At 39.3% G+C, this 57,671-nt stretch carries 52 protein-coding genes (2 of these 52 running past the window's edge); 31 read left to right on the forward strand and 21 right to left on the reverse strand.

Translation table 11 applies throughout. From position 1 onward, the window contains the following. A protein-coding gene (locus B2107_RS08450; protein ID WP_293954960.1) for an endonuclease/exonuclease/phosphatase family protein crosses the window boundary here: on the forward strand, positions 1–968 show its 3' portion. Its footprint begins 76 nt before the window's first position; the window shows 968 of its 1,044 coding nt (coding positions 77–1,044); its start codon lies off the left edge, out of view; it ends in the stop codon at positions 966–968. Between the two features lie 128 nt (positions 969–1,096). Here the strand turns inward: B2107_RS08450 and B2107_RS08455 are convergent, their stop codons facing one another. Continuing rightward, a complete protein-coding gene (locus B2107_RS08455) occupies positions 1,097–2,722 on the reverse strand; it encodes an ABC-F family ATP-binding cassette domain-containing protein (protein WP_070565495.1) in 1,626 nt (541 codons plus the stop codon). 272 nt (positions 2,723–2,994) lie between these two features. Here B2107_RS08455 and B2107_RS08460 point away from each other — a divergent pair, with 272 nt between their 5' ends. The 3 genes from B2107_RS08460 to B2107_RS08470 all read left to right on the forward strand — a co-directional run bounded on the left by B2107_RS08460 (position 2,995) and on the right by B2107_RS08470 (position 7,064). After that, positions 2,995–3,975, forward strand: a complete 981-nt coding sequence (locus tag B2107_RS08460) for a hypothetical protein (RefSeq protein ID WP_293954963.1) — start codon at positions 2,995–2,997, stop codon at positions 3,973–3,975. 505 nt (positions 3,976–4,480) lie between these two features. Then, positions 4,481–5,668 carry a Na+/H+ antiporter NhaA gene (gene nhaA / locus B2107_RS08465; protein WP_293954965.1) on the forward strand — a complete coding sequence of 396 codons (1,188 nt, stop codon included), beginning with the start codon at positions 4,481–4,483 and terminating at the stop codon, positions 5,666–5,668. 169 nt (positions 5,669–5,837) lie between these two features. Further along, complete coding sequence (locus B2107_RS08470) at positions 5,838–7,064, forward strand: DEAD/DEAH box helicase (RefSeq protein WP_293954967.1); 1,227 nt, start codon at positions 5,838–5,840, stop codon at positions 7,062–7,064. A 62-nt stretch (positions 7,065–7,126) separates the two neighbouring features. Here B2107_RS08470 and B2107_RS08475 read toward each other — a convergent pair whose 3' ends face one another. The 10 genes from B2107_RS08475 to B2107_RS08520 form a co-directional block, all read right to left on the reverse strand. Beyond that, positions 7,127–7,492 carry a VOC family protein gene (locus B2107_RS08475; protein WP_293954969.1) on the reverse strand — a complete coding sequence of 122 codons (366 nt, stop codon included), beginning with the start codon at positions 7,490–7,492 and terminating at the stop codon, positions 7,127–7,129. A 146-nt stretch (positions 7,493–7,638) separates the two neighbouring features. Beyond that, entirely contained in the window at positions 7,639–9,054 is a 1,416-nt protein-coding gene (locus B2107_RS08480; RefSeq protein WP_293954971.1) for an efflux transporter outer membrane subunit, read from the reverse strand. Between the two features lies 1 nt (position 9,055). Then, positions 9,056–12,217 (reverse strand): efflux RND transporter permease subunit, encoded by a 3,162-nt coding sequence (locus B2107_RS08485; RefSeq protein ID WP_293954973.1) that lies wholly within the window; start codon positions 12,215–12,217, stop codon positions 9,056–9,058. 184 nt (positions 12,218–12,401) lie between these two features. Further along, positions 12,402–13,520, reverse strand: a complete 1,119-nt coding sequence (locus B2107_RS08490) for an efflux RND transporter periplasmic adaptor subunit (RefSeq protein ID WP_293954975.1) — start codon at positions 13,518–13,520, stop codon at positions 12,402–12,404. A gap of 240 nt (positions 13,521–13,760) precedes the next feature. Next, the gene (locus tag B2107_RS08495; protein WP_293954977.1) at positions 13,761–14,522 is read right to left on the reverse strand and encodes a LytR/AlgR family response regulator transcription factor; all 762 of its coding nucleotides are present in this window, start codon (positions 14,520–14,522) and stop codon (positions 13,761–13,763) included. Beyond that, positions 14,522–15,625 (reverse strand): sensor histidine kinase, encoded by a 1,104-nt coding sequence (locus B2107_RS08500; protein ID WP_293954979.1) that lies wholly within the window; start codon positions 15,623–15,625, stop codon positions 14,522–14,524. Before B2107_RS08500 ends, B2107_RS08495 begins: the two co-directional genes overlap by 1 nt. Before the next feature lie 216 nt (positions 15,626–15,841). After that, the gene (locus B2107_RS08505; RefSeq protein WP_293954981.1) at positions 15,842–17,269 is read right to left on the reverse strand and encodes an efflux transporter outer membrane subunit; all 1,428 of its coding nucleotides are present in this window, start codon (positions 17,267–17,269) and stop codon (positions 15,842–15,844) included. 24 nt (positions 17,270–17,293) lie between these two features. Next, complete coding sequence (locus B2107_RS08510; protein WP_293954983.1) at positions 17,294–20,482, reverse strand: efflux RND transporter permease subunit; 3,189 nt, start codon at positions 20,480–20,482, stop codon at positions 17,294–17,296. A gap of 12 nt (positions 20,483–20,494) precedes the next feature. Next, the gene (locus B2107_RS08515; protein ID WP_293954985.1) at positions 20,495–21,697 is read right to left on the reverse strand and encodes an efflux RND transporter periplasmic adaptor subunit; all 1,203 of its coding nucleotides are present in this window, start codon (positions 21,695–21,697) and stop codon (positions 20,495–20,497) included. Between the two features lie 78 nt (positions 21,698–21,775). Further along, positions 21,776–22,375 (reverse strand): TetR/AcrR family transcriptional regulator, encoded by a 600-nt coding sequence (locus tag B2107_RS08520; RefSeq protein WP_293954987.1) that lies wholly within the window; start codon positions 22,373–22,375, stop codon positions 21,776–21,778. Between the two features lie 279 nt (positions 22,376–22,654). Here B2107_RS08520 and B2107_RS08525 point away from each other — a divergent pair, with 279 nt between their 5' ends. Both B2107_RS08525 and B2107_RS08530 read left to right on the forward strand, forming a co-directional pair. Beyond that, entirely contained in the window at positions 22,655–25,210 is a 2,556-nt protein-coding gene (locus B2107_RS08525; protein WP_293954989.1) for a BamA/TamA family outer membrane protein, read from the forward strand. A 36-nt stretch (positions 25,211–25,246) separates the two neighbouring features. Continuing rightward, entirely contained in the window at positions 25,247–26,032 is a 786-nt protein-coding gene (locus tag B2107_RS08530; protein WP_293954991.1) for a helix-turn-helix domain-containing protein, read from the forward strand. Between the two features lie 52 nt (positions 26,033–26,084). On the opposite strand, the gene B2107_RS08535 is transcribed toward B2107_RS08530, so the two are convergent. Continuing rightward, on the reverse strand, positions 26,085–26,741 hold the full coding sequence (locus tag B2107_RS08535; RefSeq protein ID WP_293954993.1) for a DUF1349 domain-containing protein: 657 nt from the start codon (positions 26,739–26,741) through the stop codon (positions 26,085–26,087). Between the two features lie 389 nt (positions 26,742–27,130). Between B2107_RS08535 and B2107_RS08540 the strand changes: the two genes are divergently transcribed. Further along, positions 27,131–28,039: an NAD(P)/FAD-dependent oxidoreductase gene (locus tag B2107_RS08540; protein ID WP_293954995.1), complete on the forward strand. Its 909-nt coding sequence runs from the start codon at positions 27,131–27,133 to the stop codon at positions 28,037–28,039. Positions 28,040–28,255: 216 nt separating this feature from the next. Here the strand turns inward: B2107_RS08540 and B2107_RS08545 are convergent, their stop codons facing one another. Continuing rightward, complete coding sequence (locus B2107_RS08545; protein ID WP_293954997.1) at positions 28,256–28,987, reverse strand: 3-keto-disaccharide hydrolase; 732 nt, start codon at positions 28,985–28,987, stop codon at positions 28,256–28,258. Between the two features lie 683 nt (positions 28,988–29,670). Here B2107_RS08545 and B2107_RS08550 point away from each other — a divergent pair. The 9 genes from B2107_RS08550 (at position 29,671) to B2107_RS08585 (ending at position 38,807) form a co-directional block, all read left to right on the forward strand. Further along, the gene (locus B2107_RS08550; protein ID WP_293954999.1) at positions 29,671–29,793 is read left to right on the forward strand and encodes a hypothetical protein; all 123 of its coding nucleotides are present in this window, start codon (positions 29,671–29,673) and stop codon (positions 29,791–29,793) included. Between the two features lie 27 nt (positions 29,794–29,820). Next, positions 29,821–30,186, forward strand: coding sequence for a DUF7674 family protein (locus B2107_RS08555; RefSeq protein ID WP_293955001.1), 366 nt, complete (start codon positions 29,821–29,823; stop codon positions 30,184–30,186). Positions 30,187–30,197: 11 nt separating this feature from the next. After that, positions 30,198–30,275, forward strand: a complete 78-nt coding sequence (locus B2107_RS21895) for a potassium-transporting ATPase subunit F (RefSeq protein ID WP_075994865.1) — start codon at positions 30,198–30,200, stop codon at positions 30,273–30,275. A 141-nt stretch (positions 30,276–30,416) separates the two neighbouring features. Next, the gene (kdpA, locus tag B2107_RS08560) at positions 30,417–32,102 is read left to right on the forward strand and encodes a potassium-transporting ATPase subunit KdpA (RefSeq protein ID WP_293955003.1); all 1,686 of its coding nucleotides are present in this window, start codon (positions 30,417–30,419) and stop codon (positions 32,100–32,102) included. Between the two features lie 25 nt (positions 32,103–32,127). Beyond that, positions 32,128–34,137: a potassium-transporting ATPase subunit KdpB gene (kdpB, locus tag B2107_RS08565; protein ID WP_293955005.1), complete on the forward strand. Its 2,010-nt coding sequence runs from the start codon at positions 32,128–32,130 to the stop codon at positions 34,135–34,137. Positions 34,138–34,162: 25 nt separating this feature from the next. After that, on the forward strand, positions 34,163–34,729 hold the full coding sequence (locus B2107_RS08570) for a K(+)-transporting ATPase subunit C (protein WP_293955007.1): 567 nt from the start codon (positions 34,163–34,165) through the stop codon (positions 34,727–34,729). 47 nt (positions 34,730–34,776) lie between these two features. Further along, the gene (locus tag B2107_RS08575; RefSeq protein WP_293955009.1) at positions 34,777–35,862 is read left to right on the forward strand and encodes a porin; all 1,086 of its coding nucleotides are present in this window, start codon (positions 34,777–34,779) and stop codon (positions 35,860–35,862) included. A gap of 62 nt (positions 35,863–35,924) precedes the next feature. Continuing rightward, positions 35,925–37,046: a sensor protein KdpD gene (locus tag B2107_RS08580; RefSeq protein ID WP_293955011.1), complete on the forward strand. Its 1,122-nt coding sequence runs from the start codon at positions 35,925–35,927 to the stop codon at positions 37,044–37,046. 24 nt (positions 37,047–37,070) lie between these two features. Further along, positions 37,071–38,807: a HAMP domain-containing sensor histidine kinase gene (locus B2107_RS08585; RefSeq protein WP_293955013.1), complete on the forward strand. Its 1,737-nt coding sequence runs from the start codon at positions 37,071–37,073 to the stop codon at positions 38,805–38,807. 122 nt (positions 38,808–38,929) lie between these two features. On the opposite strand, the gene B2107_RS08590 is transcribed toward B2107_RS08585, so the two are convergent. Together B2107_RS08590 and B2107_RS08595 are read right to left on the reverse strand one after the other, a co-directional pair. Continuing rightward, positions 38,930–39,931: an aldo/keto reductase gene (locus B2107_RS08590; protein ID WP_293955015.1), complete on the reverse strand. Its 1,002-nt coding sequence runs from the start codon at positions 39,929–39,931 to the stop codon at positions 38,930–38,932. A gap of 82 nt (positions 39,932–40,013) precedes the next feature. Then, positions 40,014–40,922, reverse strand: coding sequence for a helix-turn-helix domain-containing protein (locus tag B2107_RS08595; protein ID WP_293955017.1), 909 nt, complete (start codon positions 40,920–40,922; stop codon positions 40,014–40,016). A 184-nt stretch (positions 40,923–41,106) separates the two neighbouring features. Here B2107_RS08595 and arsC point away from each other — a divergent pair, with 184 nt between their 5' ends. From arsC to B2107_RS08625, 6 genes are all read left to right on the forward strand, one after another. Continuing rightward, positions 41,107–41,460 (forward strand): arsenate reductase (glutaredoxin), encoded by a 354-nt coding sequence (gene arsC, locus B2107_RS08600; protein ID WP_293955019.1) that lies wholly within the window; start codon positions 41,107–41,109, stop codon positions 41,458–41,460. A 620-nt stretch (positions 41,461–42,080) separates the two neighbouring features. After that, entirely contained in the window at positions 42,081–42,728 is a 648-nt protein-coding gene (locus B2107_RS08605; RefSeq protein ID WP_293955021.1) for a hypothetical protein, read from the forward strand. Positions 42,729–42,773: 45 nt separating this feature from the next. After that, entirely contained in the window at positions 42,774–43,520 is a 747-nt protein-coding gene (locus tag B2107_RS08610) for a DUF1266 domain-containing protein (RefSeq protein ID WP_293955023.1), read from the forward strand. 10 nt (positions 43,521–43,530) lie between these two features. Further along, positions 43,531–43,698 (forward strand): hypothetical protein, encoded by a 168-nt coding sequence (locus B2107_RS08615; protein ID WP_293955025.1) that lies wholly within the window; start codon positions 43,531–43,533, stop codon positions 43,696–43,698. 138 nt (positions 43,699–43,836) lie between these two features. After that, positions 43,837–44,211: a hypothetical protein gene (locus tag B2107_RS08620; protein WP_293955027.1), complete on the forward strand. Its 375-nt coding sequence runs from the start codon at positions 43,837–43,839 to the stop codon at positions 44,209–44,211. Positions 44,212–44,303: 92 nt separating this feature from the next. Further along, positions 44,304–44,744, forward strand: a complete 441-nt coding sequence (locus tag B2107_RS08625; RefSeq protein WP_293955029.1) for a hypothetical protein — start codon at positions 44,304–44,306, stop codon at positions 44,742–44,744. A 135-nt stretch (positions 44,745–44,879) separates the two neighbouring features. On the opposite strand, the gene B2107_RS08630 is transcribed toward B2107_RS08625, so the two are convergent. Beyond that, positions 44,880–45,329 (reverse strand): hypothetical protein, encoded by a 450-nt coding sequence (locus B2107_RS08630; RefSeq protein WP_293955031.1) that lies wholly within the window; start codon positions 45,327–45,329, stop codon positions 44,880–44,882. A 418-nt stretch (positions 45,330–45,747) separates the two neighbouring features. Here B2107_RS08630 and B2107_RS08635 point away from each other — a divergent pair, with 418 nt between their 5' ends. Then, positions 45,748–45,882 (forward strand): alpha/beta fold hydrolase, encoded by a 135-nt coding sequence (locus tag B2107_RS08635; protein ID WP_293955033.1) that lies wholly within the window; start codon positions 45,748–45,750, stop codon positions 45,880–45,882. Positions 45,883–46,083: 201 nt separating this feature from the next. Next, a complete protein-coding gene (locus B2107_RS08640) occupies positions 46,084–46,239 on the forward strand; it encodes a hypothetical protein (RefSeq protein WP_293955034.1) in 156 nt (51 codons plus the stop codon). A gap of 81 nt (positions 46,240–46,320) precedes the next feature. On the opposite strand, the gene B2107_RS08645 is transcribed toward B2107_RS08640, so the two are convergent. Continuing rightward, positions 46,321–46,521 carry a YqaE/Pmp3 family membrane protein gene (locus tag B2107_RS08645; protein ID WP_293955036.1) on the reverse strand — a complete coding sequence of 67 codons (201 nt, stop codon included), beginning with the start codon at positions 46,519–46,521 and terminating at the stop codon, positions 46,321–46,323. Between the two features lie 301 nt (positions 46,522–46,822). On the opposite strand from B2107_RS08645, the gene B2107_RS08650 reads away from it, so the two are divergent. The 6 genes from B2107_RS08650 to B2107_RS08675 all read left to right on the forward strand — a co-directional run bounded on the left by B2107_RS08650 (position 46,823) and on the right by B2107_RS08675 (position 52,281). Next, entirely contained in the window at positions 46,823–47,026 is a 204-nt protein-coding gene (locus B2107_RS08650) for a hypothetical protein (protein ID WP_293955038.1), read from the forward strand. Between the two features lie 289 nt (positions 47,027–47,315). Continuing rightward, positions 47,316–48,116, forward strand: a complete 801-nt coding sequence (locus B2107_RS08655) for a hypothetical protein (protein WP_293955040.1) — start codon at positions 47,316–47,318, stop codon at positions 48,114–48,116. A gap of 187 nt (positions 48,117–48,303) precedes the next feature. Then, on the forward strand, positions 48,304–48,891 hold the full coding sequence (locus B2107_RS08660; protein WP_293955042.1) for a TetR/AcrR family transcriptional regulator: 588 nt from the start codon (positions 48,304–48,306) through the stop codon (positions 48,889–48,891). Positions 48,892–49,031: 140 nt separating this feature from the next. Further along, positions 49,032–49,325: a hypothetical protein gene (locus B2107_RS08665; protein ID WP_293955044.1), complete on the forward strand. Its 294-nt coding sequence runs from the start codon at positions 49,032–49,034 to the stop codon at positions 49,323–49,325. 481 nt (positions 49,326–49,806) lie between these two features. Beyond that, positions 49,807–50,862, forward strand: coding sequence for an NAD(P)-dependent alcohol dehydrogenase (locus B2107_RS08670; RefSeq protein WP_293955046.1), 1,056 nt, complete (start codon positions 49,807–49,809; stop codon positions 50,860–50,862). A 120-nt stretch (positions 50,863–50,982) separates the two neighbouring features. Further along, positions 50,983–52,281, forward strand: a complete 1,299-nt coding sequence (locus B2107_RS08675; protein WP_293955048.1) for a cryptochrome/photolyase family protein — start codon at positions 50,983–50,985, stop codon at positions 52,279–52,281. Positions 52,282–52,355: 74 nt separating this feature from the next. Here the strand turns inward: B2107_RS08675 and B2107_RS08680 are convergent, their stop codons facing one another. Both B2107_RS08680 and map read right to left on the reverse strand, forming a co-directional pair. Further along, on the reverse strand, positions 52,356–53,141 hold the full coding sequence (locus tag B2107_RS08680; RefSeq protein WP_293955050.1) for an alpha/beta fold hydrolase: 786 nt from the start codon (positions 53,139–53,141) through the stop codon (positions 52,356–52,358). Between the two features lie 520 nt (positions 53,142–53,661). Further along, on the reverse strand, positions 53,662–54,423 hold the full coding sequence (map, locus tag B2107_RS08685) for a type I methionyl aminopeptidase (RefSeq protein ID WP_293955052.1): 762 nt from the start codon (positions 54,421–54,423) through the stop codon (positions 53,662–53,664). 260 nt (positions 54,424–54,683) lie between these two features. Here map and B2107_RS08690 point away from each other — a divergent pair, with 260 nt between their 5' ends. Further along, entirely contained in the window at positions 54,684–55,319 is a 636-nt protein-coding gene (locus tag B2107_RS08690) for a nitroreductase family protein (RefSeq protein WP_293955054.1), read from the forward strand. 403 nt (positions 55,320–55,722) lie between these two features. Here B2107_RS08690 and B2107_RS08695 read toward each other — a convergent pair whose 3' ends face one another. Both B2107_RS08695 and B2107_RS08700 read right to left on the reverse strand, forming a co-directional pair. After that, the gene (locus B2107_RS08695) at positions 55,723–57,024 is read right to left on the reverse strand and encodes an amylo-alpha-1,6-glucosidase (RefSeq protein ID WP_293955056.1); all 1,302 of its coding nucleotides are present in this window, start codon (positions 57,022–57,024) and stop codon (positions 55,723–55,725) included. 30 nt (positions 57,025–57,054) lie between these two features. After that, positions 57,055–57,671, reverse strand: the 3' portion of a protein-coding gene (locus tag B2107_RS08700) for a class I mannose-6-phosphate isomerase (RefSeq protein ID WP_293955058.1). The gene runs 1,138 nt beyond the window's last position; the window shows 617 of its 1,755 coding nt (coding positions 1,139–1,755); the start codon falls outside the window, past its right edge — the gene reads right to left on this strand; the stop codon is at positions 57,055–57,057.

Genomic DNA, 57,671 nt, shown 5'->3' on the forward strand with positions numbered 1-57,671 from the left:
TCGAAAAAAAAATTGGACCCAAGGGTTTTCGAAAGATTGTCATCTTATTTATCTGTGCGTCTGCCGGTGTCATGTTGGGTTTTAAGTTGAAGCCAAAACAACAGCCGAAGTTCAGTAATTCGGTGTATGCAGCTATGCCGGAGGCGACATACGGAAAGCTAAATTTGTTAACATACAATATAGCTGGCCTTCCTGAATTGATTTCCAGTGCTGTAACCGAGCGGTCTTCCAGTATTAGGTCGATCGGCAATCGGATCAATGCGTTTGATATTGTCAATGTACAGGAGGATTTTAACTACAACAAGTTTCTTTACAGCGAAAATAAGCATAGCTACCGAACGGCAAATATGGGTGGAGTACCTTTTGGAGACGGACTGAGTACACTTTCAAAATATCCGATCGTAGAGTTTGAGCGAATAAGCTGGACCGATTGCAATGGTGCAGATTGTCTGACGCCTAAAGGCTTTTCTTATGCTCGAATTCAATTGGCCAAGGCAGTATTTATTGATGTTTATAATGTACATGCGACAGCGCAGGATGATCAGAATGCAACGATTGCCCGGCAGAAGAATATAAATCAGCTAAAAGCCTATATCAAAAAGTATTCGGCTGGCAGACCACTTTTGATTATGGGTGACTTTAATGCACATTATGCTTACGAGCTGGATAACATCGGTTCTTTTCAGAAGGACTTAGGTTTGGTAGATGCATGGGTAAGTTTACGCAACAAAGGTGATATTCCCGGGCATAAAGTGAATTTTGAAGCGAAAACAGCATTGGAGTTGACAGAGGATTGCGAAGGTATTGATAAAATTTACTATCGCAATAACCATCTTTTGCTATTTGAGGCAAAGAATTATCAGGTTCAAAAAAAGCTTTTTCAAAACGAAAAGGGCCAAGATTTATCCGACCATTGTGCGGTGTCCTTACAATTAGGTTGGCGTGTTGTCAAACCTTCGGTTCAGTAAAGTAAAACTTTCTCAATTCTTTCATATCAATCGCGATTAGCACTGAACCCCTCAGTGTTTTTTAATGGACATCAAAAAAGCCCCATAAAATGAATTATGGAGCCTTTATTAAATTGGGATAAATTATCTTATTTATACATTTCTTCACGTTGTGCTTTCACTACATCGCTATTAATGTATTCATCGTAAGTCATCAATTTGTCGATGATACCTTTCGGCGTCAATTCGATGATTCTATTGGCAACAGTTTCAGTCAATTCGTGGTCACGGGATGTGAACAGCATGGATCCTTTAAAATCAGACATTCCATTGTTCAATGCAGTGATAGATTCCAAGTCCAAGTGATTGGTTGGTTCATCGAAGATCAGGAAGTTGGCACCTTGAAGCATCATCCGGGAGAACATACAGCGCATTTTTTCTCCTCCCGAAAGCACAGATACTTTCTTCATAACCTCTTCACCGGAAAACAACATTTTCCCTAAAAATCCCCTTATAAACTGTTCGTCTGCTTCTGGGTTAGTTGTATATTCTCTCAACCAGTCCACTAAATTATCACTTTTTCCTTCGAAGAATGCGGCATTTTCAATCGGCATATCGGCAGGAGTGATGGTAACGCCCCATTTGAATTCGCCGCCGAAATCGGTGTCTCTACCAGTGATAATATCGTAAAATGCTGTGGTAACCAATGAATTTGGACCTAGAACAGCGATTTTATCGCCTTTATTAATCATAAATGTGATATCCTTAAAGAATACCTCGCCATTGACCGTTTTGCTTAATCCTTCAACTTGTAGCGTTTGATCTCCTGGTTCACGATTCATGGTATTGAACATGATGGCAGGATATTTACGGTTGGATGGTTTAATCTCGTCAATATTGATCTTATCCAAGGCTTTTTTACGAGAAGTAGCTTGTTTGGATTTGGAAGCATTGGCAGAGAACCGACGGATAAATTCCTGGAGTTCTTTTACTTTATCTTCCATTTTCTTGTTTTGATCAGAACGTTGTTTTAACGCTAATTGAGAAGATTCGTACCAGAATGAGTAGTTACCCGTATAGATTGTCATCTTACCAAAATCAATATCCACTGTATGCGTACATACAGCATCCAAGAAGTGACGGTCGTGGGATACAACGAGGACGATTGCTTCGTAACTCGCTAAAAAATCCTCTAACCATGCAATGGTATTAATATCCAAATCATTGGTAGGCTCATCGAGAATCAAAATATCGGGTTTACCGAATAATGCTTGCGCTAAAAGTACGCGGACTTTTTGGTTACCGTCGATTTCAGAAACCAACTTATAATGTAGTTCTTCTTTAATACCCAAACTGCTCAATAAAGTTGCGGCATTTGATTCGGCATTCCATCCATCCATTTCAGCAAAAAGACTTTCCAATTCGCCGGCACGTTCGCCGTCGGCATCAGAGAAATCCTCTTTCATGTAAATGGCATCTTTCTCTTTCATGATTTTGTAAAGCTCTTGGTTACCCATCATGACAGTTTCAAGAACAGTAAACTCATCGAAAGCATAGTGATCCTGACTTAAAACAGACATGCGTTCGCCTGGCGTGAATGCCACTGAACCTGTCGAAGGATCAACTTCCCCCGAGATAATTTTTAAGAAAGTAGATTTACCCGCTCCATTAGCGCCAATAATACCGTAACAGTTTCCAGGTGTGAATTTTAGATTGACATCTTCGAATAGTACACGTTTACCAAAACGAAGGGAGAGATTTGACACATTAATCATGCTGCAAAGATACGTTTTAATATTGTATTTTTAACTATTTACGGTGATCAGTTTCAGGAGAAATTGAGGAGAGTAATGTCGGGGAAATCAACTGTTTTTAGCTTCTTTTGAAAATCTGTTTGCTGTGAAATTTCAATGGATGAATAGGATCGTTGAAATGACGTGTGAAATCCGGTAATGTGTGCAAACAATGAATTAATAAATTATAAATATTGTGTTGGTGATTTAAATTGGCTTCTTTTTTGTGGACAAGAGCTGAAATGAAATCAATTATGAAAAGAAATAGAATAACCGGTGTCGTTATACTTACAGTTGCTTTTTTATTTAATATCCAAGGAGCCTCGGCTCAATTTGGAGGGCTATTGGATAAGGCAAGCAAAGCCGTTGCTTCCAAGGGAAGCAAAATGTTGGGTTTGGATAAACTGCTAAAGGAACCAGAAGCGATTAGTACAAGTTTTGAGGATGTAAATAGGAAGGGGGAGCAAATGCCCGATTTTCAAAATACGGCTGTTTATAAACCTTTAGAAAATTTGCAAAAGAATGGCAATGATGGTTACGTATTGGAGGCTGGACATTTTGAAATGACCAATAAGAGCTATTGCTTGAAAGCAGGTACTTATGCGCCTTCGAAAGGTGATGGATATATGTATGCACCTACATTGGGCAAGAAGAGAGAAGTGGTCATTGCAATTTTGAAAAGTGCTGAAAAGCACCCGGAAGTTGCACAATCTGATATACAGATGCTATTGTGGACGATCATAGCGAAGACAAAATTTATTGATTATTCGGGTCCGGTGAAAGAGACAGCCTTAAAATTGCTTACAGCTGAACAAATTTTGCATTTGGAAGGTGGTGCGCTCGGCGTTTTGCCATTCGATGTTGTCCAAAAGGCAAAAGACCAAATGCCTCCTGCAGTACAGACAATCTTTGAAGCGGAAAATAATATTCGGCAGCTAGTTTCCTCAGGAAACTATTCGTACGCTGATTTTGAACAATATGCAATCTTAGCTGGTATGGCTGAACCTCGTACGGACGTGCCAAGTGGTATTTGGACGCTTCACCCCGATGGTTATTATGTTCGCTATTTTCCAAGTGGTTATGCGATTACCAAAGTTCAGGTGTATGTCCCTCAAGAGTTGATTACAAAATTGAATGGCAAGAAGCTTGTATACGATGCAGCAGACGATATTGCATGTCCGGCAAATACGGGATCGCAACGATTAGCACAAACGAATGAACCGATTCGTGATTAATATGTTGAGTCATTGAAAGTTTGATGGGAAGTGAAGGGGATGTGGAAGGAAATTTAATGAATAAGGGNNCCCTTATTCATTAAATTTCCTCTTTTGCCTCCTGTATAATATATAAACAATGACAATGATAGCGATGATTGCTAAAATAATGTAATGGGAACCTGAATGTTGGGTTTTATCCTCTGTCGTCTGCGCATATGTAAAATTTGCTACGAAAAGAAGCACCATGAAAATCCACTTCTTGCACATAATAAACGGTTTATTAACTATAGTAGCAAGCTAAGTATTTTTTGCAACAAAGTCAAATTAATTCGGTAAAAAAATAAACAAATTTTCATAAAATTTTAATGCATAACCTCTGTTTCTCCCATTTGATTTGTTAGGTTCGAAAAATAAAAGGGTAGTTAGATTGGATATAGCCCGGGATATCGTCGCTCGAATTCGGTAAATGGTCCTAAAAATCGTATCTTGTCAACCTTTGTAAGCGTTTTTAGATATTCAAATCATGTCAAAACTTATCAATTTAACTGTCTTTAGAGAATTCTTAAAATCCAGCTTTGCAGGTGGAATTATACTTTTTTCCTGTGTTATTCTAGCATTGATCGTTGCAAATACACCTTTGTATGCCAGTGTAATGGAATTCCTGAACAAGGAAGTAGGCTTTGAGAGCGATCATGTTCATTTAAAATATTCGTGGCTATTGTGGCTCAACGATGGTTTGATGGCTATTTTCTTCTTACTGGTGGGGCTCGAGATAAAACGTGAAATTGTAGAGGGTGAACTCTCATCGCCAAGTAAAGCAATCCTGCCCATTTTGGCTGCGGTTGGGGGGGCACTTTTGCCAGCCATCATTTATTTTGCTTTGAATCAGGGCACCTCGACTGTACATGGTTGGGGTATCCCCATGGCAACGGATATTGCATTTGCTTTAGCCGTTATCACGCTTCTCGGGAATAAAGTTCCTGCCAGTCTTAAGATCTTTTTGGCTGCTCTGGCCATTGTTGATGACTTACTTGCCATATTGGTGATTGCGATCTTTTATAGCAATGGTATTCATGCGACCTATTTATTTATTGCTTTAGGCATCTTTCTGTTTTTGATCGTGTTGAATAAACTGGGCGTTAAAGCGATATGGGCTTACCTTATTCCGGGTCTATTTATTTGGTACTTTGTGCACCATTCTGGCATTCATGCTACAATAGCGGGTGTGCTTGTTGCCATGACGTTGCCAACAACACCGGACGCGGAAGAATCCCCCCTGGAAAAATTGGAGCATCTTTTGGCCAAACCTGTCAATTTTATTATCATTCCATTATTTGCTTTTGCGAATACGCTTATTCCAATCCATGGGGAAATGATTGGTGGATTGACTTCAAAATTGGGGATTGGTATTATCTTCGGTCTTATCGCTGGTAAATCAATTGGTATATTTTTGATCTGTTTCATCGCCAAAAAACTGAATATTGCGCAATTACCGGAAGGGGCTGGCTGGAAACAGATTTTTGGAGTAGGCTTATTGGGGGGAATCGGTTTCACGATGTCGATCTTCATCTCGATACTGTCTTTTGATGATACCATATTAATTGAGGAAGCAAAGTTTGCTGTGCTGATCGCTTCTTTTTGCTCAGGCATGCTTGGTTATACTGTTTTGAGTGTTGTGTCATCTGGAAACAGAAAACAGATTACCGATTAATTTCATCTACAGAAACATGCTATGTTTGGCTTGCAACTTCATTCCTAATTTCTGCGTGGATTAGTCCAACGGCGACGTTGTTTGGAATAAGTAACGAGCTATCGGTATTAATTTTAGAGTTTTATGAATTAGATTTAGTAATTTAGGGCACAACAATAAAAACAATACGTTGAGATTTGATGAATTTGGCTTTGTTCCAGCTTTGGAAGAAGGTTTAGAAAGTATGATGTTTGAGGAAGCTACGCCGATCCAAGAACAGACCATCCCGATTATTAAAGAGGGAAAAGATATGATTGCCTGTGCACAGACAGGTACAGGTAAAACAGCGGCTTATATGTTGCCGATCCTCGATGCGATAGCGCGGGATTCAAGGGAATCCATTCTTGCTATTATCCTTGTTCCCACCCGGGAACTTGCTATGCAAATCGATCAGCAAATTATGGGCATGTCTTATTATACCGGTGCAACATCCATAGCCATCTATGGTGGGGGCGACGGTATGGGGTACGAGCAGCAAAAGCGCGCTATACGAGAGGGAGTAAATATCATTGTTGCTACGCCGGGTAGGTTGATAAGCCATCTTACCTCCATGAAGATTGATCTCTCTCACTTAAAGCACTTTGTTTTGGATGAAGCCGATAGTATGTTGGATATGGGATTTCAAGACGATATCTTACGTATTGTAAGTTATCTGCCGAGGAAAAAGCAGATGCTTTTGTTTTCAGCAACTATGCCAGTAAAAATCAGGTCCTTTGCCCGAAAAATCCTACTAGATCCTGTGGAAGTCAATATTGCCATTTCCAAACCCTCGGAAGGAATTGATCAACGTGTATATCTTGTCTATGATCAACAGAAAATGGAGCTCCTAAAATCGATACTGAAGGATCCGAACTATGTATCGGTTATTATTTTTGCATCCCAAAAGACCACGGTCAAACTTCTTGCTCAGGAATTACAGAAGCAAGGAATTGATGCCGAGGGATTCCATTCGGATCTCGAGCAGTCGAAAAGAGAAGATATCATGGGCAGATTCCGCTCCCGTCAGGTACGGGTACTGGTGGGTACCGATGTCATCTCCCGTGGTATCGATGTTGTGGGGATCAGTTTGGTCGTTAATTATGATGTTCCACCAGATCCGGAAGACTATGTTCACCGTATCGGGCGTACCGCGCGGGCAGCGACCACAGGAACGGCCATTACCTTTGTTAATGAAAAGGACCAGAATCGCTTCGTCCAGATTGAAAGTTTAATAGGTTATCCGATTGAACAACTGCCATTGCCTGAGGGGTTTGAAGCGGGACCTATTTACAACCCTGGCAAAAAAAATCCGCAGCATAAGAAGAAGCGTTTCAATAGGAATAAAAATAAAAACTATCAGAAAGCTAAAAAGGCTTAGTTTTAGACTATAAAGCCCCCATATCAGAAGAACATGGGGGCTTTATAATAAAATGTATATTTTTATTCTATAGTCCACACGGCTAATTCATATCCATCAGGATCCTGGAACTGAAATCTTTTTCCGCCCGGGAAACTGAAAATATCTTGCAATATCGTGCCGCCAGCACGGATAACCTGATCACGCGTAGCCTGTAGATCGTCGGCATAGATAACGACGAGAATACTGCCATTTCTGGGGGCACCAAGTGTAAAACCACCATCAACATATTTTCCTCCAAAAGATGTATATTCCGGCCCGTAGTCTGTAAACTCCCAACCGAAGCTCGTCGTATAAAATGCTTTGGAACGTTCAAGGTCGCTTGATACAAACTCAAGGTATTGGATCTGCTGGTTAACAAATTTTTGTTCAGTATCAGTATTGCTCATAAAGGTAATATCTATTTAATGTATGTATAATAAATTGTTAGATCTGTTTTTACGGTTTAGGAATCAAAAGCCAAACCGTTTGATAAATATAGGGCTTTGTTGAAAATGATACGCATTTTTTCTTTTTAACCTGTCTTCTTCACCATTCAATCTGTTCCGCCACCCAGTGCACGGTAAAGATCTATGGCTGCGTTGAGCTTTTCCCGTTTTACTGTAATACGTTCCAAATCATTTTGAAGTGCATTGTTTTGGGCAGTTATCACCTCCAAATAGTTTGCCATCCCACTTTTGTAAAGTAAGGCCGCATCAGCGGTGGCTTTTGCGAGGGCATTTGATTTGGCGTGGATAAGTTGCAGGCGCTGTTCTGTATGTTTGATTTTTGCCAAGGCATCCGAAACTTCCGAAACTGCGACCATAACCGACTGTTTAAACTGCAAAGCTATCTTTTCGCGTTCGATGACCGATATCTCATAGTTTGTTTTCAAGGCCCCTTTCTGAAAAATCGGTTGAGCAATATTCCCTGCTATTGTTTTCACAATAGAACCCGGTAGATCAAACCATTTGCTAAATTGAATGGAGTTTGTACCAATGGACGGAGTCAAGCTTATGGAGGGGTACATTGCTGCTTTAGCGAGTCCCATTCTGCTTGTCGCAGCCACAACAGCGTATTCAGCTGCTCTGACATCTGGTCTGCGGCTTAATAGTTCGGCCGGTACCCCTGCGGCAAGTCCGGCTCCAACAATCGTATCATCTAAACTTGCTGTACGTTGAATGCCCTCGGGGAAACCTCCGCAAAGAATGCTCAGTGCATTTTCTTCGACCGCCATATTTTGATGGGCTAGGGGAATCAATAATTCAGCAGTTTTCTTCTGAGCTTCGGCTTGCTCCACAGCAAGCGAACTGACCAGTGATGAGTTGTATTGCAAACGTATCATATTCAATGTGCTATCGCTCAATTGAACATTTCTTTGTGCAATCGTAAGCTGTTCATCCAAAGCAATCAGATTATAATAGGACTGGATGACCTGTACAATAACCCGGGTTTTCAGGGCCGATAAATTTTCCTTTTGGCCAAAAAAATTGGCCAAGGATTCCTCTTTTTGCATTTTTACCTTTCCCCATATATCGGCTTCCCAAGACAATCTGAGCGTAGCACTATAATCGTCCATATAGGGTGTCCCAATAAATTGGTCGCTCAGTGAGCCATTCAAGGAGTTGCTCGATAACCAGGTTCTATTCGCTCCAATGCTTAAATCAGCTGTTGGCAGTAATCCTTTCTTAGACTGCTTGTACGCGAGTTCCAATTGTTGCATGTTCAGGAGTGCTACATTGACGTCCGTATTATTGGACAAAGCCTTTTCAATGAGTGATGTCAACAGGGGATCCTGTACAAAGTTACGCCAGGATAGCTGTAGCGTATCAGACGTCACGACAACCTCGCTGTTTTTGAAATTTTCGGGCATTGCTATCTCCTGACGGGTGTATTTTTTGCCCACGCTGCATGCAGACAACAACAGGGTAGTGCTTGCGAAAATTGTTATATAGTGATGAAATTTTTTCATTTTAATCGTTTGTATTGTGTACTGTATTGTCCGTAAGTTTTTTACCCGAAACTTTTTCTTGCAAATATTGGAACACCAGGTACAGTAATGGTATAATAATTACGCCAAGGATAACACCGCTTAACATACCCATTGCTGCTCCTGTACTGATGGAATGGTTGCCTGTGGCCGTTCCGCCGGTCGCAAACATCAAGGGGCCCATACCCGCAATGAAAGCCAATGAAGTCATCAAGATTGGGCGTAGACGAGCTCTTGCGCCTTCTAAAGCCGAATCAATGAGTGAGGAGCCTGCTCTTCTCCGCTGTAAAGCAAATTCAACAATCAAAATGGCATTTTTTGCCAAAAGACCGATGAGCATGATCAAGCCGACCTGGACGTAGATATTGTTGTCCAACCCAATAGCATGTGTTCCTAGGAAAGAGCCGATCATACCTGTTGGGATGGATAACAGGACGGCAAGAGGCAATAAGTAACTTTCGTACTGTGCTGATAGTAAGAAATAGACAAATAGCAAGCTTAATGCTAAGATAAGTACGGTTTGATTGCCTGATGACTTCTCTTCCAAACTAAGTCCCGTCCATTCGTAGCTGTAGTCTCCCGGTAACTTGGTCAATACATTTTTCTCCAATGTTTCCATGATCGCACCATTACTGATACCAGGCGTACTAACAACGTTTATCGTGAGCGAATTGTATAAATTATAACGGGTTACCGACTCAGGACCATACACTTTACGAAGTGTGACCAAGGTATTCACAGGGACCATTTGGCCAAGGTTATTTTTGACAAATATTTCGTTGAATGCTTCTTTATCGGTTCTATAAATGCCATCCGCTTTAACTGCTATCCGATAGAATTTACCAAAACGATTGAAATTCAATGATTGGTCACCCGCAAAGTAAGTTTGAACGGACGAAAGCATTTCACTGACATCTACACCAAGTTGGGCCGCTTTGTCTTCATCTACTTCTAACTCCATCTGTGGATAATCTGCTCTGAACATGGTATAGGCAAATTGCACTCCCGGTTGTTTCATAATCTGCGCAATAACGGAGTCGGACATTGCTTTGAGCTCTACCGGCGATTTACCAGCTCTGTCCTGCAAAACGAGTTCCGCGCCATTCATCATACCATAACCATCAACAGGAGGGGAGCGAAATGCCATTGCGTTACCTTCTTTGACACTGGATAATTTTTGTGAGATCACTTGGTGAATCTGATCAATATCGTTCATCTCACCACGTTTCTTTTTATCTTTCAAGCGTATAAATCCTGTCGCATAGGCTGCGCTGGAGTTGTTACCGATCATATTGAATCCAGTAATACTTGTATGGCTTTCAATCGAAGGGATATCGGCAAGTAGTTTTTCGATTTTTTCTACTGCTTTTGTTGTTCGGTCCAGTCCCGTTCCTGGGGGCATTTCCAAACTGTATACGACAAAGTTATCATCTTCCATTGGTACGAAACTTTTGGAAGTGCTTGTCATGAGGTACCCCGCAACGCCAATTGTAGCCAGGATCAAAAGTGCGGAAATCCATTTTTTCTTTGCCAGGAATTTTAATGAACCAACGTATCGGTTGGTCAAGTTTTCGAAGCCTGCGTTAAACGCTTTGAAAAAACGCTGAGAAAACCCAGTTTTTGGGGTCTGTCCATCTTGATTTTCGGCGTGTGTATTTTTAAGTAATAATGCACATAGTGCAGGTGTCAGCGTCAAGGCATTGATCGCAGAGATCACAATGGCGATCACAAGAGTGTAGGCAAACTGTTTATAGAACATACCCGATGAACCTGTCATAAATCCAATGGGAATAAAAACTGCACACATCACCAAGGTAATGGAGATTACAGCTCCTGTGATTTCACTCATGGCACTATGGGTAGCCTGTTTACCTGTTAAATTGGAAGTCTCCATCTTTCCATGTACTGCTTCGACAACGACAATTGCATCATCGACAACAATACCAATGGCGAGTACGAGGGCAAATAACGTCAATATATTGATGGTAAAGCCCAACACGAGCAGGAAGAAGAAGGTACCTACAATAGCTACAGGGACTGCAATTGCTGGAATAATAGTCGATCGTATGTCTTGTAAGAATAAGAATACAACGAGGAAAACCAAAATGAAGGCTTCAATCAATGTCGAACGTACTTGAGCTGTACTTTCATCCAAACGCTCTTTGGTACTGATCAATTTAAAAATTTTGATTCCAGGAGGGAATGAGCGTTGCGCTATTTCAATCTGTTTGTCGATTCCAATTTCAATTTCATTGGCGTTGGAGCCTGATGTCTGGAATATACCGATGGTAACGGTATTGAGACCGTTATTTTGGGAATTACCGCTATAGCTGATCGAGCCAAACTCAATACGTGCCACATCCTTTAAACGTACGATCTGGACATTATTGTTTTTAACGATAATGTTTTCATACTGCTCTGGAAGATTCTTTTTCCCCTTATAGCGTATAACATATTCAAGAGGTGCATTTGATTCTTCACCTAGTTTTCCAGGTGCAGATTCCAGACTTTGTTTGGAAATTGCAGCAATAACTTCTTGCGGCACAAGTCCATAACTTGCCATTTTTTGCGGATTCAACCATACACGCATCGAATAGTCTTTGGAACCAAATACCATCGCCTGACCGACCCCGGGAACACGCTTGATCTGTGGGATCAAGTTGATGTTCACATAATTCTGTAAAAATAGTTCATCATATTTTTTATTATCTTCTGTATAGATATTAAATATCATGATCATACTATTTTGTTGCTTGGAGGTTGTTAATCCCATTCGGACAACTTCTTGTGGCAAGATCGGAGTAGCCTGTTGTACTCTGTTTTGCACGTTGACGGCTGCTTGATCTGGGTTTACACTTGCTTTAAAGACAATGCGCACCGAGAATGTACCATCGTTACTTGCAGTCGATGTAATGTATTCCATGTCCTCCACACCATTGATTTGTTCTTCAAGGGGTGTAACAACTGATCTCAATACTGTTTCGCTATTTCCTCCGGGATAGCTTCCGGTAACTTGGACCGTGGGCGGGGCGATATCCGGGAATCGCGTTTGGGGCAGCCTAAAAAGACCGATGACCCCCAGTATGACAAATATGATCGATATAACAGTTGCCAAAACTGGCCTGTCAATAAATTTCTTTAACATTTTAGTATAATTTTTATACAGCTTTTAGTACCATTTTTTAAAAGTGCATACGGAACGTATAGGCGTGTTACCGCTCTTTGGACGTTGCAGCTTTTGCCATGATTGCTATTGCCTGGATTTCTCCCAAATATTTAAAAAGGAACTTTTTCAGCAGCTCTGTCGTTGCTATCTACGCTCCATCTGGTTACATGGTGGATTTTTTAGTCGGTTGAACTTGCATTCCATCGTTAAGCATGTCAATCCTATTCATAACGATTTTTTCACCAGCTGTAAGTCCTGATTTAAGTAAATAGGCGTTGGCGGTATTTCCCGCAATTTCAATCTGTTTCATGGAAATTTTGTTCTTTTCGCCAATAACATAAACGAAGTAGCGATCTTGAATATCCTTGACAGCCGCCATAGGGACCAACAAAACGTTTTCGTGCGCTTTTTTCAAGATTACTTTGGCTGAACCACCCGAACGGAGAATTTTATCAGGGTTGGTGAAACTTGCTTTAAGTGCCATGCTTCCGGTTGTTCTGTCGATGTTACCACTGGCTAATTCTACTTTCCCCGAATGGTTGTATGCCGTTCCATCAGCTAGTAATAGCGTTGCTTGTTGATTGGATGATTTGTTATTCTGATCTTTGATAAAGGCTATAAAATCGGCCTCACTCAATGAAAAATACACATTTACGGTATTGATTTCAGATAGCGTTGTTAACGGTGTCGCATCTGCTGCGGTAATTAAATTTCCGATCCGATTAGGAATACGGCCGATATAACCACTCACTGGTGCATTGATCAACGTAAATTTGGCATTTATTTGCGATGAACCGAGTGCAGCTTGTGCTTGCGCTACCTGTGCTTTAGCTGCGGCATAATTGGCCTCTGCAGTTTTTAACTGTAATTCGGTATACACTTTACCTTCAACAAGTGGTTTGATTTTTTCAATCTCCAATTTTGCGTTTTGTTCTGCCGATAAAGCAGCTTGGTAAGCTGCCTTGCTGTTGTTTACTTGTTCGTTGTAGACATCAGCTTTTATTTTGAAAAGGGGTTGACCCTGGGATACATAGTCTCCTTCTTTGACATAAATCTGATCCAGATATCCCGTTACTTGCGCTTTGATATCGACGTTGACGGTCCCCTCTAATGTACCAGGATATTTTTTTTCGGTCTCCGCGTGGGTAGGAGATAATTCGATAAAGTCAACAGTAACTGCCTGCTCTTGCGGTTGTTCTTGGTTGCCTCCACAGGACGATAATAATGCTGCTGCTGTAATAAGTGTAAGGAAAGGTTTTAAAGTCATCGTTCTTTGTGCCATTTTATCATTTTATAATGAAACAAAGAAAAGAATTCTTTTAAGCCATAAGGCAAAGAAATCTACCGAGACGTTACAATTGCTTACTGAAACGTATCAGTGATGAGCTGAATTTTACGATATTAAATGGTACGATCCAATTGTGTTGAAGATATTGGTCTGATCGATTGGCATTCCCTTCTTCATCGCGAAAACTTACTTTACCTTTCTGAGGAAAAAAGGAGCAAGCGGATCAGTTTAGCATTAATAGTCTAACCAATTTTTTAGCAGTTGAGCCTTTTCTCTGCTCACAAGGATTTCCACTTGATCGTTATTTTTAATTTCTATTTTTAGTTTTCCGTTGAAGTGGTTATGTAATCTTTTGATCGCATCTATATGTATAATGAATTGCCTGTTGGCGCGAAAAAATACTTTTGGATTCAATTGCTGTTCGAGTTCTTCCATTGTTTGAGGGACAATTTCGACAGTACCACATTTGAGTTGCGCATGGGTAAGTTTAAATTCGGAGTAAAAGTATAATATTTCTTCGACGAGAATGGTCTTATAACCGTCTTTGAATGGAATTAGAAAACGTGAGCGAAAATCTTTTGGATAGATAAAATCCAATAAACCTTGAAGCGGTTGTTGGTTGATCTGGAGATCTTTTTGATAGTCAAGTTTTTGGATGGCATTTCCCAGCTCTATTTTTTCTATAGGTTTGAGCAAATAATCTATGCTATTGAATTTAAAAGCCCTCACAGCGTATTCGTCAAATGCTGTTGTAAATATGATTGGGCAGTCTATTTTTATAGTCTCTAATATTTCAAAGCTTAAGCCATCGGATAAACGAATATCCATCATGACCAGGTGGGGAAGTTCATTGCTATTAAACCAATTGATGCTATCCGCAATATTATCAAGTACATCCAAAATAACGATGGATGGTTTTATTTCTTTCAAAAGTCGCTTTAAACGATCGGCATTGAGTTTTTCGTCCTCGATGATTAATACTTTGGTTATATTCATTATGCTTGCGCTAAAAGTGGGAGGATAACGTTAAATGTTTTGCCATCATTCTTTATTTGCAGTTTTAAGTTGGATAGCAAATCGTATCTTTTAATGATGTTTGAAATTCCGATTCCCGATGATTCGGATACATTCTCAATAGGAATTAATATATTTTCAACAACAAGTTGATTCTGGGCGTTGGTGTAGACTTTAATTTTCAGCGGTTTTCTCTTATTTGTCTGATTATGCTTTAATGCATTTTCTACCAATAACTGTAAGGTAAGAGGAGGCAATTGGAAATTGCGTTTGGCGGGGTTAACGTTTATTTCGAAGTTTACCCCATCGCCAAATCGGTTTTTGATGAGAAATATGTATGAATTTAGAAAGTTGAGTTCTTCTTCGAGTGAGATAATGTCCTTTTTGGAATTGATAAGAAGGTAGCGATATATTTTGGAGAAGTTTTCTGCATACTCGTAACCTGATTGCTGGTCTTCGAGAATGATTTCTGAGAGTACGCTCAGGTTATTAAATACGAAATGAGGGTCGATTTGTAATTTTAACGATTGAAGTTCTGTTTCTAGAATGACCTGATCGAGCTTTGCTGCACGCATGGACTCATTTTTCCAGTTGGTGATCAAATGACTACCGATATTGATACCCATTATCATGAGCGCAATCAAAACACTAATTGTAATATTTTGTATCATGCCTCTTTTTTCCTCCAATGATGGGGCTATAGTAACATTTTGGGGACCAACGTAATATTTTGAGATGAGGTACTCCAAGAGTAAGTTGATAAATAATACCGTCAAGAGATTGATGACGGTTTCAAGTAGTAGTCGCTCCGTAGGGCTATCTTTCCAAGTTAAAAACTTGTCAAGTTTGTCATGGACAATGATGCTGAATTCGGATATGATAAAGCTGTAGATGATCGTAAAAGTCCACTCGCCGAGTATTTCGAACATGTTTCTTTGAAAGTAGCCATCCCAGCAACTCGAGAAAGGATCAATAATATAGGCGACGAGATAAATAAGCAGAAAGGACAGAAAGGTAAATATCAGCCTTTTTTTATTTGTACTAATTAGAGTCTTATCGTTTTTATAGATCGCTATATCCTGCATTCTTTTAACTTATGTGTATCGGTGAAATCTATGCAAATTTCGTAATTCCTTTTAGTATTGGACGACAAATTTCTGCTGAAGCGTATAAAGCCCCTACTGAAATATCAATTTGATGCTCTCAGGCGTATAATGCTGGAACAAACAAAAGATGGAGACCCTAGGGTCCCCATCTACCAGATATGTATAAATAAAATTAGAAAATGCTTGTTTAAAGTATTAATTATTGCTCCATCCCCCCCCTAAGGACCGGTAAAGATCAACAACAGCAGCAAGCTCCGCTTTTTTTACTTGAGCAAGCTCAAGCTCGCTTTGTAAGATGTTACTCTGGGCCGTTATCACTTCCAGATAGGTGGCCATTCCAGTTTCAAATAGGAGGTTCGCATGTTTTGTAGCTTCTTTTAACCGGTTAGTTCTATCCGAAGTAATCTTTTGTTTTTCTTTCAATTTTTGAATTGAAATTAAAGCATCGGAAACTTCTCCAGCTGCTGAGATTACTTTTTGCTTGAAAATCAATACGTTCTTTTCTTGTTCGACACGTGCCAGTTCATATTGGGTTTTCAATTCCTTCCGCTGTAAAATTGGCTGCGTAATACTCCCTGAAATTGCACCAAATAATGAAGCCGGTAAGTTGAACCAATTGCTTGCCTTGAAAGCATTTACTCCTGCCTCGGCGCTAATAACCAAGGAAGGATACATGCGCGCTTTTGCATACTGTTGATAGGCCTGTGAAGCTGTAACAGCTAGTTGGGCCTGTTTTACATCCGGACGATGACTTAACAAATCGGCTGGGACGCCAGTTGCTAATTCTTCGGGGAATTGAATATTCGACAATTTCTCCGCTATTTTAATTTCCTGCGGGAGTTTTCCGCTAAGAATCTGGATGGCATTTTCCTGAATAGTGATCTGCCGTTCAAAGTCGGGGATTAAGGCAGCTGCAGACAACCGCTGCGCATCAACCTGTTCCAACGCAAGCAGCGTAATGTCACCAACTTCATATTGTTGCTGGACGATGCGTAAGGTTGTATCGCTTAATTGCAAGTTTTGTTTGGCGATATCACGCAATTGATATAGCATCAGCAGTTGATAGTAACCTTGTGCAACTTGTGCAATTAATTGGGTTTGAATTACTTTTTTCGCTTCTTCTGTCTGTAGATAGGAAGCTAAAGCAGCGCTATTTTGATTTTTGATTTTACCCCATAGATCGGCCTCCCAGGATAAACCTAAGGATGCCGTATAATCCTCCACATGATGTTGGCCTAAAAACTGTCCGAGGCTCAATCCATTCATACTGTTATTGGATGGGTTGGTGCTATTTCCCCTGATCTGTAGTTGGGCTGAGGGAAGATAGTTCGCTTTTGCTTGTTTCAGGCTCAGTCGAGAGGCTTCTATGTTTTTCAGTGCTAGCTGCATATCTAAGTTATGTTGTATTGCACTGTCAATCAATGTCTGTAGGATTTGATCTTTAAAAAAATCACGCCATGGAATAGAGCCAATGCTAGTTTCCTGCGGAGCTTTAGCCTGGTCGCGGTACTGCTCGGGTAAATTGGGGGCAAGGTGTTGATTGCTGACCAACTTATCTGTTTTGCAAGACCATGCGACAAAAGATAAGATGAAAACCGTCAGTAATTTTGCTTTACTATTCATATATTTAAATTTTGTCATGATATACTAATTGTTTGTATGCACGGGTATTTCCAACGAAGCGGTCTCGCTTTCATACTGTTTTTGCTTCGGGACACCAGCTATTTTCTCTTGGATAAATTGGAAGAAAATGAAGAGAATCGGGATAATAAAGAGCCCTAAAACTACTCCGGTGAACATCCCACCCGCAGCGGCAATACTGATGGAATGATTTCCTTGAGCAGACGGACCTACGGCTGTCATCATTGGAATCATACCAACAATAAAGGCTAAGGAAGTCATGATAATAGGCCTCAAACGTAATCTTGCGGCTTTAAGTGCAGCGCTAGGAATCGATAGCCCCTGTTTGCGCCCTTGAATAGCAAATTCCACAATCAAAATGGCATTTTTGGCCAGCAAACCAATCAACATGACAAGTGCGACTTGTACATAGATGTTGTTGGCGATATCAGTGAAGCTAATTGCTGCAAAGACGCCAAATATGCCGGTCGGAATGGAGAGAATAACCGCTAATGGAATGATGTAGCTTTCATATTGTGCCGCAAGCAAGAAGTAAACAAATATCAGACAGAGAATAAAAATCAATGTAGACTGTCCTCCGGAGACAATTTCTTCCTTGGTCATACCTGAGAATTCATAGGTAAATCCAGTAGGCAATTGTTGTTTTGCAACTTCCTCAACTGCACGGATAGCGTCTCCGGAACTATATCCGGGTTTTGGTATTGCATTTATGCCAATCGAATTAAACAAGTTGTAACGCGATGCTGTTTCGGGTCCATATACACGTTCTAATTTGACTAATGTATTGATGGGAACCATATCACCTAATCTGTTTTTTACAAAAATACCGTCCATTGAAGTTGGTTCACTTCTATCCTTGGCATCAGCTTGGACCATCACACGATAGTATTTTCCAAAACGATTAAAATCTGAAGCTTGAGCACTACCAAAATAGGCTTGCATGGTTTTTAATATGCTTTTTGTGCTTACACCCAGTTGTTCTGCTTTAATATCATCAACCTGGAGCTCATATTGTGGATAATCCGCTTTAAAGGTTGTGAAAGCCATCATGATTTCAGGACGTTTCATCAGTTCGCCAATAAACTTTTGGCCTACGCCACTGAATTTTCCAAGTTGTCCGCCGGTTCTGTCCTGTAAAACCATGTCCAAACCGTCAACATTACTGAACCCTGGTACTGTAGGGAAGGTAAAGACAAAGAAATTTGCGCCTTTGATATTTGCCAGGCGTTGATTCACATCGGCCATAATCGCATTGATGTCTTTTATCTGACCACGTTCTTCATGTGGTTTAAGGAGGATAAATGCAACACCCGCTGAAGGACTTGTGGATTGTGTTAAAATATTGAAACCAGCAAGTACATTTAAAGTCTTGGTAAAATCAGCATGTTGAAGTTGCTTCTCAGCTTCGGCTAATGCCCCTGAAGTACGATCTAAAGAAGCGCCTGCAGGCATGGATAAAGAAATGGCAATAAATCCTTGGTCTTCCGACGGAATAAATCCAGTAGGTGTTTTACGGATCATAAATATTGTCAAAAGTAGGGTAATCGCCAATCCTGCAAATGCAACCCATTTGTAACGGATCAAGAAGCGCAGACTTCCTAAATAGTTTTTAGTCAACCGGTCGAATCCAACATTGAATCCAGCAAAGAAACGTTCCTTGAAATTAAGTTTCTTAGCATCAGAATGACCATGATGCGTTGGTTTTAAGAAGAGTGCACATAACGCAGGACTTAGTGTCAAGGCATTAATTGCTGAAATAACGATAGCAATCGCCAACGTGAAAGCAAATTGTCTGTAAAACACTCCGGTAGAACCTTCCATAAAGCCGATGGGAAGGAATACGGCAGACATCACCAATGTAATCGAGATAATTGCCCCGGTGATTTCGCTCATGGCAGATGTTGTAGCGAGCTTAGGTGGGAGATTTTCATGTTCCATCTTGGCGTGCACTGCCTCGACGACCACAATTGCATCATCGACGACAATCCCAATGGCAAGCACCAGGGCAAACAAGGTCAATAGGTTGATTGAAAAGCCGAAGAGCTGCATGAAGAAAAATGTTCCAACGATGGCTACTGGTACTGCAATCGCTGGTATTAATGTCGATCTAAAGTCCTGAAGGAATAGAAAGACAACTAAAAATACCAATATAAATGCTTCAACGAGCGTATGTTTTACTTGATCAATGGATTGATCAAGTGCATCTTTTGTGTTGTATAAAACGAGATATTTGACACCTTTCGGAAAGCTTAAAGAGGCTTTCTCCATGAATTTTTGAATCGCGATCTGAATTTCATTTGCATTCGAACCTGCCAGCTGCATGACCCCAATATTCAATCCTGCTTTGCCGTTGATGCGCGTATGGCTCGCATAAGTATAGGATCCCAGTTCGACACGAGCGACGTCCTTGAGTTTAAGTACTGAACCGTCAGTGTTGGAGCGGATAATAATATTTTCGTAGTCACTTGGTTGGTTGAGTTTACCTTTATATTTGATCACAAATTCAAAAGCTTCACGGCTGCTCTCGCCGAATTTACCCGGAGCAGCTTCAACGTTTTTATCTTGGATGGCGGCCATTACTTCCTCAGGCGTTAGTTTATAGGTCGCCATTTGATTTGGATTGAGCCATACACGCATGGAGTAGTCTTTGCTACCACCAAATGGCAATGCTTGTCCCACGCCGGGTATCCGTTTCAGTTCAGGAATAATATTGATCTGGGCATAATTGGTAATAAAGGTCTGATCGTATTTACTCTGATCTTCCGTATAGAGATCCAATACCATGATCAAGCTGTTTTGCTGTTTTGCCGTGGTGATTCCGGCTTGTACAACCTCAGCCGGCAATTGGCTGGTTGCTTGAGCCACGCGATTTTGGACGTTCACAGCAGCTTGGTCAGGGTCAGTGCCCAATTTAAAATATACAGTAATCATTAATGAACCGTCGTTACTGGCGGTAGAGCTCATGTAGCTCATATTTTCAACACCGTTGATTGACTCTTCGAGTGAGGGAGCTACGGCACGAAGGACCGTTTCGGCATTTGCCCCGGGATATAATGCCGTTACTTGCACTGCCGGCGGTGCAATATCGGGAAACTGCTGCAATGGCAGTTTGAGGATACCAATCACCCCCAATATGACAAGTAGTATGGAGATAACGGTAGCAAGTACAGGTCTTTCTATAAATTTCTTAAGCATGTGATTGTAATATTATAATGAATTGATGCTATCTCTTGATAAAGCTTGTGGCGTAATTTTCTGCCCATCCTGAAGCAGGTCAATGCCTTTGTAGACAATTCGGTCTCCCGCATTCAGCCCTTTGCTTACGAGGTAATTTGCACCACTTTTTCCGATGACAGTAATGGGCTGTTGAACAACTTTATTTTCTTTGCCAACGGTGTAAACGAAGATTTTATCCTGCATTTCAAGGGTAGCAAGTTGAGGTACCAATAATGCTTGTGCATACTTCTTCTGTAGCCTTACACGGCCGGTATTTCCGTTACGTAAAACCCCTTCCGGATTGTTGAACGTCGCGCGGAGGGTAATCGCACCGGTATTTTTATCAAACTGGCCATCCACCATATCAATTTTTCCTTTCTGATCATAAATTGTCTGATCCGAAAGAACTAAGCTGATCGGAGGGAGGTTGTGAAGCTTTTGTTGTAAATTACTACCTTCTGTATTGTTTTTGAATGCGATAAAGTCATTTTCTCCCAATGAGAAATAGACATGGAGATCTCTTACATTTGACAATGCTGTAAGTGGTTGGGAGTCTGTAGGTCCCACTAAACTCCCTTGTTTGCGCTGCAATCTACCGATGTAGCCTTCGGCTGAAGCCCGTATTAGCGTGTATCCGACATTGATTTTCGCCGTTTCAACCGCCGACAGTGCCAGTTGTACATTTGCCCTAGCGGCGTTACGTGCGCTAATTGCAGTTTTTAACTGGAAGTCTGTCAGTACTTTGGTGTTCACCAGCTTTGTTTTCTTTTCCACTTCTAACTCGGCGTTTTCCAAGGAAGCTTTTGCTGCTAGCAAATTTGCCTTCGCTTGATTTAATTGCTCCTGATAGGGGCGGTCGTTAATCTTAAAAAGCGCCTGACCTTTATTTACTTTAGCGCCTTCATCGACATAGATGTTTTCCAAAATCCCTTCTACTTGTGGCCTGATCTCAATATTGGCCGAAGCTTCAATAGTTGCTGGATATTCTTGATAAACCGTCTCATTACCATTCTCGATGGTAACTACCGGAAGGTTAACCGGTGGTGGATCAATGGGTTTGCTCGTGCCTGTTGAACAACTATATAGAAAGATTGCACTGAGCACGTATGCAGTCTTTACGATATTAATTCGTTTAACACTGTTAAGTGCTGGAACGTAAATCCTTTTAAGACTTGGTGATAAATTTGTTTTCATGTGATATTAAAAATTGAAGTTTTGGTATATTTAACGGTGTTAGATTTTTTAACGTTGTATTTTTTGCTGTAAAAAAAATTAGTCAGTTAGCGAGCGAGTGATACCATAAATGGCATCTTTTAAGACCTCTTGATTGGTTGTGTCACCATTTCCCTGATTCACCAGATTGATCGAGACCAGTCCATGTATGATCGACCAATAGGTGAAATACTTTCTACAGATCAATTCTTCGGATGGATTTTTCGCTTTCATGATTTCTCGGATGACATCGCTAATAAGTTTTCCGTGAGATTCCGCACATTTATATGTTTTTTCAAAACCACAACAGGCAGTTCCTACTCCAAACATTAATTGGTACAATTCGCGTTCTTCAAAGGCAAAATCCCAATAGCTAAACCACATTGCCTCTAATTGCTTCTCGAGATCGGTTTCAGTTGATTTGGCTTTTTTGACTTTTTTAGCTAGCAAGAGATACCCTTGGCTGGCAAGCTCCATTAAAATAGCATCTTTATTGGCGAAGTACTCATATATCATGGGGGCAGTATATTCAATGATATCTGCAATTTTGCGCATACTCAAAGCCTGCCATCCTTCTTCTTTGACGATTTGGAGCGCAGCATCTAGAATATTGGTTCTATTCTCATCTTTGAGCCGTTGTATGCGTTCTTTGCTACCCATGCTAATGCTTAAATAATTTAACAGTGTTAAGCAAAAGTGATACTTTTATTTTTATTTATTGACATTTAAAAGTCATTAAATAAAAATACAGTTAGATGCAGAAATCTTTCGAACTAACCGCCATAAGTCTCCTTGAAATAGCTGCATTATTCTAAAAAAGGAACTGAAATTTTTTGATTCTTTGCTTTAAAAGGTGAACTTTATCCCAATTAGACATCGAGACCACCAACATTCTGTCTATATCGACTGTTGATTTCTCGGAGACCCGACATAGATAAAATGAGAAGAATCTTTACATTAATTGCCTGTTGCTGTGTTTTTAATTCGCATGCGCAGCGTGTGGACAGTATTACCACGGTGATCGCACCTGAGTATGACCGAGTGGGATTATTGCATCGATTTTGGCTTGGAGATAGTTACCGTAAATTATACAATACTCCTGTTAAGATGCGTGTGATGGATCTCGCTACAGAGCGAGGTGGCCTTCAGATCGTCAAGTTGGGCGGCGGGATGCAGACCCAGTCGCTTCGACTGGTAGATTCTTCGGGTAGGGAGTGGGTTCTCAGGTCCATTCAGAAATACCCTGAACGCAGTCTCCCGGAAAGCCTCCGAAAGACATTTGCAAAAGATATTGTACAAGATCAGATTTCGATACATCACCCATTTGGAGCATTGACTGTACCGCCATTTAATAAAGCATTGAGTATTCCTTCAGCTTCGCCGGAACTTGTTTTTGTAGGAGACGACCCTAGATTAGGCGAGTATCGAGAAGTCTTTAAAAATAGGCCCTATATGTTTGAGGCGCGTACGCCTTTTGAGGATAAAAAAACAGATAATACTGTAAAAGTCATGCGTAAGCTGTTAGAAGATAATGATACGCAAATTGATCAAAAGCTTACGTTACGCGCCCGGATGCTCGACTTTACGCTTGGTGACTGGGATCGCCATCAAGATAACTGGCGTTGGGATCCTGAAAAAGAAAAAGGTAAAAAAATCTATACGCCTGTCCCTAGGGATCGGGATAAGGTATATTATAAAACTTCGGGTGTATTTCCAACATTACTTTCCTATCAATGGTTGAAGGCTCATTTGCAGCCATTTAGTCCGCATATCCGTAATGTGCCCCATTGGAATTTTAATGCGAGTACTTTTGATCATTTTTTTCTTACTCATCTTACAGAAGAGGAATGGATTGATGAAATTCAATTGGTGCAGAAGACATTGACGGATTCGTTGATTCACCAAGCCATGTTAACGATGCCTGATACGATTGTGAAAATGAGTGCGAAAGAATTGGAAACAAATATTCGTTCAAGAAGGGACGATTTGATGGAAAGTGGATTGACCTACTACCGATTTCTGGCGCGTGTGGTTGAACTACCATTGTCTTCCAAGTCTGAATTTGTAGATGTTGATTTCAATAAAGATGGTTCAGTTACAGTTAATATCCACAACAAGAAAAAAGATGGGACCGAAGGGCGAAAATTAGTAAAGCGTACTTTTTTACCTGATCAGACTAAAGAAGTCCGTATATATGGCATATCTGGCGCTGACGAATATAAGTTACATGGATCAGGTAAATCGCCCATAAAGATCCGGCTAATTGGCGGGGAAGGACAGAATCTCTACCGTACAACGGATAAATTTGCCAATGGCAGCAAAGTGTATATCTATGATAGTAAAGATCAGATGACGGGAAATATGAAGGTTGATGATGCTATTCATCTGAAGTTGAGCAAAGACAGCGCTGTCCATAAGTTTGACTATGAAAATTTTATCTATGATCGTAAAGGCGTCGTTTTTAACCTAGATTATGGGGTGGATCGTGGACTTATTTTTGGACTGGGATATATGATCGAAAATCAGGGGTTCAGAAAGAAGCCTTATGCCTATCGGCACCAATTTCTTGGCAGTTATTTGACCGGTCGCGAATCATTTATGTTTGATTACAAAGGGAATTACAAAGATCTCATTGCAGGACATGATCTTTATATTCATCTTTCGTCCCTTGGTCCCAAAAACCTGAGTAATTTTTTTGGATATGGGAACAATACTATTTTTGATAAATCTGATTCAAAGCGCATTTCATATTACCGGAATCGATTTGATCTTGTGAGCGGTGACATTTTTCTGGAAAAATACCTAGAACCTAAATTGAAGATTTTTTATGGATCTTCTTCTGAATATTACACGAGTAAAGAATCGAATAATGTTGGACGTTATTTTGAGGAATTCCATCAAAAATATCCAACGGAACCTATCTATGGAAGTAATTTCTTCACTGGGCTTACTGGCGGGATAGATTATGATACACGTGATAATATTGTTAATCCTAAATCTGGAGTACACGTACATACCAGGCTAGGCTGGAATGCTGAAATTGGAGGGGCGGGCCGCAACTATACAAAATTGCAGCATTCCATGAGTTTTTACAAAACGGTTGCCCAAAACTATATTACTTTCGCCAACCGTGTGGGATTTGATGCGGTATGGGGAGATCCCTATTTTTATCAGCATGCGCAAATTGGAGGGGAAATGAGCTTAAGAGGGTATAATTCCCGACGGTTTACTGGGAAAACAGCGCTTTATAATAATTTCGACATGCGATTTAAATTATTTAGCTATTCTTCTTATATCGTTCCTGGTACTGTCGGGGCAATTGGTTTTTATGATATTGGAAGGGTATGGATGAGTCAAGAAAACTCGAATGGCTGGCATATGGGTTATGGAGGTGGGATTTATTTTATGCCCGGAGACCTACTCACGATTCAGGGGGTAGTCGGCTTTAGCAGAGAAGCAACCCTGCCTTATCTTCGCGTTGGACTTTCTTTTTAAATGTCTAAAATGAAGCTTTTTAAAGTGTGAAATGAAATGAAATCGGAGATCAAAAAAAATTTAGATAGGAATTTTTCGGAGCGTAGACTACGAAATAGCAGCATTGATTTATCTGTGCTAAAACACTATAAGAGTTACGCGAAGACTTTTGCCGACATTCATAACGGTATAGCTGTACTGAGTGACCTGACAGCGAATTGGAGTTATACCTATATTGGTAAACTTGCAGACCGGCTTTATCTTCCCGAAAATGACAAGAAGATTGAAATAAATAGTATTTGGGAGGATTTTCTTCTCGAACGTGTTTATCCTGATGATTTGGCTGTTAAACATGCTTTGGAGCTTCAGTTTCTCAACTTGGTCAAAGAGATAGATACAGCGGAGCGATGCAATTATCAAGCAAACAGTATCCTCAGGGTCGAAGGGAGGGAGGGGCAAACCATGCAGCTGTCCCATCAGATTTTTTACTTGGACACTCCAGGACCCCAATTTCCACAGTTGGCTTTATGCTGTTATACCGTATTGCCAGAAATTGAAACATCCACCAATCTACGAAATTATATTCTTAATCAAGTGACAGGTGTTGTTTATCACCAGGAAGGTTATGGTGCGAAAACTTCGATTAGCACACGAGAGAAGGAAATTTTAAGCTGTATTAAGAAGGGAATGATTAGCAAGCGAATTGCCGAAAAACTAGGACTAAGTATAAATACAGTAAATCGTCATCGCCAAAATATACTCCAAAAGCTTCGCGTCCGAAATTCATATGAAGCGGTAAGTGTGTTGAATACGATGCAGCAGGATGATACTGAACAGATTTAAGATAACGCCCGTCTATGCGGCTGTCTTAGACGGGCGTCGATATTTTTTAGTTTCAATTATTCTCTTTCAGCCATTTGCTTCGACGTTGATCTGCAAGGTGTTTGATCGTAAAATAGTCAAATTTCGTCTGAAAGCCATTGCCGTCTGGTGAAGCTGCCATTAAACCAACCATAACAGGGTGATTATCCTGCAGCCAGGCATTCCTCATCATGATATACTCCTTGTCATCAAAAGAATAGAAAAATTCGACAGCATCTAATCGACGTATTGCTTTGATCCAAATAAAAGGGATTTCCTTATCTATTGGAATAATGCTCCAATCACTCGTTTTATGCGTAACGACTGTACTCAAATTGTATTTTCCATCCACAAATTCTATCCCTGCTTTAATATAATTCTCCTGATCAATGCGCAACATGAGACCTGCTTGGTCAAAGCGGGTTTGGTAGTTCGCCGAGATCTTTGCCTTGACTTCAAACTCTCCCCCGCGTAGCGTATAGAAAAAGGGGGCGTCATCTACTGTAAATCCATAATGAGAGATACGCCAATAATCGCTTTTAGGCGTAACAAACATCGACAGCGAATTGTCTTTGATGTTCCATTCTGTCGGTTCGTTAAACCAAAGCATCTTATCCAATTTTTGTGCGCTGGCCTGTATCGTAAGCAATGGAAATAATGAAGCTGCTAAAAATGTCTTTATCGTTTTCATGTTTTGTTTTTTGATGATATTCATTTTCATCAGCAAAGATATTTAAGCCTAGCACAGGTTTTCAATACTGATATATAACCATGATCCCAGTAATTAATCCGATTGTAATTTATTTGCAATTTAATTGCATTTAGTTTTTTGCTACATAGTTGCAATAGTGAAAAGTGCTATCTTCGTTTAGTTGACTTTTAATCCATTTTTGTACCAGATAGGTTAGGCAAAGATAGATTTGCCATATCTGGTGGAGTAAACATGTACTTTACGATGTTAATACCATTGATACAGAGAACTCGGCCCATATGGATTACTGGAAATTAGAGCGTTAGAAGAGAATTATCGTTTCTAATTTATTTTGTGTCAGAAGAGGATTAATATTTAATAATGTATATATGAAAGATGAAAGAAGTTTTGAGGTAATTATTGTTGGGGGAAGTTATGCCGGACTTTCTGCAGCGATGGCATTAGGACGTTCCTTGCGGAATGTGTTGATTATCGATAGTGGGTTGCCTTGTAATCGACATACGCCGCACTCCCACAATTTCATCACGCATGATGGTGAAAAGCCGCTGAGTATAGCGAAAAAAGCAAGGGAAGAAGTTCTGAACTACCCGAGTGTCAAGTTTCAGAAAGGGCTTGCTGTGAGCGGCACGAAGACAGCTACAGGGTATGAAATAACCATCGAAAATGGAGACGTCTTTCAGGCTAAAAAGCTCATTTTTTCAACTGGTGTGGAAGATATTATGCCCAGTATACAAGGATTTTCAGCCTGTTGGGGAATTTCGGTTATCCATTGCCCATATTGTCACGGTTATGAATTTCGAAAAGGAAAAACTGCTATTATGGCCAATGGTGAAAGAGCTCTTCACCTTGCAGGTTTGGTTCACAATCTGTCATCCGACTTAACGCTATTGACATTTGGTAAGGCTAATTTTGATGTTAAGCAGAAAGCAAAACTGAAGTTACACGGTATTTCGATCATTGAAGAAGAAATAAGTAAAATCCAGCACAAGAATGGATGGGTTCAGCAGGTGCAATTAAAAGACGGTCGTGAACTTGCCTTCGATGCTGTTTATGCTGCCATTCCTTTTAGGCAACATTCGGCTATTCCTGCCGCCCTAGGTTGTGAAATAACGGAACAGGGACATATCAAAATAGATAATTTTCAAAAAACTTCACTTGAAGGAGTTTTTGCCTGTGGAGATAATTCTAGTATGATGCGTTCGGTGGCAAATGCTGTTGCTACAGGAAACCTAGCTGGAGCAATGGTTAATAAAGAACTTGTCGACGAAGTTTTTTAGCACCCATACTAACCTTTTTCCTCGCGCTAGTGGTACCTTTTTAAAGTTTATTTGCGCGTCCTTATCCTAATATGGTTACTGAAAAATCTAGTTATAAAAAAGATGAAACCACTACCGGTTTCATCTTTTTACATTAGTTTAGAGATACCTCCCCATAGCGAACAGCTGTTTCTCGATAGCTATTGCTTAACCTATAACGACAATAGGACTTTTTAATTACAATGGTTTTATTTTTAAGTTTCTAAACGATACGCCTCTGGACCAATCCTGTAGTGCCAATTTACCACTAATATGTTTACCAAACTCCGGATAATCTTTGAAATTACTATGTTTTACCAAATCTTTCCATTTAGCGGAATTAAAATCCATTTCAGCAGTGATTTTACCATTCAGGTAGAACTTTACCTTTCCGTCTTTCTGAATAATACTCGATTCATTCCAATCATCCTGTGCTTTAATATTGACAAAGTTCTGCTGCGGTAGAAATGTATAAAGACAGCCGGAACGCTTTAGCGGCTTATCAAAATCAGGATGGGAATCTGCTAACAATTGATATTCTGGTCCTGAATGGTAGGTCGCATTGATATCCGGTCTTTCCTGTACATTGACAAAAACACCACTATTTCCCTCTTTTTCCAGCTTCCATTCAAACTTAAACTCATAATTTTTATACTCTTTGTCCGATACCAAGTCATATTTTTGGCTTTCACTGTTTGGATTGCAGTAAATAGTCCCATTTTTAACGACCCAGGCTGTAGGCGCATTTTTGCTATTATTGTAGGTATGCCAATTGTTGAGCGTGTTACCATCAAATAGAAGTTGCCAGCCGTTACTTTGCTCTTCTTCTGTCAATGTATTGGGACTGCTTTTTTCATTTTGACAGGAGAGTAAAATACAGCCTAGAAAGACCCATAAGGTGATTTTTTTGAAAAGGTTTAAGTTTATCATTGTTTTTATTTGTATAAGTGTCTCGTTAATACGTTTTCCCAACTAATATGTATTTCCTAAAATAATTTTTAATGTGAACTTTTGGAGACGATTTCATATTCCTTTGCAAATTTGTTACATAGTGCTTCTGCTAATACTTAACTCGAGGTTCACCTATTCTCCCGTTCATTCATGAATTTTTAAAATGTGCTGGCCCATCATTTTAAAAGATAAATCGGCTCAAGCCGTCTATACTTTTTTGGTCACCTTTCAAGCATAGATGACAAGGTACACATTATAATGATTTTATCACATTTTCAGCATAGTCATTCTCATTTTGATAAAATAACCTTATCAAAATGATAGGATTCTCCAATTCTATTTTGTGACTTATTTTTTCATATCATCTGATTCATAATGTTTTATGATGTTTTATCACATGGTGGAACGCTGTTTGGCTTATTGGGACAAATGAATGTAAATATGAAAACAGGACGGAAAAGAAAAGTATGTAGCAAGAGTCCTCCGCGGGAGACGATCGGTAAAGCTGCTGGTATGTAATTGAGTTTAACAAAATGAAATCGCGATTCACTAATAAAATTTAACAATGGTAATAACAATCATACTCGTGATAACTGGAATTTTGTTCTTCTGGTTATTCTATAAAATGGTCGATTTTTTCGGCAAAATATGAAAGAAATAATATGAAAGAGAAGCAAGAAAATAAAGGCAGAAGTTCCGCACATAATTTAGCGGGAGACCGTATAGCGAAGATCATAGTAGTGGTGTTGATTATTGCAATGATTTTTCAACTCTATATCGGTTAGATTTTGAAGTATAGTTTTACGCACAACATGAAAAAATTAAATCAATACGGTGCAGGTTTGTATATGGCGCTCCATTATAAGGAAATCCGATCAGAGATTAGTTTCCTATTACGGAATCACAATTTTGCAGGAGCCCTACAGGCCGTTATTAATCACCTTCGGAGCTTAATTATATTGCAAAATACGGACAAAATTTGCCAGCATATTCATTTCCTCGGAATGATTTATGGACGAGGAAACCATTACGTCAAATACATTCTGGAAAATCTCTTTGTAAGATCTTTAGGAGGTCTTCGGCGCATCAGTTCGGTCAATGCATGGGCGGTAATCGAAGCTCAGCTGCCAACACCATTTTTAGAGGCCTTAAAGGACAACAAATTCATAATCTATTAATATCAAAGTAAATGACAGCTTTATTTATTGTAGCACTACTGGTTTTTGCATATATCTGTTATGTACTTCTAAAGCCAGAAAAATTTTAATAATAAGATTACTCATTCTCTATCGTCGACGATGAAATCCCGCTCTCAGTCAGTTCTTTTCGTGCTAGATAGCGAAAAGAAGAGCTTGAGGTTAGATGACGATTGGTCATGATACACTTTTTATACAAATCAACTAAAGAAATGAATACAGAGATTCTTGGAATCATAGTGATGTTCACCGTAACATTACTACTCGGACTTCCCCTTGGGAAATATATAGCTAAGGTATATGGCAATGAAAAAACCTGGTTAGATCCATTGTTTCAACCATTGGAACGTTTTTTTTATCGGGTGACAGGAATTAATCCTAGCTTCCAGATGACTTGGAAACAGCACCTCGTTGCTCTTTTGACAATTAATCTACTGTGGTTCCTGTTGAGCATGGCTATCCTGATGAATATGGCACATTTGCCTTTAAATCCAGATGGGAATCCCGGAATGACTGCTGATTTGGCCTTTAATACCAGTATCTCTTTTTTGGTCAACTGTAATCTCCAGCACTATTCCGGTGAATCAGGAGTGAGCTATCTAGGACAAATTTGGCTCATGTTTCTTCAATTCGTGACCGCAGGCGTGGGAATGGCTGCAGCAGTGGTTATTTTCAAAGCTTTTAGGGATAAGACAACAACACAATTGGGCAATTTTTACGATTTATTTGTGAAGTCTTGCACCCGGATTTTACTGCCTATCTCTGTCTTGGTTGCTGCCATCTTCGTATTCCAAGGCATGCCGATGACTTTCGAAGGTAAGGACAGTATGATTACTGTCGCTGGAGATACCGTACAGGTAAGCCGAGGACCGGTAGCTGCCTTTGTCCCAATTAAACATCTTGGTACAAATGGAGGTGGTTTTTTCGGTGCGAACAGTGCGCATCCATTTGAAAATCCCAATTATTTGACCAATATGGTGGAAATGATTGCCCAGTTTATTATCCCGATGGCGATGATATTTGCATTCGGCTTTTTTATTCGCAAGCGTAAATTTTCATGGATGATGTTTGGTGTGATGACCATTGGGTTTATCATCCTGACAATACCAAATATAAAAATGGAGATGGCTGGAAATCCAGCGATTGCGCAGATGGGTATTGACACGTCTATGGGCGCCATGGAGGGAAAGGAAATACGTATTGGTGCAGCGGCATCGGGGTTTTGGAGTATTGTTACAACGATGATTTCGACGGGTTCTGTCAATTCTATGCATGATAGTTACATGCCCTTATCTGGTATGAACGAACTTCTAGCGATGATGGTGAATGCTTTTTATGGCGGTGTAGGCGCGGGGATACTCAATTTCTTCATTTTTATTATACTCGCCGTTTTCATTAGTGGCTTGATGGTGGGGCGCACACCAGAGTTTATGGGTAAGAAAGTTGAAGCGCGGGAAATGAAAATCGCTATGATTGTTGCTCTTGCCCATCCTTTTCTAATCCTTGTCGGTACAGCACTTGCGACAGCGTTTCCAGCCCAAGGTGCTTCTACATTGAATAACCCTATATTCCATGGTTTTAGCGAAATATTGTACGAATATACTTCATCCGCAGCTAACAATGGTAGTGGGTTTGAAGGTCTTGGAGATAATACAATTTGGTGGAATATTTCGACAGGCATCGTATTGTTACTCGGCCGCTTTATACCGATTATAGGGCCAATTGCTATTGCGGGATTATTGGCTGAGAAAAAATTTATACCTGAAGGGGAGGGAACGCTAAAAACAGATACAAGTACATTCGGTTTAATGGTATTCGCTGTGATCGCGATTATTGCAGCACTCTCTTTCTTCCCTGCCTTGGCATTGGGTCCAATTGCGGAATATTTTTCCATGTAGTACTTAAAATTAAAGAATTCAAAAAATGAGCAATCAACAAACATTGTTTCAGAAAGAACTTGTACAACAGGCGTTAAAGCAATCTTTCGTGAAGCTAAATCCTATAATAATGTTCCGTAATCCAGTGATGTTTACCGTGGAAATCGGGACGCTGATTATGGCCGTCGTTTGTCTTTGGATAATGACTGGGGAAAAATCACAAGGTACACTTGGTTATAATTTTACGGTATTTCTTATTCTATTTTTAACCTTATTGTTTGGAAATTTTGCTGAGGCAATTGCCGAAGCCCGCGGTAAGGCGCAAGCAGATAGTCTTCGGAAAACTCGAGAGGAAACTCCGGCAACCCTGCGCGATGGTCGGGTGGTTTCATCCGCTCAATTGAAAAAAAATGATGTTTTTGTTTGTCAGGCTGGTGATGTAATTCCATTGGATGGGGAGATTATTGAGGGGTTGGCGACAATAGATGAGAGTGCAATTACCGGAGAATCAGCACCGGTGATCCGCGAGGCTGGAGGTGATAAAAGTTCAGTTACCGGTGGTACCAAGGTTTTGTCCGATCGAATTGTTGTGCAGGTAACGACAGAACCGGGGGAGAGCTTTTTGGATAAGATGATCGCATTGGTCGAAGGGGCAAGCCGCCAAAAAACACCTAATGAGATTGCCTTAACCATCCTTTTGGCAGGTTTTACACTTGTATTTATTATCGTAACGGTGACCTTAAAACCATTTGCAGATTATGCCAATGTTGGTATCACCATTGCTTCGTTTATTTCACTTTTTGTCTGTCTGATTCCAACAACAATAGGTGGTCTTTTATCGGCAATTGGTATCGCGGGAATGGATCGTGCACTTCGTGCAAATGTTATAACAAAAAGTGGCAAGGCAGTTGAAACGGCGGGTGACATTGATGTCTTGTTGCTTGATAAAACTGGAACCATTACGATCGGAAATCGTAAGGCGACAAATTTTTACCCCGCCGATGGTGTCCTGAAGGAAGCGCTGGTACGTGCATCAACATTGAGCTCCATGGCCGATGAAACACCAGAAGGGAAATCAATTGTCGAATTGGCTGGTGTCAACCCATCGAGCTATAAGGTCGAAAACCCGGCATTCATTAAGTTTACCGCCGAAACCCGTAGCTCGGGAATAGACTTTGAACAGACACGTATTCGTAAAGGTGCAACAGATGCTATTCGAAATATCATTGTAAAGGCTGGAAATCTATTTCCTCAGGAAATAGAGGAACGCGTAAAGCTTATCTCTCAAAATGGGGGAACGCCATTGGTCGTAGCCGAGAATGAACAAGTACTCGGTGTCATAGAATTGCAGGATGTGATAAAACCCGGGATTCATGAACGCTTTGAACGATTGCGAAAAATGGGTATAAAGACTGTTATGGTGACAGGAGACAATCCGTTAACGGCCAAATATATTGCCGAAAAAGCGGGAGTGGATGATTTCATCGCCGAAGCGAAACCCGAAGACAAGATGAACTATATCAAAAAAGAACAGCTTGACGGGCGATTGGTCGCCATGATGGGGGATGGTACAAACGATGCCCCGGGACTTGCACAAGCCGATGTTGGTGTAGCGATGAACAGCGGTACACAAGCTGCAAAAGAGGCCGGAAATATGGTCGATCTCGACAATGATCCAACCAAATTGATTGAGGTTGTGGAGATAGGTAAACAATTGTTGATGACCAGAGGTACGCTAACGACGTTTAGTATTGCAAACGATGTCGCTAAATATTTTGCTATCATTCCGGCCTTGTTTATTGCAGCAATACCCGAACTTCAAGGTTTAAACATTATGCAGCTCAGTAGTCCACAAAGTGCCATACTATCAGCTGTCATCTTTAACGCAATTATTATCCCATTACTGATTCCTTTGGCATTGAAAGGAGTCGCATACAAACCTATAGGTGCAAGCGCACTGTTACGGAGAAATCTGCTCGTTTTTGGACTTGGTGGAGTACTCGTTCCATTTATTGGTATCAAGGTCATAGACCTACTGGTTTCCCTATTTATCTAATACATTTTTAATAATAAAAGCAAAGATGAAAACACATATATATCCGGCAATAAAGATTACAATTGTTTTATTGCTCCTGCTCTCAGTGGTATATCCAGCCCTCGTATGGGCAATAGCGCAAATAGCACCTAATCATGGAAAAGGGGAAATGCTAGCGTACAACGGGCAAAAGTATTACAGAAATATTGGACAGGCCTTTACGCGTGATGATTACTTCTGGTCGCGTCCTTCCGCTGTTGGTTATAATGCAGCAGGATCGGGAGGAAGTAACAAAGGGCCCTCTAATGGGGAATATCTTTCGGAAGTTAGGGTCCGTATTGATACGTTCTTAGTCCACAATCCCACCGTAAAACGCGAACAGGTGCCGGTAGACATTGTTACAGCCAGTGGGAGTGGTTTGGATCCAGATATCTCCATCGAGGCCGCAAAAATACAAATTGATCGTGTTGCGAAAGCGAGAGGTATATCGGTAAATAGCCTACAGTCTCTTGTTGATGCCCACGTTCAGACGCCTTTATGGAATATGTTTGGACCTCGCAAAATCAATGTCCTTGAACTAAATATTGCTTTGGACAAGATGGCTGAAAAATAAAATTGACCTGAGGGGTCATCGATATACATTTTATAAGAACAATTTACATGAAAAAACTAGCGATGTTGGTCTGTTTACTTGCAGGGGTAACACAATTATTTGCGCAGCAAGATACAACTCAAAATACCCAATTGTCTATCAGTGGTTACCTTGAAGCATATTACCTTCGGGACTTTAACAATCCACTTGGAAATACACGCCCAGGCTTTGTATATAGTCACAATAGGACGAATGAAGTAAACATAAACTTGGCACTTTTAAAAGCTACATACGAAACAATAAATACCCGTGCAAATCTTGCTTTAGGTGTCGGTACATATATGAATGCGAACTACAGTGCGGAACCCGGTGTCTTAAAAAATATTTACGAAGCGAATGCCGGCGTTCGTATCTCGAAAAAACATAATTTATGGATCGATGCTGGCATATTTTCTTCCCATTTGGGCTTTGAAAGCGCTATAGGAAAGGATAATTGGACTGTAACAAGGAGTATTTTTGCGGATAATTCACCTTATTTTGAAACCGGAGCAAAAATATCCTATACATCCGCATCGGGAAAACTATTTTTAAGTGGGCTTATTTTAAACGGATGGCAGCGGATTCAACGGGTGGACGGTAGCAGTTTACCAGCATTTGGGCATCAATTGGTCTATAAACCGACAGCTAAATGGACCATCAATAGTGGTTCTTTTATAGGCAGTGATAAAGCGGATAGCGCCAGACAGATGCGCTATTTTCATAACCTTTATGCAATTTATCAAATGAACGAAAAGCTGGGAATCACATTCGGATTTGATATTGGAGCTGAACAAAAAGCAAAAGGTAGTTCGAAGTACAATGTATGGTACACCCCAGTGTTAATTGCACGATACGCGACGACCGAAAAATTTAGCTTAACAGCAAGAGGAGAATATTACAACGATAAGCATGGTGTGATCGTTTCTACGACTACAGAGCAAGGTTTTCAAACGTTTGGCTATTCTTTAAATGCAGATTATACCATTCTTCCCAATGTTCTTTGGCGTACGGAACTACGTAATCTCACAAATAAAGATGCTATTTTCCTTGATCGGACAAATAAGTTGGTGAAAAATAGTGTGACGGCTGTAACAGCACTTACTGTTAGTTTTTAAAAACAATCGTTCCTGCCGTGTGTTGCATCGGCAGGAACCTTCTGAAATGAAAGGCAATAAAAATGGAAGAGAGGAAAAGCGCTGAACACTTTTTGGACCTTATTCGGAAATCGAAAAGAGGTCGCTTCAAACTTTATATCGGTATGAGTGCAGGGGTTGGAAAAACATACCGCATGTTACAGGATGCACATACCCTTTTACAGGGAGGAATCGATGTGCGTATTGGCTATATTGAGACACATAATCGGAAGGAAACACATCAATTGCTCGACGGTCTACCCCTTATCGCCCGACGCCATCTTTTTTACAAAGGCAAACAGTTGGAGGAACTGGACCTTTATGCTGTCTTGAATTCACATCCCGAGGTTGTCATTATCGATGAGCTGGCACATACCAATATTGAAGGCAGTAAAAATACCAAAAGGTGGCAGGATGTTATGGAGATTCTTGAAGCGGGGATTAATGTAATCAGCGCTGTTAATATCCAGCATATTGAGAGTTTAAATGAGGAGGTCAAAGCGATTACAGGCGTTGAAGTGCAAGAACGTGTTCCCGACAGTGTTATTGATTCCGCAGATGAAGTCGTTAACATTGACCTTACTGCAGAAGAGCTTATCATTCGCCTAAAAGAGGGTAAGATCTATGACGCGTCAAAAATTCAGGCAGCGCTTCAAAACTTCTTTAAAAGCGAACATATCTTACAATTGCGTGAAATGGCGTTGAAAGAAGTTGCCTCCCAGGTTCAACGCAAAGTAGAGATTGAAGTTCAACCCCAACGATGGGTGCGAAAGGAGCGTTTCCTTGCTTGTATAAGTTCTAATGAAATAAAAGCAAAAAACGTCATCCGAAAAACAGCACGTTTAGCAGGATATTACAATAGCAGTTGGTTTTTGCTCTATGTACAGTTGCCAAAAGAGCGCGGAGACCGGATAGCTTTAAATAAACAACGGCACCTGATCAATAACTTCAAACTGGCGACAGAACTTGGTGGAGAAATTATCAAAGTAGAAAGTCATAGTGTGACAAAAGAGATCATCGCTTTGTGCGAGCTCCGCAAGATCACCACAGTTTGCATTGGAAAACCACGATTATCTCTTTTAAGGATGTTACTTGCTAAGGATACATTTAGCAAACTGCTGGCACAACTGTCGACCGAAGACATCGACCTGATTATATTGTCTTAATGATAAAGACAAATTGTGAATAAGATGAAAATAAAAACGAAACTTACCTTTGGTGTAGGATCACTTTTTCTCATGATCTTTCTACTTGCCGCACTAAGCGGTTGGTATGTAAACCGGTTAAAAAAGGATACCGCAAATATACTGACAGCGAACTACAATACGCTGCTGTACGCCAAGAATATGTTATTGGCATTGGAGGAAATTCCTGTTGAAAAAGCTGCTTTTAATAATTTCCAGATTAATCTTGACAAACAACGGAAAAATGTTACTGAAGTCGGAGAGCAGCAAACAACAAACGCAATTGCCAAACATTTTTTAAAACTGAAAGATAAGCCCTTAGATGTTACTATTGTCTCGTCTATCAGAAAGGATATTGCCTTGTTAATGGAACAAAATATGACGGCAATTTCTCGGAAGAGTATTGTTGCGGATCGCACTGCCGAACATGCAATTTTGGTCATTTCATTTGCCGGGGCGCTCTGTTTTATCATTGCTTTTATATTGCTGGTCAATTTGCCGTCCAATATAGCTGACCCCATTGCGAAATTGACAGCGAGTATTCGACAGATTGCAGGACAGAACTACAAAGAGCGTATTCAGGTACAGAGCGGAGGTGAGTTTGCGGAACTCGTCGCTTCATTTAATTCCATGGCAGAGAAATTGGAAGAATATGCTGAAAGTAAACTTGAAAAAATTTTAAAGGAAAAAAGACGAATAGAGTCTCTTGTTGATCATATGCATGATCCGGTGATAGGCTTCGACGAAGAGCGACGTGTTATTTTTGTCAACGAGGAAGCACTTCGCATCACAAATCTACATAAAGATCAACTTCTCGGAAGATCTGCTTTAGCGGTTTCAGATGAAAATGATCTCGCTAAGGATATTTTTAAAGATCTTTTTCTTCCTGTAGAAAAACGTGAAAAAAATGCTGTTAAAATTTATGCAGACGATAGAGAAAGCTATTTTGAAAAAGATGTTATCGATATCAATGTTTTGCCCACAGGTGAACTTGAACCAAAGTTTATCGGGCAGGTGGTTATCCTAAAGAATATTACGCCATTTAAGGAACTTGATCTTGCAAAAACAAACTTCATCGGTACCGTATCGCATGAATTCAAAACGCCTATTGCGGCGATTCAAATGGGGGTCCAATTGTTGGAAAACGAGCAAATAGGTCATCTGAATACCGAGCAGCTCACGTTGTTAAATGGAATAAAAGATGATTCTAACCGCTTGCTTCAAATAACCGGTGAACTGTTAAATATGACGCAGGTTGAAAGTGGTTCTATTCAAATTAACTTACATACGACAGAAATACAGCCTATTATTGAATATGCTATCATGGCAAATCAATTTGCTGCGAATCAAAAAAATATCCACTTTGTTATCGAGGTAGACCCCAATGTGAAAGCTATATTTGCTGACAATGAGAAAACTGCCTGGGTTCTTACAAATTTTCTTTCCAATGCGATACGTTACTCCCATGAAGATTCGGTTATTCGTATAGCGGTGGAAAACAGCGAACTTAAAACAAAGTTTATCGTTACCGACAGTGGGCAAGGGATCGAGCCGAAATATTTGGATAAAATATTTGCGCGTTACTTCCGTGTGCCAGGGTCCAAAAAGGGTGGAACAGGACTTGGTTTAAGTATTAGTAAGGAGTTTATAGAAGCGCAAGGTGGCGAAATTGGTGTTGAAAGTGATTATGGCGCAGGAAGTTCTTTCTATTTTTCATTGCGTACTGCTATTCCCGATAATTAATACATACTAATCGGATCTGTTCCTATAGTGTATTATGACAACACGACAAAGTTGGATCAGTGGAAAACAATTTTTGAGATCATAAGTGACGCTGGCAAGCCACTTATAATCTCAAAAATGGATTAATGGTTGACTAAAGCCATAGCACCTTCACTGTATCGTGCTCCAATATTAGGGTATTTGAGAAGTATTTCATCTATTTTTTTTAAATCATCATGCGATAATTGTACATCAAGGGCACCAACATTTTCCTCCAGGTATCTTCTTTTTTTAGTTCCTGGAATAGGAATGATGTCATTTCCTTGTGCCAGCACCCAAGCTAAAGCGAGCTGTATAGGACTACAGTTTTTATCTTTTGCCAGTAGGGAGAAGTCGGCGACTAAATGTGCATTGTTCAACGCATGTTCACCTTGATTTCGAGGTAAGGTTCTTCTAAAGTCGTCCGAAGCAAGATCTTCTAAATTTAAAGAATTGGAAAATAATCCACGCGCTAGAGGCGCATAAGGAATTAAACTTATCCCCAACTGCCTTACGGTGTGTAAGATTTCTTTTTCTACATCACGTGTAAGAAGCGAATATTCGCTCTGTAAAGCAGCTATAGGGTGTACGGCATTTGCTTTAATGATTGATGCGGGAGATGCTTCGCTTAAACCCAAATACCTCACTTTTCCTTCTTTAACCAATTCTGCCATAGCGCCTACGGTCTCTTCGATAGGAATATTGGGATCTACGCGGTGCGCATAATAAAGATCTATGGTGTCGATTCTAAGGCGTTTTAAACTTTTTTCTACCGCTAATTTTATCCATTCGGGCGAGCCATCGAAATAAGTGTTTGCCGTACCACTTGGACCTGCTATTTCATCTTTAAAGCGAAACCCAAATTTTGTTGCAATAAAAACTTTGTCACGGTTGGGAACAAGCACTTTTGAAATAAGTTTCTCATTGGCACCGTTGCCGTACATATCCGCGGTATCCCAAAAATTAATGCCAAGGTCCAATGCTCTTTCCAATGTTGCAATGCTCTCTTTTTCGTCCGTAGGTCCGTAAGCAAAGCTCATTCCCATACAACCTAATCCAATCGCAGAGAGTTTTTCATTTGTTGTTCCAAGATTTCTATATTTCATAATGATTACATTTTGTTCAATACAAAAGTACATAAGGAACAAACGAAGCGAGTTAAGACAATCAAACAGATTGTTATACAATTCAAACAGTACTGCTTCGGACTTGGTTTGGAGACATCCCGGTTTGCTTTTTCAAGAAATTGGTAAAATAGGATGGATATTCAAATCCTAGGCTGTAGGCAATATCCGATACATTCCAATTGGTATGCAGCAACAAAGCTTTGGCTTCTTGGGCCACACGGTTTGCAATATGTGTACTGGTGGTTTTGCCTGTGGCTTCTTTTACCGACCTGTTGAGGTGATTGATATGAACCGAAAGCGCATGCGCATAATCTGCAGGGCTTTTCAATTGCAGGCTAAGGTGAAGGGTATTGATTGGAAATTGTCTTTCTAACAGCTCAAGAAATAATCCCGATACCCTAGTCGATGCATTGGTATAAGATCCAAAACTCGCTGCGGGACTCGATTTCATCGTTTCATGAATTAGAAGATGTAGATAACTTCGCAACATATCATCTTTATGGATATAGCTCGAGTTCATTTCAACCATCATCTTTTGGAAGATTGTAGAAATTTCTGCTAATTGTGTTTCATCCGGAAAATAAATCGGATTGCTACCTATCTTGAACAGGGGAGAGTCTTTTAGACTTTCTATCCGTTCACTATGCTGTATAAATTCCTCTGTAAATACGCAATACCATCCGGATTGTTCTGAGGATTCGGGCTCCCAAGCATATGGAACAACCGGATTCGCAAATAACATGGCAGGTCTATCGATTTGTATCCACTTATCTGCGTAATATAGTTTTCCACGCCCTATGATAAGGGAGGTTTTATAAAAATCGCGGCGATTGTACGGAGATACGACAGTACAGGATTCCCTGCTGAAAACATTGAAATGCCCAATTCCCGTATTATTTAGCGGCAAATCCAGATGAGTTAAACCTGGTTGCCTTTTGTAAAAATCTGTTACACTTTCGGCTGATTTCATATCACTAAATTAAAAAAAGTGAAACAATCCTAGGTCATAAATGGATCAGTTTCTCAAAAATGAATTCCAATTTTTTGTTAGCTAATGGTATTTTATTTAAACTGTTTGTGATCTTGTTCGTATTTTTGCAGTATCCAATAATTGTTTTTCTTTATCACAAAGATACCCTTTACATGTTATGGCCATGATTAAAATTTATCATAATAAAAATTGTAGCAAGAGTTGTAATGCGTTGGAAGTGCTACAGCATCAAGCTGTGGATATAGAAGTACAGGAGTACTTAAATGATGTTCCAACCAGAGACCGGTTGATTGAATTATTGGGGCAACTCAATTTAAAACCTTTGGAACTTATCAGAAAAGGAGAATCTGTTTTTCAGGAAAAATTCCAAAATCATCATTTGACCGATGAGCAATGGATCGATGCGATGTTAGCGTATCCGATCTTAATTGAGCGACCTATCGTTGTAAAGGATGGTGAAGCCGTGATTGGTCGACCTATTGAAAAAGTTGTAAAGCTCATTCTGGCTAAACAATAAAGGTGGATTGATCCTTGTAACTTCTTTTTTATGAAGCATTTTATGAATATATTGACAACTTTGTTATATATTTTTAAACTATTTGTCTGATCTTACTCATACTTATCTTCAGTGATCTGAACAGACTATTATTGGAGCAAATTAAGTTTATTGATGTCAAAGAGGCTATCTATGCTTATGGTTACTTAATCAAGGCCTTGCTGACATATTTGGATGCAATAAGCTGGTCATTTTTTCTTATCATTTTCAAGGACAACAAAGGGAAGATCAGACAGTAATCGGATTCTAACTTTTGAAAGTGTTTGATTTAAAACTGTTATGAGATACAATTTGGTATCAATGTATTTCAGTTTTATTCTTGATGTCTATGACCTACTTTAGTAAATACGGAAATTATACAGTCTACTTGTATTTAATTGGCTAAAATATTTAAAATCAACAATTGTCATGTTGTTTTCAAATATTTATTATTAAGCTACAAATATCGCCAAGTTTTGACCTAATATGGGTTCCGGATTTAAGGGGTGAATAATTATGTGCAGATTTACGGTGATCAATGAAAACATGGGATATGTTTTCACGATTTTACAGATTTAAATACTTCATTAAATATTTTTAGTTTGAAAAGAGTCCTCATTATCCTGTTCATATTGCTGGTTTCATTTTTAATTGCAGCGTTTTTTATAAAAGTCAATAAGGGGGAAACCTTACTCTATAAGATACAGCAGTGGGTTAGCTACGATACAGCAGATTGGGAAAATTACCAAAAAAATAAGCAGCTATTGGCTTCCGGAGCCACCGAAGTAACGACGACAGAAGTGACGGCTGCCGAAGATGAACTATATCCGGTCGATACGAATCGCATATCGCCTGAATTTAGGGCTTTAGAAATCGAAAAAATTAAAAAGGCAGATTTAGGGCGATTAGTAATAGCAAAGTTACGACCCGATGATGAGGACGCACAAATTGCATTAATTCATTTCACAGATCGTAAATTGACCGATGTGATAATCAATCAAAAGATTAATATTAAAGTTGGAACTTGTTTTGAAAACCCAAAAACAGCAGGTAATTATCGCTGTGTAAGTTGTATGATTTTACTTTACAATCGAGAGAAGAAAGATTGGGTTGAAGCTCCAAACGGTAAGAATTTCTTGAAAAATGCCTATGATTTCTACCAGATTTCCGAAGGGGATATTTGGCAAGCACGCGAGCTGTCCATGAGAATCCCGTACGATTATGCGCTGTTAGCAAAATATAGTAAGTAAGATTTCTTTTACGTAGTTAATATCAATACCGTTATGTTTAAATTTTTGAAAGAATTATTTAATGCGGCAAATGAAGGTGTAAATGAAGCCAAAGATGAACTAACTTTGAAAGCCGAAGAGGGAGAAATGGCGGGAAGTTTAGTACCTGATAACGCTATACTTCTGAATACTCCTTATGAAGAACAGTTTGGTAACGCGCTAGGAGCCGCATTTAGAGTGATTGTTTTTGGGGATTGGTTTACGGTATTCGGAAGTACCGGAGATGATGGTAGTTATCCGATTCACTTATATCAATTTGGTAATTATCCAAGGGTTGATCAATATAGAAGTGATTTTATCAAATTGCTAAAGAGAGATTTTGGTATAACAGATAGAGAAACTTGTCTTGAAATGTTGAGTTCATACTTTACGTTACTTGGGATAGAAAAGACAGGGACCGCATTGGAGGGAAAAAACGGCAAAATCGATACGTCCATTTGGGATATCTCCAAATCAGGGGTAAATGCCTTTGTTGTTGCTGTCGTAAGTCATATTACTACATCCGCAACGGACGTTGAATATTTACCAAAACCTTTGGCATTAAATGTTCTCAAGAGTTTGTCACTATTTGCGAGAGAGCATTTTATTGATTGGTTGCAATTTTCCGATTATTTCCTGAAAGGAGAAGATCAAGTTGGTGTAAACAGTAAAATTGGGAAATCTTACTTGAAAAGGTATATTGGGTATCTTAAAGAAAAGAAAGGAAGTCCTTGGAATAATATTGCATGGCAGAATGGTAATCATTCCGTCTGAGTGTTGTCTCATGTGGTCTTCACATCCACTACATTTTACGGCTTTGGATTTGCTGTATCAATTTGAACAACAAATAGGTCAGAAACAAGTCGGTGGCTACATCTATTTCAAAGGATTAGATGCTATCGAGAAAGATGAAGGGGGAATTCCGATGTTCTATCTGATTTGTATAAGTTAATTTCTTTTTGTGGAATAAATGAATTCTAAAGGCATCATTTTGGTTATCAGTTGTGTGTTGATCGTTGTCGTGTCGATAGCAGTATATAGGAAAAATGTAGCTAAGAAATATTTATACAGTGTTAAAAAAAGCTATGAAATGAATGATCATTTTGAGACAGATAAATTAAGAAAACTGTCATCACGTCCCTTTTTATTTGGTATAGAAGATAATCTGCTAAGTGACGAAGATTATTTTTTTGATGAAAATTATTTCTACGCTGTCGGTCGAAGAGACGGAGCAGGTAGATCCTTTAGGTTAGTGGATATCATTGAGCTTCGTAGGACATCGACTCAAATTAATAATCACTATATCTGGCAAGTCGTCGTTCAATTGGATAGCAAGGGACAGTCCATTTTTAGTTTTACGCATAACTATTCCCTTTGGAATAGGAATTTCTATGCTTTTTATCAAAAAATACGAGAACTAAATCCACATGCAATCAAATCAAAATGGAGTTTGTGGACGATGTAACAAATTCAATTTCAGCGTTTGTTTTGTACAGAAAAAGTTGTCGTAACTAAAAACCGTAATCTAATAACTTTTGTTATTTTAAGTAAAACGTTATGGGTAAATTAAGATTATTGATCATGAATGTGTTGGCAATTTTTATTTATGGAGCTTGTCAATTTCCTGATCGCCCACCACAATTCAGTACAAATGAATCTAAGCACAAGGCACAGGAATTACCTTCTAACATAACGTTTTTTGGTGGTGGAAGATCTAAGGAAATGAATATGGTATCAGGAAAAACAGATACTATTTTCATTTCAGTCCATCAGGCGGATTCGGCTCTTATCAAAATAAAAACTCCCATGGATACAGCCAATGTACGAATTAGTCAGCTTTTTCTGCCCAATGGTTCGGCTGATGGCCCCTTCGGCCAAGAGCTTGCCTATAGATTTAAAGATGTTGGCCAATATCATATTACTGTAAATGAGAATAAAATGATAGGGAATCATTACTCAGGGCCATATGTAGTACAAATTGTGCCAATAGTTCAATAGTACACTTGAAACTAATAGAATTGAACAATAGTTATTCCAAGCAAAATGGATTCAGAATAACTATTGTGGCATTCAGGAATTTAATACAGCAGGCCTTGTGCTGATATAGGATTAAAACGAGATCTTCTTTTTGGGCTACTCAACATCACCTGTGTACTTGATCGTATTATCCACATAAAGCGCTGATTTTTTAGCATCGTATCTATAGCTATCCTTCTGATAGATATCATTCTCAACTTTATCCAAGATAATGGTATTTTTATTGTCATCAGGTAAGAATAATTCTAGCTTTGATTTATCCTCGCTAAGAACCACAAAAGCACTAATGACAGCTTTTCCTTCTTCTTTCTCCGTTGGATTTAGGCGTAAGCCAACATTAAAGACCTGGATACACCCTTGTTTGATCTCACTCCAAGTTTGTCCTGCCGCGACCAAACAACCATGCTCATCCTTGTTGCCGCCGATCGACGGGGTTGCTTCTTCCTTGTTTTGATCAACTGCTTCTTTGGATTCATTGTTCTTGGGAGTATTATTACAGGCCGTGAAAGTAACAAGACTCATTGCTATAAATGCTAATTTTCTCATTTGAATCGGTTTTTATATGTTCCATGACGTTCTTACAATAAATATACCACAGTCATCTGTTTATTCTTTACCGACCCAATACGTGAGATTTTTATCCTTTAATTAGCTATAAAGTGTATGTCTACAGTATCGCAGAAAAATGTTTAGCGTACTTCAATATTGTCATAGGACAAGTCGAATTTCTGTATAGTTTATCAATATTGTGATATCGTTCAATGTTGCCTTTTATCTCAGTACATTAAACGGAATGATTTTAAACCGGTGTAGATAGAAACTTTCGACCCTGATCTGTTTACAAGTTTGGACCTGCAAAAGTCTTTTACCGATGGGGTCTTGTTGAGTTTTAAAAAATTATAGAAAACAAATCGCTGTAGAAGCGTGTGCTATTGATAAAAATATAGACTATTTAGTATAAATTATGCGTGAAATAGAATCGAAAAGCGCTTATGCACCTGCTAAAGGGATAAAACTTTACTACGAGATATTTGGCACAGGAAAACCTCTCGTACTGATTCATGGTGGTGCATCCTCCGGTTTTTCGGATTTTAAGTAGACTGTAAAAAGGTTGCATGATCAGTATCAGTTGATTTTGATAGATCTATAAAATCATGGAAGATCCGATCATCGATCCTCAGCTGAAACATTCGAGCAGGATGCCAAAGATGTTTTGGCCGTTCTAGATTTTCTTTCCATCGGCAAAGCTTCGTTTTTTGGTTTTAGCAATGGAGCGACAACCCGTTTGAAATTTGTGACGATGTACCCATACAAGTTCGAAAAGCTGATAGCAGCATCCGGAAATACAAAAAGAGAGGGGCTTCAGCGGATTCCGCATGCGCGACTGCTTATTTTACCAGCTAATCATGGGAACTATATGATGACTGATTTTAATGGCGGTGTCAACGACCACTGATTGATTTTACATTAAAACAAGTACAACAATTTTTGGAATCTAAATGATGCTCGGCTTACCGAATAACGGAGCCCTGATGTTTTATCGGTAATTACGGATATTGCGTTCCAATTTGCGCATGCGCTGTTCGTTTTTCCCGTCAACACGAGACGCAACCGCCCATATGGCTGCGGGTATCCAACCAAGTATAGTTATCTGAAGGATCAAACAGAGAAGACCACTTAGAATTTTACCACGTAAAAAAAACGATAACCAAGGAAATAAAACTGCTATTAATATCATAAGTAAAAGGTTTGAAAAACATTCAAATACAAAATTACGGTATTCAATACTAAAAATTGCGAATAATATCGACTTAAGCAATATAGCTAGTTTTTTTAGGGTCGTAATGTGTTGATATCGTAATGTGTTGATATATAGTTGTTAGTGGTTTTGTTCTATTAGCATATGTAAATATTAAGAAAACTTTAAATGTGCTATTGGATAGCTAAATTTAAAAATTTTAAGGAGGAGTGGCACCAAAGTTGATGTCTCCCTGTCGAATATTTCAGATGCAGATTACATATAATAAATGACGGAAAGCATGGGAAACGATAATAATATTATTGAGAACTTAAATAGCAAATATCATGGATATCTAGAAGATGAGGGGAAATGGCTCAATGAAGGATTTAAGAATATTTTCATCGATGGTGAACCAAGTAAAGCAAATCTGAAAACCTCGGTTTATCTGATGTTACCCCAAGAGATCAGGGAATATATCGATCAGTTGTTACTCAATGATTGATTATAAAATTATAGGAACAAGTAATTCAAAGTAAAAGGTTACTAAAATCAAATTTTTCTGATTTTAGTAACCTTTATTTGTTTAAACAGGGGCGGACAGACCATATCTGGTCGACTCAACTTGGACCCAACGGGAACGATGTACGACGATGTACTTTTGGATTTCGCTGCACTGCTAAAAGTCAAAAGGTGTTAATCCTGCATAATTTCATTTGCAAATGAATACAAATTTATTTTAGTTTGAAGATCTTTACGTCGCAGTAAAGATCATAACCCAAAAAATAATTTGAATGACAATTTCGATGAAGCCGTTTCATTTTTTATATTATAGTGTATGTTGTCTGATCGTTTTATCTGGTGTGCTGTATTCCTGTCAATCGCAAAATCCGGATCGGGTGATACTTGAAAAATTGGATAGAAACTTTAATGCATCCAAATTTTATGGCCCCAAAATAAAGAGGAGCGAAGAGTTGCTGCATGCGGACGTTAAAAGTATGGATAAGAAAGAGTTGAAAGAAGTCTTTGAAACCGCCATATTTAAAAAGGATACGCTTGCTATTTTTAATTCAGAAGGGAGTCTGCCTACGTTATTTTATATCGAGTCTACCGCAGCTTGGGGAACACGGAAGTTAAAGCCAGTCAAAAATTTTGGGTATCGTTATACCACTGTTTCTTACAATGAAGAAAAAGATACCATAGCACTCTTAAACGGAGTATCATTTCCTGCCCTAACGATGGCGGAAGATAACAGTGGTAAATTTGCTTACCTAAATGCGATGAAGAGCTTAAAAAATAAAGATGATTTTAATAAAATTTACCGCTATTTACAAAAAAGCTACAAAAGACTAAAGCTTCAGAATGATGCCGGGGGCAGTATAGAAGGTTGGGAAAGTGAAGATTTTTATTATTTTTTACTTAAAAAAAATAGACGGGAAGAACAGATTTTCTCATTCGGAGAAGATAAAGACAATGAACCTGCGATCACTGAAATTGTCGATATCCGCTTGGAGATATACGGTAAAAAGTATATCCAAACGATGAGAAGGGAAAACGTTTATCTACCGGATTATATTCCAAATGTCAATGAATAGACGTATAAAAGGTTAGATAGGCAGCCTTTTGATAAATCCACCCGATTTAAAACTATTTTGGTTTCCCAATTCGCCAAAGCACACTGACTGTACAGAACAAATGTACCGTTTATAGGAAATCAGTAGTAATAATAAAAAAATACCAGATATAGCTTTTTTTCGACATTTTTTGTATGTTTGTCGAACAATGACAGGTCAACAGGAAAATATTAGAGAAGAAATTATCCTATCTTCCATGAAAGTGTTTGAAACATATGGATTTGCAAGAGTTTCTATGCAGGATATTTCAAAAGCTTGTGGAAAGGGGCGGAGCACGTTGTATTATTATTTTACCAGTAAAATGGACGTGTTCGATGCAATTGCCGAGTATTTGTGTCAACAGGTATTTCAGGTTGCGAGTCAAACATACCATAGAAACGCTTCATTGGAAGATAACCTAGTTGGTTTTTTACAGGCAAAATTGCGCCAAATTAACTTAATCACTAAGCGTTTTCATCTCGCATTTGAAGACATGAAGTCAGATCCAGCTTTGATGGTTTCAAAAACGCGTTACATGTTGGATGATGAAATCAAGCTGATCCGTAAAATGATTGAATTAGCCATTAAGAAAGAAGAAATTCAGCCGCTTGGTGAACAAGACATCTTATTCTTATCGGAAATGTTAGTGACCACATCGCGTTGTTTTGAACAGGAAGTTTTACTCTTTGACCGTTTTCCAGATTTTGAAGCTAAACTTTCCTGGCTGATAAGCATCTGCGTCAAAGGCCTTCGCTAATGATTGTATCGTATGGCAAATTTTTGGATAGTAAGGAATATAGGTACTGTTTTTTTTGTATTCAAATTCGACATAAATACAAAATATGTCTATATTGATTTTTAAACTGTTTTAATAAAAACATAGATTGGGAAAATGCTATGGAATTAAATGCGAAAGTGGGCGAGTTGGTAAAGAGCGTTGCATCAGAAAGGTGTATTTTAATTATGGTGGAGACAGAGCAACCCGGCCGTACTGAGATTACAGGATTGTTGGATCCAGATATAGATTGTTATTTATTAATCAACAATGATGTAGAGCGGTTGGATGGGCTCGCTCTTGCGCTGGAAAATGAAAATAAAAAAGTTCGACTAGCCCGTGACATTGAAGAACTAAAGCAGATGCACCTTTTGAACAATCAGCTACAACAAATTGCCGTTAAAATTTTGAAATAATCTAAATATGTATAAAGTAGTTTATTCGTTGTCACGCAAGCTAAAATGGAGAGCTAGCGAGATTTATAATTTTCTCTATCAGCGTTTTCCTGAGATAAAAAATATTGATCTCATGTTAGATGACAACCAATTTTTGCTTGTCCTTCGAATAAGTAGTCGATTGGAATTCTCTATTCTAACTATATGTCAGAAACAAGGTTTGGCAATGCAGTTTGTACAAGTTGAGGACACTGATTAGCGCATTTGGTTTATAACGCTTTTCGAATTTATAGTGCTGTTTAGCCCAGTATCTAATGAGTTGTAAAGAAACCTCGATTTAAGACTTCTAATCATGCTAATTTAAAAGTTACTTTTTACTTTTAAAATAATTCCTGCAAAACATTTTTCACGTCCAATGGTTATTTTTATCGCGTGGATGGATTTAGGCGATATAGGGGATTTTAGTCATTTATTCAAAAATTATAGAACGATTTTATCAAGTATGAGTACATTTTCAATAAAGGCGTTTGGCACAAGCGCACCAGCTGCCGAACTGCAACAGATGGCTATCGAACGGCGTGAAGCCAGTGGAAAAGATGTCGAGATTGATATCTTATTTTGTGGTGTTTGTCATTCTGACTTACATACAGCGCGAAACGAGTGGGGTGGGACTGTTTACCCAAATGTACCCGGCCATGAAATTGTAGGACGAATTACTAAAGTTGGGGATGCTGTAACCAAGTTTAAAGTCGGTGATCTAGCTGGCGTAGGTTGTATGGTAGATAGTTGTCGAGAATGTGAAAGTTGCAAAGAAGGGCTGGAACAATATTGTGAAAATGGAAATATCCAAACATACAATGGACACGATAAACACCTCAATAAACAGACTTTTGGTGGTTATTCCGAACGCATTGTGGTGGATGAGGATTTTGTGCTCCATATCCCTGCAAATTTGGATCTCGCAGCAACAGCTCCTTTATTGTGTGCCGGAATTACTACCTATTCCCCGTTGAGACATTGGAATGTGGGACCGGGAAAAAAAGTTGGTATAGTTGGTATTGGCGGTTTGGGACATATGGGGGTTAAAATAGCGAAAGCGATGGGAGCTCAGGTGGTTGTGATTACAACTTCTGCTTCGAAAGTCGACGATGCCAAACGTTTAGGTGCTGATGAAGTTATCTTATCAACCGATGCACGACAAATGAAAGAGCATACGGGAACATTACATTTCATTTTAGACTGCGTTTCGGCACAGCATGACATCAATGCCTATTTAAGTTTATTGAAGCGGGATGGTTCACTGACGCTTGTTGGTGCTCCAGAACATCCATTACCCGTCGCTCCTTTTAGTCTGATTCCAGCGCGTAAGAGCTTTTCAGGGTCGATGATCGGTGGAATTGCAGAAACGCAGGAGATGCTTGATTTTTGTGGTCAACACAATATTATATCTGATATTGAGCTCATTAAAATTCAGGATATTAATCACGCCTACGACAGGTTACTGAAAAGTGATGTTAAATATAGGTTTGTTATCGATATGGCAAGTCTGAAAAACTAATCCAATACAATTTTTAAACGCTGAACCATCAGGCATAATATTTAATACTCCTGATGGTTTAGTTTGTCTAGTACCGAACAGTTGTTCGCTATGCTTAGGGAATGGAACATCCGTCATTTTATGGAAAAAAATAAAGTTACTATATTTTGGTTTCGACGCGACTTACGCTTGGACGATAATAGCGGGCTTGCTCGCGCGCTGACGATTGGATTCCCTGTATTGCCCATATTCATATTTGATGAGGATATTTTGGAGCAATTGGAAGACAAAAGCGACCGCAGGCTTCATTACATTCATCAAGCACTAACGCATATCAATGCTTTACTGCAAAAAAGTGGAGCCTCTTTAAATACATTTTATGGTAAACCTATCGATATTTTTAGAGAATTGGCTGAAAAATTTGATGTCCAGGGAGTTTATTGTAATCGAGATTATGAGCCGAAGGCAATTCGTAGGGATAAGGAAATTTTCGAATTTTGCAAATCGATTGAGATTCATTTCAAAGCTATAAAAGATCAGGTAATTTTCGATAAGGGAGACATTTTAAAGAATGACGGAATGCCATATACAGTGTATACACCGTATGCAAAAAAATGGCGGGAGAAACTGCGCTCCGATGATTATCGTTCCTATACTTATGGAACTGAATTCTTCTTTCAGCAAAAACAGCAGCAAATCATTCCGTTAAAACAAATGGGTTTTTTAGAAACAGACCTCATTTTTGAAGAACCGCATCTCGATGCCAGTATCATAGATCACTACGATGAAACTCGCGATTATCCAGCTTTAAAGGGTACCACCAAATTGGGGATAGCACTTCGTTTTGGAACCATTAGTGTTCGTAAATGTGTTGCATTTGCATTAAAACATAATGCAACATGGTTATCTGAATTGATCTGGCGCGAATTTTTTATGCAAATACTTTATCACTATCCCCATGTCGTTACCGAATCCTTTAGAAAGCAATACGACGCTATACCATGGCGGAATAATGAAAAGGAATTTTTGCAATGGTGCAATGGAGAAACCGGATATCCCATGGTCGATGCAGGCATGCGACAATTGAATACTTCAGGCTATATGCACAATCGTGTACGGATGGTGGTGGCAAGTTTTCTTTGCAAGCATTTGTTGATCGACTGGAGGTGGGGGGAGGCTTACTTCGCTCAAAAGTTAAATGACTATGACTTGTCTGCCAACAATGGCAACTGGCAGTGGGCCGCCGGGAGTGGCTGTGACGCTGCACCCTATTTTCGGGTTTTCAATCCGGCTCTCCAAGCGGATAGGTTTGATAAAAATCAGGAATATATAAAAAAATGGGTGCCTGATTTAGGTACTGCAGATTATTGTCAGCCTATGGTAGATCACAAAATGGCTCGCGATAGGGCTATAAAAACCTACTCAAAGGCTTTGAAATAAAAATGCCAATGTCTATCCAGCACGTCGGGTTTTACTAACTGGCGAATAGGTATAGATATTGGCTTTTTATGAATTTACTGATCTAAGAATTCGGCGACAAAAGCGTCAAATACCTTTGGATTTTCGGCTTGAACCCAGTGACCTGCATTAGGGATAGTTTTAAATTCGGCATTTGGAAATTGTTCCTTGATCTTTATCCTATCTTCCGGTAATATATATCTTGATTTCTCGCCCGCCAAAAATAAAGTGGCACCGTTATATATTCCTGATTTTATCGCTACAGTGATAAATTCAGTATATTTATTTTTTAAAACATCCAAGTTAAAGCGCCAATCTAATTTTCGATCTTCTCTGATATATACATTCTTTAATAAAAATTGGATAACGCCAGGGTCACTTAAATATTGCTCAATCGTATCTTGCACATCTTTTCGGGTTTCTAACGTCGTGATAGCTACAGCAGACAATGCATCGAAGATATCTTCATGGTGTGGAGGATAAGCTTTGGGTGCTATATCAGCGATAATCAGTTTTTCAATTTTTTCTGAATGGTCGATAGCAAATTGCATGGCCACTTTTCCACCCAAAGAGTGCCCCAAAAGTACTATTTTATCAGTTCCGATAGACGCTATATAGGTAAGAAGGTCGTCTACCATCACTTCTATTGACATGTTGTCACTGTGAAAGCTACGGCCATGGTTACGTAGATCGAGTAAATGTACCTGTCTTTTCTCCCCGAAACCACGGCCAAAGGATCCCCAGTTGTCTGCCATTCCGAATAGACCGTGAAGTACAATTAATGGCGTTCCACCATTATTCGCACCATATATTTTACTGTGTTGTAGTTCTTTCAATGTCATGATAGCTCCAATTTCAAATTTTCATTTGTATGCGATGAGTATATGTAGCGAATTTAGCTTTTGTTGCTGAATTTTTAAGCCAAATTTTGTAAAACATTTATGCCGCGAGTAGTCGATTCCATGTTAGTAGTATTGCCACTACGTGAGATTTCGGAAGGAATGTCCGGCCACATATTCTTTACCCTTCAGTAAAGCAAAAGGTGGAATGTTTACAATGGAAATAAAAAATTTTTTTAAAAGTGATTTTCATCACTTTTTTCTTGAAAAGTAAAATCTATCTTTACTACAGTAGCACTTAAACGATATTGTTGAACTTGCTATTAATAATTTTAGCCATAAAAAATATATTATTTGGGGGTTTTCTCATACGAGAAGCCCCTAATTTTTTTATAATCGCTCAGGTTCTGCTGAGTGTCTATGAACTATTGATAGGCTAAATTCTTGGTGAGAAGAAATGAGCCATTTTAGTCGCTTTCAATAAATTATTTAAAATGGTTTAACAGTATCTAGCTATTGCGCACTAAAAAAATGCATTTTCTGCCGTTAATATAATAGGAGAGCCATCAGTAATCAGAATCGTGTGTTCATGCTGGGCCATGAACCCGCCCTTATCGCCAACCATTGTCCAGCCGTCACTGAGTTCAGTCGCGTACGTAGAAGCTGTTGAGATAAAGGTTTCAATAGCAACCACAGTGTTTTTACGAAATCTGCGTTGATCGAAGCGATTTTTATAATTCAGCAATTCATTAGGCTCTTCGTGCAGACTTTTTCCCACACCATGTCCACCAAGATTTTTGATAACTTTATAACCTCTTTTTTTAGCTTCATTTTCAATAAGATGTCCAATGTCTGCTATTTTTACGCCGCCTCGAATGTTACTTATTGCCTTTTGAAGAATTTCTTTGGACGCTGTTACTAATTTTTCATGTTGATGTATATCTTTTCCGATAACAAAGGAACATCCATTATCAGCCCAATAGCCGGCAAGCTCTGCAGATACATCAATATTAATCAAATCACCCTCTTGCAGTATCCTTTCCGCATGCGGTACTCCGTGACAAAATTCGTTGTTTATACTAATACAGGTATAGCCAGGAAATCCATACGTAAGTGCTGGAGCAGAATTTGCACCCATGCTTTGTAATATTTCGGCTCCATATTCGTCAAGCTCTTTCGTAGACATTCCCACTTGAGCATATTCTATCATGGATTTTAACGTCTTTGCAACAGCATTGCTCGCTTTTTGCATGCCTGTTAATTCGGTTTCATTCGTTATGGACATCGCTACTATTTATTGTGAAGCATGTAAAATCTGTTTCCACACCATGTGGTTCTATTGGAATATAAACCGATATGAAGTTCTTAATTTAATTCGATTAAAACTGCGATTTAATTCCGATAAAAGCAAATATACGACAATTAAATAACGAAAATTAGTCAACAGTTTCACCCCCTGATTTTTGATATTTAGACATTTGATTTTTTATGTATCTTTACATAACTTTTAATGAGTTGCTATCGATCATTTAAATTAGAACAAAAATGGCGTTATTAGATAATCTGGAGTGGCGCTATGCCACAAAAAAATACGATCCTTCGAAAAAGGTCGCTCAACAAGATGTAGACAAGATTTTGGAAGCTGCGCGAATGGCTCCCAGTTCCTCTGGGCTTCAGCAGTTTCGTGTAATCGTGATTAAAAATCAGGAATTAAAAGAAAAAATAGTACCCATAGCCTGGGGACAGCAGATTGTTGCTGATAGTTCGCATTTGCTGGTATTTGCAGGGTGGGATAAATATACGGACGATCGAATTGATAGTACTTTTGACCAAATGAATGCATCACGTGGTTTACCACTTGATACAACAGATGAATATAAGAATAACTTAAAAGCACAATTGGCGACTTTTACCGAAGAGCAGCAGGCTGCACATGCGGCAAAACAAGCTTACATTGCTTTTGGTTTGGCAATTGCACAAGCGGCAGAACTAGGTATTGATGCCACACCAATGGAAGGTTTTTCAAATGTGGAGTTGGATCAATTGCTAGGATTGGACAAACTTGGATTGAAGAGCGCGACCATGCTCCCTTTGGGATATCGTATGGAAGGGGAAGATTGGTTGTTGAAATTGAAAAAGTTTAGACTTCCAAAAGAAGAATTTTTGATCGAACTCGCCTAGGCAGTCGCTTTAGCATACTAAAAAGCGTTTCAATTAATTTTTGAAACGCTTTTTTTTCGCTCTAAATGCTATTGAGATTGATAAGCAGTGCGATTGAGTATCGTGCAGACATTTTTAGGCTCACTATTGTCCAACGGCTAAAATAATTCTAATTTTCCAACGTAATTGCCTTTAAGCGAATGCAAAGTGATTATAGGTAGAGGATAAACTTGCATTCAAAAGTGTTTAGAAGAAAAGGGCGTATATTTGTTGAAACACTGCCGGTAACTCCTGCGGAGCACAATTTATTAAAATCATGAAGGATTTGGTTGCTATGCCTTAATAAATTTCAGCGTACAGTTGAATGTCCAATTTTTCGCTGGGTCTATACACGATAGCTTTTGCAATAATTAACAACTCATGTTTATCTTTTTGCTTCTATATTTTCCAGTAATTCGATAGCATCGTAAAGCACGCCTGCTTCACCTCTAAAAGTTCCAGAGCCCTCTGGTTTGTTATCTTTTGTGTACCATTCATAAAATCCTTTGTTTTTGATAACACGGGCAAGCATCGGCTGTATTTGCGCATAAGCTTCCTGTTGAAAGCCATTTTTAATGAGCTGCTGAATCATACGCCCACCGAACCAGGTCCAGTCCCCACCATTTTGATAACCGTAAGGATACATGCCTTTGTTCTTAAACGAGCCTGTCGGATAAGTTGGGTAAACAGTAAGTCCAATTGTTGCTGCACCAGCGTCCTTTACATTTTTAATCATTTTATCCAATGAAACTTTTATTTGCTCTTTGCTGAGCAATTTAGCCTCAATAGCGATAGCTGTTCCGCCATGATAATAGATTTGATTTTCATCAAAATCAGCCGAAAATGGAGAGCCTTTGATATAAATATGGGGAATAAACTTCTGGTTCTTTTCATCCCAAAGGTGTTTCATGGTATTACTTGCTATGGAAGCTCTGATTTTTTTCCATTTTTCTTTTTTCTCAGGGAAAAGATCCATGTAATTGTCAAGCGCTATCAAAAACATTGCATTGTCGTAGATGTCCAAAGCAATATGCGAATTTTCATCGAGATGGACACCCCAATCGTGTTCAGGTTGAACGTCACCCCAATCAACCGTAGTTGCGCCCCAAAGTAAACCATAAGTAGCATTATAACGTTTGTCCAATAAAAATTGTAAAGCATGTTCCATGCGATCCTTTACAGTTGCATCACCAAATTTTTCATTTAGAAAAGCCTTGTCTTTAGTTGCAACGATATATTTGTGTACCGCTTGAATTAAAGAAGATTCCTGGTCTGTTTCAACCGTGTTTTTATGTGCAGCATAATCAGGAGCCAAGGTGCTGGTGATTGTGTAATAGTCCGATACGCTATTTTTTAAGCTGGACTTTTTGACAAAACCATCGGCAATATTACCATCAGAACCTTGTAGCTTAAAGAACAAAGCCAGTTGATCTTTGATCTGTTCATGGGGATGTACTTTTGTTGCTAAGGTGATAAATGTATTGTAGTCTCTAATCCATACCTCACTGTATCCATCCCCCGCATTGAATCCGCTTTTGATGATGTTCGTAGCCATATCTTTGACAATATGGAAGCTGCTATCTTTTTGGATGCTGTCTTGTAAATTGTTCGTAGAAACTTTACCACCAGCATGTTGGCAGGACAGTAATAGGAGCGATGAAGATAATGCAAAAAATATAGTTCTCATTGTGCTGTTTGTTTATAATAAATGGTTTGATTAACATTTGGATTCTTTTACAAAAGATTGGATAACCTTTGCCTTACCGTTTCCTAAATTACGCAATGTATAGGACCCAGCAGCAGCAGGAACGGCAAAAGTCTCGGCATAATGGAAGACCCTCTTCATGCCATTTGCTGTCGTGAGCTCAATTGCCTCACCCTCGACAAGCATCATGATATGGCATTGTCCCCGCGTTTCAATCGAAACATCCTGATCGAATTCGTATCTAAAAACATCGTAGAAATGATCTTCATGCGTTGGCAAATGTATTCTTGTTGTTTGCGCATCAAGGATTTTTTCACTGGGCTGAGCTAGCAGTGTGTTTTTTACGACATCACCTTTCCGGCTAAAATTGAGGTTAGCGAATGCTCTATCAATATTTAATGGACGTGGTTTCCCATCTAAATCGGGACGCACCCAGTCGTACATTTTAAAGGTATAATTATAAGGTGTTGCACTGATTTCGAGCACGAGATTGTTCACGCCGGAAGAATGTACGGTACCATGTGGAATCAAATATAACTGGTGTTTCTTGGATTCGAATTTTTGAACGTATTGCTCGATATCCATCGCTATTCCGCTATGGAAGCTCTCTTCTAAAGCTGAGCGAAATT

It is taken from the genome of Sphingobacterium sp. UBA7855 (assembly GCA_002500745.1).
GTDB lineage: Bacteria > Bacteroidota > Bacteroidia > Sphingobacteriales > Sphingobacteriaceae > Sphingobacterium.

Excerpts from the sequence above, each read along its gene's own strand:
- B2107_RS08460 (WP_293954963.1), top strand. The coding sequence starts at position 2,995 with ATGAAAAGAAATAGAATAACCGGTGTCGTTATACTTACAGTTGCTTTT.
- B2107_RS08655 (WP_293955040.1), top strand. The coding sequence starts at position 47,316 with ATGACAATTTCGATGAAGCCGTTTCATTTTTTATATTATAGTGTATGT.
- B2107_RS08665 (WP_293955044.1), top strand. The coding sequence starts at position 49,032 with ATGGAATTAAATGCGAAAGTGGGCGAGTTGGTAAAGAGCGTTGCATCA.
- B2107_RS08580 (WP_293955011.1), top strand. The coding sequence starts at position 35,925 with ATGGAAGAGAGGAAAAGCGCTGAACACTTTTTGGACCTTATTCGGAAA.
- B2107_RS08650 (WP_293955038.1), top strand. The coding sequence starts at position 46,823 with ATGGGAAACGATAATAATATTATTGAGAACTTAAATAGCAAATATCAT.
- B2107_RS08635 (WP_293955033.1), top strand. The coding sequence starts at position 45,748 with ATGCGTGAAATAGAATCGAAAAGCGCTTATGCACCTGCTAAAGGGATA.
- B2107_RS08575 (WP_293955009.1), top strand. The coding sequence starts at position 34,777 with ATGAAAAAACTAGCGATGTTGGTCTGTTTACTTGCAGGGGTAACACAA.
- B2107_RS08455 (WP_070565495.1), bottom strand. The coding sequence starts at position 2,722 with ATGATTAATGTGTCAAATCTCTCCCTTCGTTTTGGTAAACGTGTACTA.
- B2107_RS08625 (WP_293955029.1), top strand. The coding sequence starts at position 44,304 with ATGGGTAAATTAAGATTATTGATCATGAATGTGTTGGCAATTTTTATT.
- B2107_RS08585 (WP_293955013.1), top strand. The coding sequence starts at position 37,071 with ATGAAAATAAAAACGAAACTTACCTTTGGTGTAGGATCACTTTTTCTC.
- B2107_RS08495 (WP_293954977.1), bottom strand. The coding sequence starts at position 14,522 with ATGAATATAACCAAAGTATTAATCATCGAGGACGAAAAACTCAATGCC.
- B2107_RS08695 (WP_293955056.1), bottom strand. The coding sequence starts at position 57,024 with ATGAGAACTATATTTTTTGCATTATCTTCATCGCTCCTATTACTGTCC.
- nhaA (WP_293954965.1), top strand. The coding sequence starts at position 4,481 with ATGTCAAAACTTATCAATTTAACTGTCTTTAGAGAATTCTTAAAATCC.
- B2107_RS08480 (WP_293954971.1), bottom strand. The coding sequence starts at position 9,054 with ATGAAAAAATTTCATCACTATATAACAATTTTCGCAAGCACTACCCTG.
- B2107_RS08555 (WP_293955001.1), top strand. The coding sequence starts at position 29,821 with ATGAAAAAATTAAATCAATACGGTGCAGGTTTGTATATGGCGCTCCAT.
- B2107_RS08490 (WP_293954975.1), bottom strand. The coding sequence starts at position 13,520 with ATGGCACAAAGAACGATGACTTTAAAACCTTTCCTTACACTTATTACA.
- B2107_RS08595 (WP_293955017.1), bottom strand. The coding sequence starts at position 40,922 with ATGAAATCAGCCGAAAGTGTAACAGATTTTTACAAAAGGCAACCAGGT.
- B2107_RS08540 (WP_293954995.1), top strand. The coding sequence starts at position 27,131 with ATGAAAGATGAAAGAAGTTTTGAGGTAATTATTGTTGGGGGAAGTTAT.
- B2107_RS08535 (WP_293954993.1), bottom strand. The coding sequence starts at position 26,741 with ATGAAAACGATAAAGACATTTTTAGCAGCTTCATTATTTCCATTGCTT.
- B2107_RS08645 (WP_293955036.1), bottom strand. The coding sequence starts at position 46,521 with ATGATATTAATAGCAGTTTTATTTCCTTGGTTATCGTTTTTTTTACGT.
- B2107_RS08615 (WP_293955025.1), top strand. The coding sequence starts at position 43,531 with ATGTGGTCTTCACATCCACTACATTTTACGGCTTTGGATTTGCTGTAT.
- B2107_RS08690 (WP_293955054.1), top strand. The coding sequence starts at position 54,684 with ATGGCGTTATTAGATAATCTGGAGTGGCGCTATGCCACAAAAAAATAC.
- B2107_RS08525 (WP_293954989.1), top strand. The coding sequence starts at position 22,655 with ATGAGAAGAATCTTTACATTAATTGCCTGTTGCTGTGTTTTTAATTCG.
- B2107_RS08505 (WP_293954981.1), bottom strand. The coding sequence starts at position 17,269 with ATGAATAGTAAAGCAAAATTACTGACGGTTTTCATCTTATCTTTTGTC.
- kdpA (WP_293955003.1), top strand. The coding sequence starts at position 30,417 with ATGAATACAGAGATTCTTGGAATCATAGTGATGTTCACCGTAACATTA.
- B2107_RS08550 (WP_293954999.1), top strand. The coding sequence starts at position 29,671 with ATGAAAGAGAAGCAAGAAAATAAAGGCAGAAGTTCCGCACATAATTTA.
- B2107_RS08675 (WP_293955048.1), top strand. The coding sequence starts at position 50,983 with ATGGAAAAAAATAAAGTTACTATATTTTGGTTTCGACGCGACTTACGC.
- map (WP_293955052.1), bottom strand. The coding sequence starts at position 54,423 with ATGTCCATAACGAATGAAACCGAATTAACAGGCATGCAAAAAGCGAGC.
- B2107_RS08570 (WP_293955007.1), top strand. The coding sequence starts at position 34,163 with ATGAAAACACATATATATCCGGCAATAAAGATTACAATTGTTTTATTG.
- B2107_RS08630 (WP_293955031.1), bottom strand. The coding sequence starts at position 45,329 with ATGAGAAAATTAGCATTTATAGCAATGAGTCTTGTTACTTTCACGGCC.
- B2107_RS08475 (WP_293954969.1), bottom strand. The coding sequence starts at position 7,492 with ATGAGCAATACTGATACTGAACAAAAATTTGTTAACCAGCAGATCCAA.
- B2107_RS08670 (WP_293955046.1), top strand. The coding sequence starts at position 49,807 with ATGAGTACATTTTCAATAAAGGCGTTTGGCACAAGCGCACCAGCTGCC.
- B2107_RS08640 (WP_293955034.1), top strand. The coding sequence starts at position 46,084 with ATGTACCCATACAAGTTCGAAAAGCTGATAGCAGCATCCGGAAATACA.
- B2107_RS08510 (WP_293954983.1), bottom strand. The coding sequence starts at position 20,482 with ATGCTTAAGAAATTTATAGAAAGACCTGTACTTGCTACCGTTATCTCC.
- B2107_RS08660 (WP_293955042.1), top strand. The coding sequence starts at position 48,304 with ATGACAGGTCAACAGGAAAATATTAGAGAAGAAATTATCCTATCTTCC.
- B2107_RS08520 (WP_293954987.1), bottom strand. The coding sequence starts at position 22,375 with ATGGGTAGCAAAGAACGCATACAACGGCTCAAAGATGAGAATAGAACC.
- B2107_RS08590 (WP_293955015.1), bottom strand. The coding sequence starts at position 39,931 with ATGAAATATAGAAATCTTGGAACAACAAATGAAAAACTCTCTGCGATT.
- B2107_RS08620 (WP_293955027.1), top strand. The coding sequence starts at position 43,837 with ATGAATGATCATTTTGAGACAGATAAATTAAGAAAACTGTCATCACGT.
- arsC (WP_293955019.1), top strand. The coding sequence starts at position 41,107 with ATGATTAAAATTTATCATAATAAAAATTGTAGCAAGAGTTGTAATGCG.
- B2107_RS21895 (WP_075994865.1), top strand. The coding sequence starts at position 30,198 with ATGACAGCTTTATTTATTGTAGCACTACTGGTTTTTGCATATATCTGT.
- B2107_RS08515 (WP_293954985.1), bottom strand. The coding sequence starts at position 21,697 with ATGAAAACAAATTTATCACCAAGTCTTAAAAGGATTTACGTTCCAGCA.
- B2107_RS08530 (WP_293954991.1), top strand. The coding sequence starts at position 25,247 with ATGAAATCGGAGATCAAAAAAAATTTAGATAGGAATTTTTCGGAGCGT.
- B2107_RS08545 (WP_293954997.1), bottom strand. The coding sequence starts at position 28,987 with ATGATAAACTTAAACCTTTTCAAAAAAATCACCTTATGGGTCTTTCTA.
- B2107_RS08680 (WP_293955050.1), bottom strand. The coding sequence starts at position 53,141 with ATGACATTGAAAGAACTACAACACAGTAAAATATATGGTGCGAATAAT.
- kdpB (WP_293955005.1), top strand. The coding sequence starts at position 32,128 with ATGAGCAATCAACAAACATTGTTTCAGAAAGAACTTGTACAACAGGCG.
- B2107_RS08500 (WP_293954979.1), bottom strand. The coding sequence starts at position 15,625 with ATGCAGGATATAGCGATCTATAAAAACGATAAGACTCTAATTAGTACA.
- B2107_RS08485 (WP_293954973.1), bottom strand. The coding sequence starts at position 12,217 with ATGTTAAAGAAATTTATTGACAGGCCAGTTTTGGCAACTGTTATATCG.